This window comes from Novosphingobium endophyticum (assembly GCF_014640675.1).
GTDB classification, from domain to species: Bacteria; Pseudomonadota; Alphaproteobacteria; order Sphingomonadales; family Sphingomonadaceae; genus Novosphingobium; species Novosphingobium endophyticum.
In genome coordinates, this window is the sequence record NZ_BMHK01000004.1 from 1 (window position 1) to 56459 (window position 56459).

At 61.8% G+C, this 56459-nt stretch carries 51 protein-coding genes and 3 pseudogenes (1 of these 54 running past the window's edge); 32 read left to right on the forward strand and 22 right to left on the reverse strand.

All coding sequences use genetic code 11. The features are described 5' to 3' along the window. Positions 1–164 precede the first annotated feature (164 nt). The 11 genes and pseudogenes from IEX32_RS03825 (at position 165) to IEX32_RS03870 (ending at position 11007) form a co-directional block, all read left to right on the forward strand. Positions 165–311, forward strand: a complete 147-nt coding sequence (locus IEX32_RS03825) for a DUF3363 domain-containing protein (protein ID WP_188768577.1) — start codon at positions 165–167, stop codon at positions 309–311. A 75-nt stretch (positions 312–386) separates the two neighbouring features. After that, on the forward strand, positions 387–533 hold the full coding sequence (locus tag IEX32_RS20575; protein ID WP_229735902.1) for a hypothetical protein: 147 nt from the start codon (positions 387–389) through the stop codon (positions 531–533). Positions 534–588: 55 nt separating this feature from the next. Beyond that, on the forward strand, positions 589–816 hold the full coding sequence (locus tag IEX32_RS20580) for a hypothetical protein (RefSeq protein ID WP_229735905.1): 228 nt from the start codon (positions 589–591) through the stop codon (positions 814–816). 4 nt (positions 817–820) lie between these two features. Next, entirely contained in the window at positions 821–1039 is a 219-nt protein-coding gene (locus tag IEX32_RS03835) for a helix-turn-helix domain-containing protein (RefSeq protein ID WP_229735908.1), read from the forward strand. A gap of 429 nt (positions 1040–1468) precedes the next feature. Beyond that, positions 1469–3400: a polysaccharide biosynthesis protein gene (locus IEX32_RS03840; protein ID WP_188768578.1), complete on the forward strand. Its 1932-nt coding sequence runs from the start codon at positions 1469–1471 to the stop codon at positions 3398–3400. 52 nt (positions 3401–3452) lie between these two features. Further along, positions 3453–4616: a non-hydrolyzing UDP-N-acetylglucosamine 2-epimerase gene (wecB, locus tag IEX32_RS03845; protein WP_188768579.1), complete on the forward strand. Its 1164-nt coding sequence runs from the start codon at positions 3453–3455 to the stop codon at positions 4614–4616. After that, positions 4613–5881 carry a UDP-N-acetyl-D-mannosamine dehydrogenase gene (wecC, locus tag IEX32_RS03850; protein ID WP_188768580.1) on the forward strand — a complete coding sequence of 423 codons (1269 nt, stop codon included), beginning with the start codon at positions 4613–4615 and terminating at the stop codon, positions 5879–5881. The genes wecB and wecC overlap by 4 nt, the downstream gene beginning before the upstream one ends. After that, positions 5868–7145, forward strand: coding sequence for an O-antigen ligase family protein (locus IEX32_RS03855; protein ID WP_229735909.1), 1278 nt, complete (start codon positions 5868–5870; stop codon positions 7143–7145). Before wecC ends, IEX32_RS03855 begins: the two co-directional genes overlap by 14 nt. Further along, positions 7132–8355, forward strand: a complete 1224-nt coding sequence (locus IEX32_RS03860) for an MATE family efflux transporter (RefSeq protein ID WP_188768582.1) — start codon at positions 7132–7134, stop codon at positions 8353–8355. The genes IEX32_RS03855 and IEX32_RS03860 overlap by 14 nt, the downstream gene beginning before the upstream one ends. Positions 8356–8719: 364 nt before the next feature. After that, positions 8720–8875: pseudogene (locus tag IEX32_RS21045) on the forward strand (DapH/DapD/GlmU-related protein); the annotation flags it as partial. Between the two features lie 2 nt (positions 8876–8877). Next, positions 8878–11007 carry a bi-domain-containing oxidoreductase gene (locus IEX32_RS03870; protein ID WP_188768586.1) on the forward strand — a complete coding sequence of 710 codons (2130 nt, stop codon included), beginning with the start codon at positions 8878–8880 and terminating at the stop codon, positions 11005–11007. Positions 11008–11026: 19 nt separating this feature from the next. On the opposite strand, the gene IEX32_RS03875 is transcribed toward IEX32_RS03870, so the two are convergent. The 10 genes and pseudogenes from IEX32_RS03875 to IEX32_RS20585 form a co-directional block, all read right to left on the reverse strand. Beyond that, positions 11027–12223: a hybrid nucleoside-diphosphate sugar epimerase/sugar transferase gene (locus IEX32_RS03875; protein WP_188768588.1), complete on the reverse strand. Its 1197-nt coding sequence runs from the start codon at positions 12221–12223 to the stop codon at positions 11027–11029. Positions 12224–12238: 15 nt separating this feature from the next. After that, positions 12239–13414 carry a glycosyltransferase family 4 protein gene (locus tag IEX32_RS03880; RefSeq protein WP_229735914.1) on the reverse strand — a complete coding sequence of 392 codons (1176 nt, stop codon included), beginning with the start codon at positions 13412–13414 and terminating at the stop codon, positions 12239–12241. 314 nt (positions 13415–13728) lie between these two features. Beyond that, positions 13729–15417: a heparinase II/III family protein gene (locus tag IEX32_RS03885; protein ID WP_229735924.1), complete on the reverse strand. Its 1689-nt coding sequence runs from the start codon at positions 15415–15417 to the stop codon at positions 13729–13731. Between the two features lie 197 nt (positions 15418–15614). Then, on the reverse strand, positions 15615–16229 hold the full coding sequence (locus IEX32_RS03890; protein WP_188768591.1) for a hypothetical protein: 615 nt from the start codon (positions 16227–16229) through the stop codon (positions 15615–15617). After that, the gene (locus IEX32_RS03895; RefSeq protein ID WP_188768593.1) at positions 16229–16384 is read right to left on the reverse strand and encodes a hypothetical protein; all 156 of its coding nucleotides are present in this window, start codon (positions 16382–16384) and stop codon (positions 16229–16231) included. Before IEX32_RS03895 ends, IEX32_RS03890 begins: the two co-directional genes overlap by 1 nt. After that, a complete protein-coding gene (locus IEX32_RS03900; RefSeq protein WP_188768594.1) occupies positions 16369–16677 on the reverse strand; it encodes a D-Ala-D-Ala carboxypeptidase family metallohydrolase in 309 nt (102 codons plus the stop codon). The genes IEX32_RS03895 and IEX32_RS03900 overlap by 16 nt, the downstream gene beginning before the upstream one ends. A gap of 307 nt (positions 16678–16984) precedes the next feature. Then, complete coding sequence (locus IEX32_RS03905) at positions 16985–18778, reverse strand: hypothetical protein (RefSeq protein WP_188768595.1); 1794 nt, start codon at positions 18776–18778, stop codon at positions 16985–16987. Beyond that, positions 18778–19119 carry a hypothetical protein gene (locus tag IEX32_RS03910; protein ID WP_188768597.1) on the reverse strand — a complete coding sequence of 114 codons (342 nt, stop codon included), beginning with the start codon at positions 19117–19119 and terminating at the stop codon, positions 18778–18780. Before IEX32_RS03910 ends, IEX32_RS03905 begins: the two co-directional genes overlap by 1 nt. Before the next feature lie 109 nt (positions 19120–19228). Next, positions 19229–19567, reverse strand: a complete 339-nt coding sequence (locus tag IEX32_RS21165; RefSeq protein WP_444543971.1) for a gp53-like domain-containing protein — start codon at positions 19565–19567, stop codon at positions 19229–19231. Next, positions 19455–19892 (reverse strand): annotated as a pseudogene (locus IEX32_RS20585) (phage tail protein I); the annotation flags it as partial. The gene IEX32_RS21165 and the pseudogene IEX32_RS20585, both read right to left, overlap by 113 nt. 643 nt (positions 19893–20535) lie before the next feature. Between IEX32_RS20585 and IEX32_RS03930 the strand changes: the two are divergent. From IEX32_RS03930 to IEX32_RS03950, 5 genes are read left to right on the forward strand one after another with little or no spacing between them, the layout of a single operon-like run. After that, positions 20536–21924 (forward strand): O-antigen ligase family protein, encoded by a 1389-nt coding sequence (locus IEX32_RS03930; protein WP_188768605.1) that lies wholly within the window; start codon positions 20536–20538, stop codon positions 21922–21924. Positions 21925–21967: 43 nt separating this feature from the next. Then, positions 21968–22678 (forward strand): polysaccharide biosynthesis/export family protein, encoded by a 711-nt coding sequence (locus tag IEX32_RS03935; protein WP_188768606.1) that lies wholly within the window; start codon positions 21968–21970, stop codon positions 22676–22678. A gap of 11 nt (positions 22679–22689) precedes the next feature. Further along, positions 22690–24909, forward strand: a complete 2220-nt coding sequence (locus IEX32_RS03940; RefSeq protein WP_188768609.1) for a GumC family protein — start codon at positions 22690–22692, stop codon at positions 24907–24909. Further along, a complete protein-coding gene (locus tag IEX32_RS03945; protein ID WP_188768611.1) occupies positions 24909–26138 on the forward strand; it encodes a hypothetical protein in 1230 nt (409 codons plus the stop codon). The genes IEX32_RS03940 and IEX32_RS03945 overlap by 1 nt, the downstream gene beginning before the upstream one ends. 21 nt (positions 26139–26159) lie before the next feature. Next, entirely contained in the window at positions 26160–26516 is a 357-nt protein-coding gene (locus IEX32_RS03950; protein ID WP_188768612.1) for a hypothetical protein, read from the forward strand. A gap of 129 nt (positions 26517–26645) precedes the next feature. Here the strand turns inward: IEX32_RS03950 and IEX32_RS03955 are convergent, their stop codons facing one another. The 3 genes from IEX32_RS03955 to IEX32_RS03965 all read right to left on the reverse strand — a co-directional run bounded on the left by IEX32_RS03955 (position 26646) and on the right by IEX32_RS03965 (position 31460). Beyond that, positions 26646–28070 (reverse strand): aldehyde dehydrogenase family protein, encoded by a 1425-nt coding sequence (locus tag IEX32_RS03955; protein WP_188768614.1) that lies wholly within the window; start codon positions 28068–28070, stop codon positions 26646–26648. Positions 28071–28248: 178 nt separating this feature from the next. Then, complete coding sequence (locus IEX32_RS03960) at positions 28249–30027, reverse strand: thiamine pyrophosphate-binding protein (protein ID WP_188768616.1); 1779 nt, start codon at positions 30025–30027, stop codon at positions 28249–28251. 206 nt (positions 30028–30233) lie between these two features. After that, positions 30234–31460, reverse strand: coding sequence for a CaiB/BaiF CoA transferase family protein (locus IEX32_RS03965; RefSeq protein WP_188768618.1), 1227 nt, complete (start codon positions 31458–31460; stop codon positions 30234–30236). Positions 31461–31624: 164 nt separating this feature from the next. Here IEX32_RS03965 and IEX32_RS03970 point away from each other — a divergent pair, with 164 nt between their 5' ends. The 4 genes from IEX32_RS03970 to IEX32_RS03985 all read left to right on the forward strand — a co-directional run bounded on the left by IEX32_RS03970 (position 31625) and on the right by IEX32_RS03985 (position 35926). Next, entirely contained in the window at positions 31625–32791 is a 1167-nt protein-coding gene (locus tag IEX32_RS03970) for an acyl-CoA dehydrogenase family protein (RefSeq protein ID WP_188768620.1), read from the forward strand. A gap of 131 nt (positions 32792–32922) precedes the next feature. Next, complete coding sequence (locus IEX32_RS03975) at positions 32923–33813, forward strand: HpcH/HpaI aldolase/citrate lyase family protein (RefSeq protein WP_188768622.1); 891 nt, start codon at positions 32923–32925, stop codon at positions 33811–33813. A gap of 70 nt (positions 33814–33883) precedes the next feature. Beyond that, positions 33884–35155: an acetyl-CoA hydrolase/transferase family protein gene (locus IEX32_RS03980; protein WP_188768624.1), complete on the forward strand. Its 1272-nt coding sequence runs from the start codon at positions 33884–33886 to the stop codon at positions 35153–35155. Between the two features lie 3 nt (positions 35156–35158). Further along, positions 35159–35926 (forward strand): enoyl-CoA hydratase/isomerase family protein, encoded by a 768-nt coding sequence (locus IEX32_RS03985; RefSeq protein ID WP_188768626.1) that lies wholly within the window; start codon positions 35159–35161, stop codon positions 35924–35926. Between the two features lie 53 nt (positions 35927–35979). Here IEX32_RS03985 and IEX32_RS03990 read toward each other — a convergent pair whose 3' ends face one another. Together IEX32_RS03990 and IEX32_RS03995 are read right to left on the reverse strand one after the other, a co-directional pair. Then, on the reverse strand, positions 35980–37812 hold the full coding sequence (locus tag IEX32_RS03990; RefSeq protein WP_188768628.1) for a flavin-containing monooxygenase: 1833 nt from the start codon (positions 37810–37812) through the stop codon (positions 35980–35982). A gap of 98 nt (positions 37813–37910) precedes the next feature. Next, on the reverse strand, positions 37911–38834 hold the full coding sequence (locus tag IEX32_RS03995; protein ID WP_188768638.1) for an SDR family NAD(P)-dependent oxidoreductase: 924 nt from the start codon (positions 38832–38834) through the stop codon (positions 37911–37913). Positions 38835–39108: 274 nt separating this feature from the next. Here IEX32_RS03995 and IEX32_RS04000 point away from each other — a divergent pair, with 274 nt between their 5' ends. Genes IEX32_RS04000 through IEX32_RS04010 form a run of 3 tightly spaced genes read left to right on the forward strand, consistent with a single transcriptional unit; the run spans position 39109 to position 42387 of the window. Then, positions 39109–40713 carry an NHL repeat-containing protein gene (locus IEX32_RS04000; RefSeq protein WP_188768640.1) on the forward strand — a complete coding sequence of 535 codons (1605 nt, stop codon included), beginning with the start codon at positions 39109–39111 and terminating at the stop codon, positions 40711–40713. A gap of 14 nt (positions 40714–40727) precedes the next feature. Continuing rightward, positions 40728–41141: an EthD domain-containing protein gene (locus IEX32_RS04005; protein WP_188768642.1), complete on the forward strand. Its 414-nt coding sequence runs from the start codon at positions 40728–40730 to the stop codon at positions 41139–41141. A 1-nt stretch (position 41142) separates the two neighbouring features. Continuing rightward, positions 41143–42387 carry an MFS transporter gene (locus tag IEX32_RS04010; RefSeq protein ID WP_229735931.1) on the forward strand — a complete coding sequence of 415 codons (1245 nt, stop codon included), beginning with the start codon at positions 41143–41145 and terminating at the stop codon, positions 42385–42387. A 43-nt stretch (positions 42388–42430) separates the two neighbouring features. Here the strand turns inward: IEX32_RS04010 and IEX32_RS04015 are convergent, their stop codons facing one another. Next, on the reverse strand, positions 42431–42946 hold the full coding sequence (locus tag IEX32_RS04015; protein WP_188768644.1) for a GNAT family N-acetyltransferase: 516 nt from the start codon (positions 42944–42946) through the stop codon (positions 42431–42433). A 99-nt stretch (positions 42947–43045) separates the two neighbouring features. After that, positions 43046–43561, reverse strand: a complete 516-nt coding sequence (locus tag IEX32_RS04020) for a nitroreductase/quinone reductase family protein (protein ID WP_188768651.1) — start codon at positions 43559–43561, stop codon at positions 43046–43048. A 188-nt stretch (positions 43562–43749) separates the two neighbouring features. Between IEX32_RS04020 and IEX32_RS04025 the strand changes: the two genes are divergently transcribed. Together IEX32_RS04025 and IEX32_RS04030 are read left to right on the forward strand one after the other, a co-directional pair. Beyond that, positions 43750–45108, forward strand: a complete 1359-nt coding sequence (locus IEX32_RS04025; protein ID WP_188768653.1) for an aromatic ring-hydroxylating oxygenase subunit alpha — start codon at positions 43750–43752, stop codon at positions 45106–45108. A 57-nt stretch (positions 45109–45165) separates the two neighbouring features. After that, complete coding sequence (locus IEX32_RS04030; protein ID WP_188768655.1) at positions 45166–46098, forward strand: VOC family protein; 933 nt, start codon at positions 45166–45168, stop codon at positions 46096–46098. A 177-nt stretch (positions 46099–46275) separates the two neighbouring features. Here IEX32_RS04030 and IEX32_RS04035 read toward each other — a convergent pair whose 3' ends face one another. The 4 genes and pseudogenes from IEX32_RS04035 to IEX32_RS04045 all read right to left on the reverse strand — a co-directional run bounded on the left by IEX32_RS04035 (position 46276) and on the right by IEX32_RS04045 (position 49884). Then, entirely contained in the window at positions 46276–47490 is a 1215-nt protein-coding gene (locus IEX32_RS04035; protein WP_188768662.1) for a type II toxin-antitoxin system HipA family toxin, read from the reverse strand. Beyond that, on the reverse strand, positions 47487–48077 hold the full coding sequence (locus tag IEX32_RS04040; RefSeq protein ID WP_229735933.1) for a helix-turn-helix domain-containing protein: 591 nt from the start codon (positions 48075–48077) through the stop codon (positions 47487–47489). Before IEX32_RS04040 ends, IEX32_RS04035 begins: the two co-directional genes overlap by 4 nt. Before the next feature lie 276 nt (positions 48078–48353). Next, a pseudogene (locus tag IEX32_RS20590) lies at positions 48354–48610 on the reverse strand (hypothetical protein). Between the two features lie 170 nt (positions 48611–48780). Further along, on the reverse strand, positions 48781–49884 hold the full coding sequence (locus IEX32_RS04045; RefSeq protein WP_188768667.1) for a Fic family protein: 1104 nt from the start codon (positions 49882–49884) through the stop codon (positions 48781–48783). Between the two features lie 384 nt (positions 49885–50268). Between IEX32_RS04045 and IEX32_RS04050 the strand changes: the two genes are divergently transcribed. Continuing rightward, positions 50269–50694 (forward strand): DUF4168 domain-containing protein, encoded by a 426-nt coding sequence (locus IEX32_RS04050; protein ID WP_188768669.1) that lies wholly within the window; start codon positions 50269–50271, stop codon positions 50692–50694. Between the two features lie 579 nt (positions 50695–51273). On the opposite strand, the gene IEX32_RS04055 is transcribed toward IEX32_RS04050, so the two are convergent. After that, the gene (locus tag IEX32_RS04055; RefSeq protein ID WP_188768671.1) at positions 51274–51852 is read right to left on the reverse strand and encodes a TlpA family protein disulfide reductase; all 579 of its coding nucleotides are present in this window, start codon (positions 51850–51852) and stop codon (positions 51274–51276) included. 19 nt (positions 51853–51871) lie between these two features. Here IEX32_RS04055 and argH point away from each other — a divergent pair, with 19 nt between their 5' ends. The 6 genes from argH to IEX32_RS04085 all read left to right on the forward strand — a co-directional run. Next, entirely contained in the window at positions 51872–53245 is a 1374-nt protein-coding gene (argH, locus tag IEX32_RS04060) for an argininosuccinate lyase (RefSeq protein WP_188768963.1), read from the forward strand. 5 nt (positions 53246–53250) lie between these two features. Then, positions 53251–53490, forward strand: a complete 240-nt coding sequence (locus IEX32_RS04065) for a hypothetical protein (RefSeq protein ID WP_188768673.1) — start codon at positions 53251–53253, stop codon at positions 53488–53490. A 13-nt stretch (positions 53491–53503) separates the two neighbouring features. After that, positions 53504–54763: a diaminopimelate decarboxylase gene (gene lysA, locus IEX32_RS04070; protein WP_188768675.1), complete on the forward strand. Its 1260-nt coding sequence runs from the start codon at positions 53504–53506 to the stop codon at positions 54761–54763. A 117-nt stretch (positions 54764–54880) separates the two neighbouring features. Beyond that, complete coding sequence (locus IEX32_RS04075; RefSeq protein WP_188768677.1) at positions 54881–55675, forward strand: precorrin-2 dehydrogenase/sirohydrochlorin ferrochelatase family protein; 795 nt, start codon at positions 54881–54883, stop codon at positions 55673–55675. Between the two features lie 137 nt (positions 55676–55812). Next, positions 55813–55974 carry a hypothetical protein gene (locus IEX32_RS04080; RefSeq protein ID WP_188768679.1) on the forward strand — a complete coding sequence of 54 codons (162 nt, stop codon included), beginning with the start codon at positions 55813–55815 and terminating at the stop codon, positions 55972–55974. A gap of 11 nt (positions 55975–55985) precedes the next feature. Then, positions 55986–56459: the 5' portion of a hypothetical protein gene (locus tag IEX32_RS04085; RefSeq protein ID WP_188768680.1), read on the forward strand. Its footprint extends 504 nt past the window's final position; the window shows 474 of its 978 coding nt (coding positions 1–474); it begins with the start codon at positions 55986–55988; its stop codon lies beyond the right edge, outside the window.

A 56459-nucleotide genomic window follows, 5' to 3' on the forward strand; every position in this document is an offset into this window, starting at 1 on the left:
GGCGGTCGGTGGGAGAAACGGTAAAGGCTATTCCAGTGCGCATGCCCTCCCATCGCATAGGCGCCTCGGCCTGGGAATCCCTTTCAGGACTCTTCCGTTAGGCGGGAACCACTAGGTGTGGAGCATCAGGAGGTTGTTCATCGGCTGAGCCAGTCGGCTGATGGGTGGCATTGAAGTCGCGGGAGTTTGCCCTCGTGTCCTGGCGCCCGGTGCTGGAAAGGCAGATCGGGCGCGAGGTATCGGGCATCGAGCGCGCCGGGACCATCAGCTGGAGGTTCGGCCGCGGCCGCTCGGGTCCGGAAATCGGCTGAGATTCCCCGGGCAGGCATGAGGCTGCACCAGCGAGTGTCTGTTGCCCGAAACCGGGATGCCGCATCCTTGCCGGCATGAAGACGCGCAAGACCCGCCATCAGTTCTATCTTCCCGACGACCTGTCGGCCCGGCTCGACGCCATGGCGGCCGAGCCCGTCGTCGAAGACCGCGATCCTCACCGATGCGCTCACCGCCTGGTTCGAGCGCCGCGCGGCCCATGAGCTCGACGCCCGCTTTGCCGTCCGGCTCGACCGGCAGAGCCGCAGTGCCGAGCGCATGGAGGAGAAGCTCGATTTTCTCACCGAAGCGCTCGGCCTATTCGTGCGCCACCAGCTCACACTCACCGCGCACCAGCCCACCTTCGATCCCGAGACGCAGCGCCTCGGCCGGCTTCGCTACGACGAGTTCGCCAAGGCTGCGGGCCGTCTCGCGGCCCGCACCGCCAGCGCCGAACCCCGGCCCGATCGCAGCCTTGGCCGCGTCCATACCGGAAAAGGGGGATAGACAGATGAAGGAGAGCAACATGATCGCGAACGGAACGCCGCCGCACCGCGAAACCCAGCTTGAACCGATTGCGGTGCGTATTCCCGAAGCCTGCCGGCTCACCGGTATCGGCCGGTCCAAGCTCTACGAGCTGATTGCCGACGGGCAGCTCGAGATCGTCAAGGTCGGCGCCATGACGCTGGTGCCGATGAAGAGCTTGCGCGGGCTGATCGAGCATTCCTGACCGCCCCGCCGACCATCAGCCGAGGTCATCTGGCACCAGCGTTCATGGCCGAGCGCATCTGCGGTGGAAATAGAACCCTGCGCGGGGGCGCTTGGTTCAATAGCCCCCGCCAATTCGCTCCTATCGGGCACATCCGCCCGCGGAGGCCAAGCCAATTGCTATGCAGCCATCGACACCTCGATATGGCTGCTCGAGACAAACTGAACAGCCTCCGGAAAACGCAGGACGCATCAATCTGATCTGGCTCGAAAGGCCGCTGCTTCTTGGGGGGATCCCTGGTTCATAGCGAAAAGAGGCTTGTCCTGCCGCGCTCTCAACTCTAAGCCCGCTGCGCTCTCGGCCGTTGCGCGGGGAGAACTGACGCTGATTTGAAACAGTTGTCCGCGCGTGCTGTCTCAGATCTTTCAATTAGAACGCGATAGGGGCGGTATGGCAATCCAGGAAAGACTTGCGCCCTTGATAGTCGGCATGTTGGACAAGGTCGTGTCGATCCGCCGGCCGGTCCGGAGATGGTTGGTCTTCGCTACCGATGGGCTGTTGTGTTTCTGTGCAGCATGGATTGCGTTCGCCCTGCGGCTCGGTGAGTGGCCAACCGATGCGGCGACGACTCTGACGTTCGCCAGCGCTGCCTTCGCGTTCTGGATCCCGTTCGCGTGGTTTGTCGGTGTTTATCGAAACTTGATCCGCTACTCTGGTGCGCGTGCCCTGACAAGGTTGTGCTACGCATGCGCACTGCTCGCTGCGCCGCTCTTTGTGATTTTCACGTTGGTGCGGGTAGATGGCGTGCCTCGAACCCTTGCGGCTTTGCATCCGATAGTATTCTTTCTGCTGCTCATGTTCAGCCGGCTGAGCATGCGGTTCATTGTCAGCGATGTGCTGCATGCGGCTCGCGGCCAAACCGAAGAACGCCGAAGGCTGCTGATTTACGGAGCTGGGCGTGGCGGCCAGCAGCTTGGTAATTCTCTGCGACAGGAGCCTCACCTCGTCCTCGTCGGCTATATAGATGATGATGAGCGACTAGGCGGCCAGCAGGTCGATGGCATTCGTGTCTGGCACTCCTCGTCGCTCGACCGCGTGGTGGAAGAGCGCGATGTGGATGAGGTTCTGCTGGCGATTCCCAGCGCGCGGCGATCCCGGAGGCGGGAGATTGTCGCCGCGCTGCAGAAAAGCAGGGTCCGGGTCAGGATGCTTCCGGGCATCGGGCAATTGATTGACGGGCACGTCACGACGAGCGATCTGCGTGACGTGCAGGTTGAGGATCTGCTGGGGCGCGATCCTGTTGCCCCAAACGAATTGCTTATGGGTCGTTCTCTGGTCAGCAAAGTGGTGATGGTTACCGGAGCCGGTGGATCCATCGGCAGCGAGCTTTGCCGTCAGATCATACGCTCCCGGCCGCGGCAGCTCGTTCTCGTTGAGCAGTCGGAATATTCCCTATACGCGATTGACCGTGAGTTGCGAGAGCTGGCGGAGCAGGATGGCTGCCGCGTCGAGATCGTGCCAGAGCTTGCCGATGTCGCGGATCGCGACACTGTTTTTCGGATCTTCCGCCGCTGGCAGCCGGAAAGCGTGTACCACGCGGCGGCTTACAAACATGTACCGCTGGTGGAAAGCAATCCAATTGCCGGCTTGCGGAACAACATTTTCAGCACTCTTCATTGTGCCTTGGCCGCGGAGCAGGTTGGCGTACAGCGTTTCATCCTGGTGAGTACGGACAAGGCGGTCCGGCCAACCAACGTCATGGGGGCGTCCAAGCGAATTTGTGAACTGGTGCTTCAGGCGAGAGCACTGGATCAGGAAAAAACGCTGTTCACGATGGTTCGCTTCGGCAATGTGCTGGGTTCCAGTGGGTCGGTCGTGCCTCTGTTCAAGTCGCAAATCGCATCAGGTGGACCGGTGACAATAACCCATCGCGACGTCACCCGCTATTTCATGACGATCCCTGAGGCATCGCAGCTCGTGATACAGGCAGGCGGAATGGCGCGGGGGGGGGAAGTTTTCGTCCTCGATATGGGGCAACCGGTGCGTATTCGGGATCTGGCGGAAACAATGGTCCGGCTTTCGGGTCTGGCCGTGCGTGATAAGGCATCGCCCGATGGAGACATTGAGATTGTAGAAGTAGGCCTGCGTCCTGGAGAAAAGTTGTACGAGGAACTGCTGATCGGCGACAACCCAGCGCCGACCGCGCATTCGCGGATAATGCAGGCACGCGAGGCAACGCTTCCGTGGCCAAACCTGTCGGCGAACCTGGAGAACTTAGAGCAGGCTTTGGCTAAGGGAGATGCCCACGCGGCACTTTCGGTGCTTCGTGAACTCGTGCCCGAATATCAGGCCCCGATGGGCGCGCAGGAGTCCGTGCAGTGATGTTTACGTATGGCAATTGCCCCCGCTTGAAACGGAACGGATAAGTCAGTCTATGCCGATTAAGGTTATGCTCGTTTTCGGAACGAGGCCCGAGGCCATCAAGATGGCACCTCTGGCTTTGCTCCTCACCAATGATGATCGTTTCGATTGCCGGATTTGCGTCACTGGTCAGCATCGGCAGATGCTGGACCAGGTTCTTAGGATTTTCCGTCTCGAGGCCAGCTATGATCTCGAGATCATGCGTCCAGGGCAGGATCTCAGTGATATCACCAGCGCCGTTCTGCTCGGGATGCGGAAGATCTTTGGGGAATTCCGTCCCGACATGGTCCTGGTACATGGGGATACGGCAACGACCTTTGCCGCCAGCCTCGCCGCTTATTATCATCGGATACCTATTGGACATGTGGAAGCGGGCCTGAGAACCCACAATCTCTACTCGCCTTGGCCGGAAGAGGCCAACCGCAAGCTCACCGGCGCGATCACCACTTTTCACTTCGCACCTACATCCTCGGCTGCGGCCAACCTTAACCGCGAAGGCGTCGACCCAGACCGGGTTCTGGTGACCGGAAACACGGTCATCGACGCGCTGCTGCAAGTTGTCGAGCGCTTGAGTGGCGATGGCCATCTCGCTGCTCACCTGAAAAATCAACTGCCCGCGCTGAGCGAAGAGCGGCGCATGATCCTGGTAACAGGACATCGTCGCGAGAGCTTCGGAGACGGATTTGAGCGCATATGTAACGCTCTGACGACGATTGCGCATGATTTCCCGGATGTAGATGTCGTCTATCCCGTTCATCTCAATCCGCAGGTGCAGGAGCCGGTGAAGCGTCTGCTTTCTACGGTGCCAAACATTCATCTCATCGAACCGCAGGAATATCTGCCTTTCGTGTACCTGATGGACCGGGCGCACATTGTCCTTACGGACTCTGGAGGTGTTCAGGAGGAGGCACCCTCGTTGGGCAAACCCGTTCTCGTCATGCGCGACACGACCGAACGCCCCGAAGCCGTCGAGGCTGGCACGGTCAAGCTCGTCGGCACCGACACAGCCCTGATCGTACGTGAGGTTGCGCGTCTGCTGACCGACGCGGACGAGTATGGACGAATGAGCTTTGCGCACAATCCTTACGGGGACGGAACCGCCAGCCAGAGAATCGTCGAAGCTCTCGCCGCATGGTCGCAGGCGTCAGCTCGGAACAAGGAATTGCAGACAGCATGAACAACGCCACTATATCGGTGATCGGTCTAGGCTACATCGGACTGCCTACCGCTGCTATGTTTGCCTCGCGCAAAATCAAGGTGATTGGCGTGGACGTAGACGCGCGCACGGTTGAGACGATCAATCGTGGCGAGATTCACATCGTCGAGCCGGATCTCGACATTGCAGTCCACTCGTCCGTGACCGAAGGGTATCTTCGGGCCACGACTGAGCCGGAGCCGGCGGATGCATTCCTGATTGCCGTGCCGACGCCGTTTCGTGGCAATGACCATGAGCCTGATCTCAGCTACATTGAGGCGGCGGCGCGCGCGATTGCGCCTGTGCTTCGGCCGGGCAACCTTGTGGTTCTGGAATCGACGTCTCCGGTCGGCGCTACTGAGCAGCTGGCCGAGTGGCTTGCCGAGGTGCGGCCGGACCTGACGTTCCCGCAGACAGCCGGCGAAGCTTCCGATGTCCGCATCGCGCACTGTCCTGAGCGCGTCCTGCCAGGCAAGGTGATGCAGGAGCTGATCCACAACGACCGCGTGATCGGCGGCATGACCCGCAAGTGCTCCGATGCCGCGGTCGCGCTCTATAAAATATTCGTCGATGGCGAATGCGTGGTGACCAATGCACGCACGGCCGAGATGGCCAAGCTCACCGAAAACAGTTTCCGTGACGTCAACATCGCCTTTGCCAACGAGCTGTCGGTAATCTGTGACAAGCTGGATATCGACGTATGGGAGCTGATCCGCCTCGCCAACCGCCACCCGCGCGTGAACATTCTCCAGCCGGGCCCCGGCGTGGGAGGTCATTGCATCGCGGTGGACCCCTGGTTCATTGTGGCCAGTGCACCGGATGAGGCCACGTTGATCCGCACGGCGCGGGAAGTGAACGACGCAAAGCCGGAATGGGTTCTGGCCAAGGTCAAGGAAGCTGTCGCGCGGCACCTGGAAGCCAACCCCGGCCAGGCTGAAGCGGACGTGACGATTGCCTGCTATGGGCTGGCATTCAAGCCTGACATCGACGACCTGCGCGAAAGCCCGGCGGTGGAGATTGTGAAGGCATTGGCGGAAGCGCATTCCGGCCGGGTGCTGGCTGTGGAGCCGAACATCGAGACGTTGCCCGCAAAGCTCGGCAAGGCTGAGCTAGTTGGACAAAGGCAGGCTGGATCGGCAGACGTGCATGTCATGTTGGTCGATCATTGCGAATTCAAGAATGATCGACCTCCTTCCGAATTAAGCGTAGATGTGCGCGGCGTATGGGGCGCAAATGCATTCGCGTAATCCGAATCTCGCGGACCAAATTATCGGATTTTTGATGCCTCTCGGCCTGTTCCTTGAGGTTGGAAGTCCAATTTTGTTGGCCACCAGTCCGCTAGCGCAGGAAGGATTTGCTTTTCCCCTCTCCCTGCTAGCCTTACCATTGGCCGTGATCCTAGGTATATCCCGTAGATCTCCGATCAAGATATATCCGTCGGCGATCACATTTCTAGCAGTTGCATTTACAGTGTACTGCTTAGCTATGTCATCTATTTATTCTACGATATATGCGCCTACAGCTTTCTTGTATGGTGGTCAGTGGTGTGTCGTATTCCTTTGGATGTTTTACCTTTCATCTATTTATGAGAATGATAGGTTCATATCCTTTATTAAAGCATTCTCGATCGGCGCAGGATTTACGATATTTTACTATTTCGTATCTGGGGCACTGGAATTATTTATTTATGGGGGTCTACAAGACGGTGGGAGGGTGTCGCAGAATCTTATACTTCCCGGGCAATATCAAATTGCAGTGTCTGTACCAACAGTAATAGCTTATGGCGTAATTATTATAAATGCGTGCCATTTTTCGCGATTATATAGTTCCAATAAATTTGTATTGATAATTACAAACATGGCGGCGGCCGCATCTGTAGCATTTTGTGCTGCTAGAGAAGCTCTACTTGTTATAATAGTATATTGTGTGTTTGTGCTCCTTGCGCACGGCGGTGTCCGTCGCGTTCTCGCCTTTGGTTTGCTTCTCGTACTTGGATTTATAGCTATAAATCCATCTATGATCGCAGATATTTTTGCGAATTCTGAATTCAAACTATTCGCCAAGCTTGCCAGCCTAGATAATTCTGAAAAGTACCTCGGCAATCGAGATACCATGATTAAAGATGTTATTATAATTATTAAAGAAAATCCATTTTTCGGCACATTTTTTTTACCGCCAAATTCGGAAATTCTTTTCATAAACGCTAATGCCCCCAGTGCTCACAACATGTATGTTGACGCATTTCTGTGGTCGGGGCTTTTAGGCGGCAGCCTATTTTTGATCATTTGCGTTCTTTTGCTTTCGTTAGCTATGAAGAGAGTGCTCTCGCCCTATAGCGACTATTTAGGTCGCCATACTGGCATCGCATTAGTTGTTTTTCTATTGGTGAGTAACAATTTGAATGTTCCCATGCGTCAGCCAGCAATTGCGCCGATGCTTGCGGTTATCATCTATATTTGCGCGTATTGGTCCAGCGCTGAGCGAGGGGACTCGCGTCATGCAAAAGGTTAGCATGACGGCGGGTGCAATAATTGCGCTCGTTGCTTCTTTGCTCGCAATACCAATCATTTCTCGGGGCTTAAGCCCCGAGAAATTGAGCATTGCGACTGTGTCAATTCTTGCGCATGGACTTTTTGGGATCGCCGACTTTTTTCGACCTATTTTGGTTAGAAACATATCGGATAATGAAGAATTTGCAACTTATGGAAATTTGTTCTTACCTAATCTGGTAATTGGATTATCGCTTTCTGCTGGTTCTGCAGTTATATCATTATTTGTTCACGAATCTTACTTATATTTAGGGTTATCCATTTCGTTTTCTTTGCTGTTATTCTCTCTATATACCCCTCTTTGGGGGACTATGGATGGGAATTTTCAAATGGGCACAGCGTATCTCGTGAGATCTCTATCCGTAGCGATGCTATATGGATTGATCGCAATTGGCGCAGTATTTGATTTGGACTATATGAATTACGGCGCAATTTCAATTTCAAATTTGGCAACCTTGATAATTTTTTGGCTTTTTGCGCGAAAGTATATTCGTAAAGGAAAATTCAACGCAGGTATCGGGTATATTAGGCAAGCGTCTTATCTGTTTGTCCAGAACGTGTTCAAATTGATTAACGATTTTGGGGATAGAGTTTTTGCTTCAGCATACCTTCCAGGTGCATACGTGGGAGGATACAATTTGCTGTCAGATCTCTCTGCGCGGGTAAATTTCCCGGCGCAACTCGCTTCTAGTTATTATTATCCAGTTATTTGTCGTGAGCCACAAAAGGCTTCATTACTTTTGTGGTCTGGAGTGGTTTTTTCAACGTTTTTGTTTGCAATATGTGTAACCATATATGCTTTCGGTGTTGAAATTTTCGTTTGGTACCTTGGGGAAGGAAGGCGACATATATTTCCGATCTTCTGCGGTCTTCTTGCTTGCTTCTCGAACTATTCATTAAGTTTTTTTGGTCAGTCTGTAGCTAGAAGTTTATCGCTGGATCGTTCTCTTTCGCTTTCGTTTGGGGCATCGGCAGTTCTAGGGCTATCATATTCATTAATAAATATGCATGATATGAATATATATAGAGTAATGATCATTGCTCTGTTGATGAAATCTAGCTCAGTTTTTATGCTGCTCGGTCTGCTAAGGCGCTTTCCCGCGCAATCTATTTGCGGCCTAATTGTTAGCTTGTTTAGTTTCTCGTTCGTTATAAATATTTATATCCGATAGGCATTTCGTAATGAGGTATGCGGCTGTTGTTTTTGTTGAGTGGATGTCGAAGCTAATTTTTTCGCTTCCAAGATTCCGCTTGCTCAATTCGTTAAAGGCGAGTTACCTTCGGCTGTGTTTCGGCGCTGTGGTTGGGAGAAGAGTAGTTTTCTACCCAGGAATTTGGCTGTTCCCAGGGCACAATCTTGTTTTGGGCGATGATGTTGATTTAGCTCACGGCGTTTTGCTTACAACAAGTGGGGGGGTGCGAATAGGTGCTCGAACATTAGTCGGCTATGGAACGCATATACTCTCCAGCAACCACCGTATCCCGCCAGTTCCAGAACGCATCTTCAATTCCGGACACGTAAACGCCCCGGTGTCCATCGGCGCTGACGTGTGGATCGGAGCCAATGCAATCATTCTTCCAGGAGTCACCATCGGTGAAGGGGCAGTAATTGCGGCTGGCAGCGTCGTCACAAAAGATGTACCGGCCTGGTCCATCGTGGGCGGCTCTCCCGCAAAGCTAATCAGGCACAGAAATTGAAACAAATTCTCCAGGACCTGTCCGCAGGCAAGACCGAACTCGTAACGTGCCCGGCTCCGCCGGCACGGCGTGGCCAGTTGTTGATCGACACGGCCGTCTCGCTCATCTCGGCGGGGACCGAGCGAATGCTGGTCGACTTCGGGCGTGCCGGCCTTGTCGCCAAGGCGCGGCAGCAGCCGGAGAAGGTCGCACAGGTTCTCGACAAGGTGCGCACGGATGGGTTGCTCACTACGATAGAGGCGGTGCGATCCAAGCTGGGGCAGCCGATCCCGCTCGGCTATTGCAATGTCGGTGTCGTGCGCGAGGCCGACTCCGGCGTCGAGGGCTTCCGTCCCGGCGACCGGGTTGTGTCCAACGGGGCCCATGCCGATGTGGTTTCCGTCCGCCGGAACCTTTGCGCTCGCATCCCCGATGGGGTGAGCGATGAGGAGGCGACCTTCACGGTCGTCGCCGCCATCGGCCTGCAGGGCATCCGTCTGGCAAACCCTACACTTGGCGAGGCCTTCGTCGTTACCGGGGCCGGGTTGATCGGTCTGCTCACCATCCAGCTCCTGCGCGCGCAGGGCTGCCGCGTTCTCGCCATCGATTTCGACGAAGCGAAGCTCGCCATCGCGCGTGGCTTTGGCGCGGAAACGTGCAATCCCGCGGGCGGAGAGGATCCTGTCGCGGCGGGCTTGGCATTCAGCCGCGGCGTAGGCGTCGACGGCGTGATCATCACCGCCTCCACTAAGTCGTCCGACCCGGTGACGCAAGCGGCGCGCATGTGCCGGAAACGGGGACGCATCGTGCTGGTGGGGGTTACGGGCCTCGAGCTCAACCGCGCGGATTTCTATGAGAAGGAGCTGTCCTTCCAGGTCTCGTGTTCCTATGGACCAGGCCGATATGACCCGGACTATGAGGACCGGGGCCACGACTATCCCATCGGCTTTGTCCGCTGGACCGAGCAGCGCAATTTCGAGGCGGTGCTCGATCTCATGGCGGGCGGGCAGATCAATGTCGGCCCGCTGATCTCGCACCGGTTTGCCTTCGATGATGCCCCGGCGGCCTATGAAGCGCTGGCGAGCGACAAGGGCTCGTTGGGAATCCTGCTGGTCTATCAGCACGCCGTGGAGGAGCGGCACCTGCGCACCGTGCACCTGCAGGCGCCTGAGCGGGATGCGGTGGGCACAGCGCCGACCGTGGCTTTCATCGGCGCGGGTAACTATGCCGGGCGCATGCTTATCCCGGCTTTCCGCCGGGCAGGCGCGGCATTGCACACGATTGCATCCGCCGGCGGCGTCAGCAGCGTGGTGCAGGGCAAGCGCCTCGGGTTCGCGAATGCCACATCCGATACAGTGGGCGTACTAAGCAACAGCGAGATCAACACCGTCGCCATCGCCACCCGCCACGACAGCCACGCCCGACTAACCGTCGACGCGTTGAATGCGGGCAAGAACGTCTTTGTCGAAAAACCGCTTGCCCTGACGATGGGCGAACTGGAAATGGTCAAGAGCGCCCATTCCAGCGCCGGTCGATTGCTGATGGTCGGCTTCAACCGGCGTTTCGCGCCGCTGGTGCAGACGATGAAGCGCTTGCTCGAACCGGTGCGCGAACCGAAATCCGTCATTATGGTCATGAACGCCGGCATCATCCCGGCCGACCACTGGACGCAGGACGGAGAGATCGGCGGCGGCCGCATCATCGGCGAGGCGTGCCACCACATCGACCTGATGCGCTTCTTGGTCGGCGCGCCGATCGTTGCCATGTCCGCGCGCCGAATGGGCGACACCGACGCCATCGAAGTGACGGAAGACAAGGCGGTGATCACCCTAGGCTTTGCCGACGGGTCGTTCGGAACCATCCATTATCTCGCGAACGGCGGGACGTCGTTCCCCAAGGAACGGGTGGAAGTGTTCACGGCCGGGCGGACTCTGCAACTTGATAACTTCCTGCGCCTGCGCGGCTTCAACTGGCCGCGTTTCCGTAGCCAGAAGGCATGGCGGCAGGACAAGGGGCAGGACGTCTGCGCCGCCGCCTTCCTGTTGGCCGTGAAGGAAGGAGCGGGCGCGCCCATCCCCTTCAATGAGCTGGAGGAAGTGGCCCGCGTGACTATCGAAGCTACGGACATGCTACGCGCACAGCAATGAAACGCTGGATGGACGTGAACTATTGTGCCGTGCGATCACCTTGACCACGTCCGAGGAATGTCGCTATTAAGATTTCGAAATCGAAAGTGAGCGATCGCAGCGCATTATATCGCGCATCATAGGCCGTAAGCCGCGCGGGATCGCTCATGTCCACGTCGCATATTTGGGCGTAGCCCGTGATGCCAGGTTTCATCTGATAGACACTTGCTGCGGTGCGACGTTCGATCAATTCGGTTTGAACGGGTAGGCATGGCCGGGGGCCTACCAAACTCATTTCATTGCGGAGTATGTTCCAGACCTGCGGCAGCTCGTCTAACTTCGTTTTGCGGAGAAAGCGTCCCATCGAGGTTACTGCGCTTTCGGAGATTTCATGCGTACCGCTTTGCCTGGTTCCGCTTACCATCGTGCGGAACTTGTAGCAGGTGAACAATTCGCCAAACCGTCCGATACGGCTTTGTGCAAAAATGCCGGGACCGGGCGATTGTGTTCGCACACACACCCACAGAATTGTGAATAACCACCAAAAAAGCAGTAAGGTGGCGATGGCGAAGGTCAATTCCACGCTCCGCTTCACTGCCCTAAATACGGTGTTTTGATCTTTGTCATCGTGCAGATAGGCTTCCCCTCCGAACGTCGCGGGTGCGCCATCCATAAGAAAATCAGCGATCTTTCTAGCTTCGACGACCGGCTTCAGGGCTGCCACGGCCGTAAAAAGCATCGCGCTGCCCCTTCGCGGAAGCCTGTTTAGCACCGACAGCTTGCCACCCCATTGCCGACCGTAAACCGCTGGCAGGAATAACGTGACGGCTTTGATGTCCGTAGCGGCAATCGCGGCAGCCGCTTCGCGCTTGCTACGGGCGTAGTGACTCATATTCTTTTCGTCCAAGGCATGAATTGTCGAGAAGTGGACGAAGCGGCCAATTCCGGCAAGGCGGGCCCTCTCCAGTGTTGTTAAGGTCATGCCGACATTGACTTGGCGAAACCCTTCCAGCGACGCCGCCACATTGTTGTTCAGCGCGGCCAGATGGGCCAAGAGGTCGAAGCCGTGCGCGCGTTCAACCATTCCTTCGTAGGTGGCGACGGGAAGGCCAGGATACGTCTTGCTGATCTTGTCGGGATCCCGCCCTACCAGCAGCAATTCCGCGCCTGCCGCCGCCAGAAGCGGCACAATTTCACGTCCGACGAAGCCGGTGCATCCAGTGATTACGATCTTCATGTCAATGCAATACGCTTAGTGGTTGGAGTGAACGAATTGCGCGACGTCGTGCGCCATCGCCGTAGTGATCCTGCGACGAGCATATCGCTCTAGAAATGGGCTGCGATCGACTGGTGCGGACGAATCGCTTAAGATTTCGATGGCTTCGATCATACCGTCTACATCGCATGGCGGAAATACCTGAGCATTTTCGACATGCTCACGAATGAACTGAGCACTGTACCCCGCAACACCCGCCGCGATTGGCCGTCCGGTTGCTGCATATTCGAAGATCTTCGAAGGGAGTACTTTTCGGAACGCCGGATAATCGTTCAGGTGAAGGAACAAGATATCCGCATCGGCATAATGACTATGCAATTCAGCGCGCGGCACAGGTGGTAGCAATTCGACGTTCGCGGTCACGTCACCGACCTGTGCGCGAAGCTGCTGAATGCGGCCGCCATGACCGATGACACGAAATCTTACGCGATCGCCCAGTCTCCTTGCTACCTCCGGGATGATGCGATGCAAACCCTGTCCCTCGCCGACGTTGCCGGCATAAACGATCAGTGGAGGGGCGTCTGCGTTCCGCGGCCTCCTTCCGGGTGAGGCAGACAAGAACTCATCATCGATTCCATTGGTAAAATTGCGAAGTTCCGTGCTTGGGGCGACTTGGCGCACATAATCAGCAAAGCCTTCAGACACAACGTTGATGCGCCCAGCAGATTGAAACGTCCACCGCTCCAGCGCGCGGATGACCGGAGCGAACGCCGTCGCCATCCAGCGTGGCAGGACGTCGGTCATTGTGTCGGCGAACAAATCACGGATATCGAGGTAAAGTGGCAGATCCAGCCGTCGTGAAACAAGGGTAGCAAAGCTGGCGGTCATCAATCGCGACGAGGTGGCGAACACTGCGTCATAAGGCCCCTCGGAGCGGATGGCTCGAAGCCCTTGGCGGGCATAGGCGATGAAGGCGAGACCCTGATCGTGCATACCGCTGTCGTGTTCAGGCAACGTAAGCCGGAAGACGCGGACATTGCCAGTGATCTCTAATGCAGGAGCACTTGCACTGCTTTCTCGATAGCGGTTCGGCTGTGTTGTAAGTATATCGATCTCTAACTCCGGCAATGCTTCCTGCAATGCTTTGACCAGTGCGGAGCAGCGAAAGGATCCGGCGCAAAGGTCCGGAGGATAATAGAAGCTGAGTAGCAACAGTCTCACAAATCTCTCGCTCAATCTTGGGTGTTGGGCAATCGCGCCTAGCGGATCGCCATTGTCGTGACTAGGGCAAGCCCGTTGTCACCGATGCCAGACAATCCTCCTATGCCGGATACCAGCGAACGGCATTCGATATGCATGGCAGACTGCGCCGATACGCTTGTCAAACGAACTGGAGATTTGACCCCCGCATTGCCTCAAGCAGAATATTACCGATCGGATCAAGCCCGGCCATCGGGCGGAAGAGTTCCGCGATCTGGCAATATCCACGGTCGCGTGAGGCAAAGTGTCATTCGATGAGTGCTAACTCAAGTGCTTGGAGAGCAGTCATAATCCAAGTGGATTTCGAACGCCGATCGGCCTTCGCGCAGGGGAAGGATGATGGACCGCGCGGTGCGAGTCACGCCAAACTCGGGGTGCCAACTGCCGGTTTCAAGGCGGCAATCCTCATTTGAGGTGCGCCACGTCAATTGCCGCCCACTAGCGAGGATCAGCATCCCGTAGCCCTTACCCGTTGTTTCGACGGTAACGTCGGGGTGCAGGTGAAAATACGCCTCGGCATATAGGCTGGGATTGGTCACGGTATCTTCAATTATCAGCGACCGTCCGTCGAACGACCAGAGGCGCCAGTGCTCCGGTGAACCCGGCAATGATCGATAGCCATCATGTCCAGCCCGCAGGATCACACCTTCGCCCCGGGTGAGCACCTGCGGCGATAGGGGGCGCGCTCGCTGTCCGACTCGAAATCCGCTCCACACATCGGAGGAGTTGCAACCTTCCACCGCCACGCAGTTGTGTGCTGCGGTCCCACGCTGGCGAAGTCGCTCGTCCCCAAGCCCGTATAACGACGTTCCGCCATTCACCAGGACCCGCTCCAGACCGAGTGAAAACTCGAAGCTCAACGTATCGGCATGAGCATGCCCGGGGAGATATGAAGGGCCAACTTGCGCTAAGTCGGCAAGCAGAACCGCGTCACCGACTGCAACACGGGCATAACCACTACATTCAAGCCAAACGGTGGGATCAGTGGCGGTTGCAGTCGTGAAGCCCAAACGTTCGGCATAGTCAGACAATTCATTTGATGCAGGTGCCACGCCGATCGCCGCATCGTTGAAGAAGGAGATCTCCCCGTCGGGGTGGCTCATGGTTGAAAGCCATGCCTGCATTAGCGTTACGCGTTCCTCGCAGGCTTTCAATAAAGCATGTGAGCGATTACCGATGCGCAGAATGTTGATGAGGTCAAGTACATCCTCCAGCGCCAGTGCATGGTACATCGGACTCAACTCAAAGTGCCCGCCATCCGACAGGATCTGCCGCGGCAATTCACGCCGCAGAATGCGAGTTCCGGTGCTGTGCCATGCGTCACCCTCATCGCCACCCAAGAGCGTGCCCGCGAATATCAGAGCTTTGGCATTGGCGAAGAGATGATTGCCGAGCAGATGGCGTTCAAGGCGTCGCGACAGCCAGCGCGCTTGAATCGCCAAGCTCTGCCTAAACATCACTGGCGTTTCATTGCCCGCTAGCGCCCACTTTACCCAATTTACTATACGGAGCGAGGTCGGATAGGGTTCCCAGCCCGTTCCTGACGCCGGTGGATTTTCGGCGATCCAGCGTTCAATCAACGCGCAATGCCAAACACGGCGCGCATCTGCTCCGATTGCATTGAGGTCGTCGAAATAATGCTGATTGTAGCGCCACAGTTTTGGGAGTTCCTCCCCGTCCCAGCCGATATCGGCAAGGTCTCTTGCACTGTTCAGGAACAGAAAGCTTGTCGGACCAATCAGACTGGCCGTGCGGCGTGCAGGCTTTACCCATGAGGCTGCGAGGTTGCGTATATGGGGAGCTGCGCGAACATCCGGCGCAGGATGATACAGCCTGAACCACGCCCTATAGAGGATCTGCTCCGCCTTTAAATGACGCACCGTTTCCCAAAAACGCTGCAACTTGCCTGTTCGTGTCGCGACCGCGCTCCGATCGGTGTTAATGCCATTCGCCAAGCGGATCTCCACGTTTACAGTCGTCGGTGCCGTACGTTTGGTCCTCTCAGCCTTCAAGGGTAATCTGTCAGATCGAGCGGCCGTTGGCGCGGACGGAGTAAGTGCCCATGCCGAGGCACCGGTCTCAGTCTGGAATCAAACGCGAATTCGTTGAGGAGTAGCTGGGCCAGATTGTAGAAATCCGATTGCGTGGCCAATCAGATACCATTCGACAATGCCGGCGCAAGCCTCGCTTTCGCCGCCGCTGTCTCCCCGCACGCGAACGTTGCCCCGCGATCGTTCATCCAGCGGAAGGCGCGCACGGCGGCGTCGCGGATGCGGTCGCCCCAGGCTTCGATTTCGATGTTGTAGGCTTCGCGGGCGACGGGGTCGGTGGCGATCGCGATGGTGGGGCTTGGCCTGCTGAGCCTGCTCAACGTCCGCCGCAGGCGGGAACTGCAGACGTATCCGCGCCCGTCCCGGCGCGGGCGCTCGCAAGCAAGGCGCTGGCTAGGATCAGTGCTGTCGCCGGGCTGTGGCCTGTTGAGTGCGTCATGGTAAGCCCCCTCCTGCGCGCGCTGGGCGCGGTCATCCTTCAGCCTCTGGTCGGCCGCATCGGCGTCGGCCTCGGTCTGGCCTTCGAGGGCCTTGAGGTTCGATGCGTCGCGATCGTCCCGCACGGCATCCGCGCGGATCAGATGGACCGCCAGCGCCAATGCTGCGGCCGCGCAGAGGATGAGTGAGGCGCCGGCCGCCCATGGCGCCCCCTTGCCGACCGCGCCCTTGGACAGGCCAAGGGCAATCAGGGGCCGCGCGAACCAGGCGGACAGCATTACGCCACCGGCCCCGGCAGATACTGCACCCGGCTGCCCCGGCGGACTGCCGTCAGCTCCATGTTGCGCTTGCGGCGTTCGTCCGAGCCGGCGTGGATCCAGCCCGTCTCGCCAAACTCGTAGATGAGCTGGTCGTGGTTCAGATTCTTCCACATCCACTGGAATACGTCGATGTTTCGGTGCCCCAGGACACGGAAGTCACCTGCCTTGCCTTCGAGTATTGCCTTGTCCGCGATCCGCCGACCGCGACGTTGAGTTCGGGGCAGCGATAGCCGCTGCTGACGAGCACCGGCGCTGCGAAATGCAGACGAACCCGCGCCAGCAGGTTGAGGCACAGCGCCTCGAGGTTCGCAATGACTTCTGGCGAAGGCGTATTGTCGATCCCGCGCCCCGCGGCCGTCTGCGGGCGGATCATCTCCTCGAGCGTGAAATGCTCGGAAAGCTGCATGGGGTCAGTCCCTTCGGTGCGCGAAGAAGTCGAGGATGTCGGAAACCAGCCCCCGGAAATGCGGGTCTATGTCGCTGGTGCGCAGGTGCAGCGAGGCAAAACAGAGAGAGGAGCCAGGGGAGGAAGTCGTCGTTTTTCATAGTTACACTGCTAGGATTACGTCTGCGCGACCGGCCAGCCTCGTAGCGACGGTGGTCAGGATCGGGCCGACCACGATCAGACGGCACCCTTCACGACCGCGAGCACGGCGGATACGCCCCGCACTTGGGCGTGATCCGTGGCGAGGGCTTGAGCGTCGGTTCCGGTTTCAGGCATTCCACCGCAACTCGATTGAGGAAAGTGTTGTGGAGCCTGCGTTGACATCGCTCGCCCCAAGCCTTGCGACACGAACGGCTGTGGTCTTGCCACGCATAGAGCGGGAATCGAAATTAAAGATACTTGTCGCAATATTTCGGCCGACGACCGCTGCGACGTTGACGTTGAATGTAGCCAGCGCCACGCCGGTCGCTACGTCGAATGGCTCAACCCGGAAAATGACAGCGCCCGCCGCATCAGCGGTGAAATTGATAGTGATTGAACCCAGTTTGGCCGCCTGAGAGGAAAGCACGAGATATATCTCGCCCGAAGTTGTGGTCGCCGCATCCGGCATTGCGGGCGACCCTATCTGCGACACCAAAGATTTGGGATCGCCAAACGAATTACTATTGTTAACGACGGGGATATTAGCACCGCTGGAGCGCGCACGGAATGCCCCCGTGACGGTTGTGGCGGCAATCTCGTTGATTTCAAGGCGGTTGGTGTAGCCATTAAATACAGCGCCCTCCTCGACCAGCAGTTCTTGACACTTGTTCGCCCATATCGCGGTCGGCGCGCCCGTGTCTCCTCTGAGGAAGGTGCAGCCGCTATCAACCAGGACGCTATAGAGCGTGTCCAGAGCACCGGAAACTTCAAGGCGAATGTCGTTGCTGGAGGCTGGCGTGTCGATCCCGTTAGTCTCAAAATAGCAGCCGTAGAAGCTGACGGACCGGCTTCCGCTACGGATCAGTGCTCCGCTGCCTCGGTTTCCTTCAATGGCAGTACCGAAGAAGTTGACGTTCAGGGGGGAGGCCATGTCGACCCCGGTCACATTTCCCTGGATTTCGCCTCCAACGATGTTGAGGCCGTTGAACGCTACGGCCGGGGAAGCAAGGGCGGTAGGATAGATATGGATGCCCTTGCCAAGACCCTGCACAATTGGATTGATAATCGACCCTATCCACCCACCGCCAATCGCGATGCCGGTGTTGTTCGCTGACGGCAGGGATGACGACGAACAGCGGATATTGTCGATGACCCAGCGAACGGGCCAGTCATTGTCGTTCAACGCGATTAGGTTGAGAAGGATCTGATCTGACCCGAGGGCGCGCAAATGAATATCGCGAAGCGTGCCGTAGCGGAATGCCCGCCCCCGAAGATTCAGCCCTCCATCCGTAAAGGCTAGGATGCTGTCCTGCCCCTCGCCGACGAGGGTAACATTGCCGACCGCCTCCAGCGCCGTTGTAAGAACCTCGCTGTCGCAGAGCCATGTTCCTTTAGGGAGAAACAGTCGCCCAGTTTTCTCAATGCAATCGAGGATCGGGCCCGTATCATCAGTGGCACCATCCCCTTTGCCATTAAACGACAACGGCGACGGACGGATGACGCGCGTCAGGATATCAAATGTTGTCTGCTTTACTGCATTAGCTTCGGGGCGCTTAACCCCCACCGAGCCAGCACCTTGCGCGGACCCGAGGTGGCCAGTGGTCGCGAGCGGTTCGAGCGGAATAGACCCATCGGAGGTGCGCAGGTGCGGCGACAGGGTCCCGTCTCCGTTGTCGACGCGAAACACCAGACCTGATTGGATTGCAGCTTCCCCTGCAGCCACGCTCGCATGGACGGGACCAGAAAAGGCTTCGGCGAAACCGGCCGATAGCGCGGCGGCGTCTACAAACGGCTGGGCTGCCGGGCCAATTGCGTCGGCGATCGCGCACCCCCATGTTTGACCGTTTTTGAGCACCAGAACCATTTCCGTGCCATTCACATCTCCAGCATCAAGGGGGGGCAGTCCTGATATTTTTGCCATTAGTCGTATTCCTCAAAAATGGGCCAATGTGGGTTGTCGACAATGGCAAAGGAATAGACCTCATCGCTTTCAAAGTCGCCGAGCTGCGTCTCGATCGCGTTAGACGCTTGGCGAATCGCGTCGATCGCGGAGACGCGGGCGGCGCCCTCGCTCGGTTCGCGCAGGTCGTCGAGCTGGCGCCAGGCGGGGCTGACGGCATCGATGCGGCGCGCGGTCTCACGCTTGATGCGGGCGAGGAGCAGGGCGCGGGACGTGGTTATCGTGTCGGCCGGCCACTCGATCATCGGCTTGCCGGCTTTCGGCGAGGCGACGATGCGGCCCCCGGCCGACTCCGCGGTCATCAGTTCGGCATGGCGTGCACGCGTGATTGCGACCGCGTCATTCGGGATATGCCGCTTGACCCCGTGTCGCAAAAGCCGCCGGTGGACGGGGAGAAGCGGTTTGCCATGTTCAGTGCCCTACCGTGATGAAGCAGGTTGATGTGCTGGAATCATCCGCACTGAAGACCGAAAACCCGCTGGCAGTGATCGTCGACGCATCGACGCGCGGTGGATTGTCCTTCGAATCCACGCCGCTTCCGACAACGCCGTTCGCGACCACAGAAAAGCAGGCGTTGTCGAAGGCGAGCGCGAACGTCACCGGCGTGGTCGCGTTCGCCGCGGCCGCGAAGTCACCATCACCGGCGGCGGCCTGGCGACCGGCAGCGGAGACCTGTGTATATCGCGGCCTGCGTTTCCAGCGACTGGACGAAATCGAAATGAGCGCGCAGCGGCTTGGCGGCGGCAACATCGCGGATGGTCGCCTCGGCCGTGTCCTGCGTGAGGAAGTCGGCGCAGATCTCCAGCACGTTGGCGCGGACCTCAAGGGTGTGCGGATCGCGCTTGGGGCTGGTCTCCCACCATTCGACGACGGTCAGCAGCGGATGGAAGCGGGCGAGAACCTGCTCCACCGCCGCCCGGGTGCCCTTGATCTTGTGGAAGGGGATGGCCACGGCGACAGCGGTCCGCTTTTCGGCGACCGTCCAGCTGGTGTCCCAGTGGCTGATCGCCAGCCCCCAGGCGAGGAAGGGCAGGGCGTCCGCCTGGCAGGTCGCCGGTCCCCAAGCGTGCCGACCGCCGACAGGTTGATCCGGAAAGCATCACCTCTTCCAGCGCGCGCTCGGCGGCCGGGGCGATCAGGTTCACCCGCTGGACGTCGCCGACATGGGGCGCGGCGATGATTGCCGAGCGGGCAATGTCCCGGTCGAGCCTGTGCATGTCCACTAGATAGGCATCGAGCGTGGCCTGTGCGGTTCCGAGGATCAGGGTCTGGTCAGGCCCGGCAAAGACGTAAAGCTCGGCCTCGATCGCGATGTCGACGGGGGTTGCGGCCCGCACCGTGACCTGATCGGCCTGAGCGCGGTGTTTACCGCGCTCAGGCCCTCGGCCGATGGCACCCCCGGCGCCCGTGGCGGAGAGCACCGTAACCACCACCTCACCCGGCGAAGGCGAAACTGTGGTGGCGTCAGCCATGCCGGAAGGGCCGCAGTGGCGCGCCATATCGGTGTACTGCGGTAGGCCACGGAATTGTAGAGACAGGCTTTGATCACCGCGACTTTGGCGTTGTCCGGGACAAGCAGTTGCGCCGACCCTGAATGAACACGTGGGCGGCGTTATACTCCCAGAACCAGTCAGTCATTCGCTTGGTCCAGGTTGCGCAGTCAAACGACAGGCTCGAGGTTCCCTTTCGAGAGAGGATGGCATATGCGGAGCCTCGATATGGCCACATCGACCCGTTCCGCCCTTCCACGCAGATACAGTTGGAGTATTGCCTTTCCTCTTTTGGCACTGCTACTGGCCATACTATGGTTAGCAGGCGGAGCATCGCGGCCCGACGTCTTGGGGCAGGTGATAACGCGCAGTCTTGCATGGCTCCTGCTGATCGCCGCAATCTTGTCCGGAACACGCTTTTCAACAGCAAACATGAGACCTGTCCTGCTGTTCATGTTGGCCACAATGCTGCTTCCGCTGCTGCAGCTGATACCGTTGCCTGCCGAAGTTTGGACTATGCTGCCGGGTCGAGGGCTTTTTGCCGAAACGGTCATCGTAAATGATACTTGGCGGCCTTGGTCACTCGTTCCGGGAGCAACAATCAACGCGGCATCTTCGCTGGTAGTTCCCTTTGCGACATTGCTCTTGGTGAGCGCCCTTGAGGAGCGGGAGAAGCGTTGGTTGCCGGGGCTGTTGCTGGGACTTGTTTCAGCATCGGCATTCATCGGCTTGCTTCAATTCTCGGGGACCCGTTTCGACCACCCGCTGGTCAACGACACAGTCGGCGTAGTCGGTGGCACCTTTGCCAATCGCAACCACTTTGCACTTTTTACAGCGTTTGGATGCTTGCTCGCGCCCGTCTGGGCATTCACAGAGGGACGAGGGGCACGATGGCGCGGTCCCGTCGCGGGAGGGCTTGTTGTGATCTTCGCGCTCACTATCCTCGCGAGCGGTTCAAGGGCGGGCATTCTGTTGGGGGCACTAGCGCTGGGTGTCGGGCTGGCGCTTTCCTGGGCAGGCATTCGGCGCACACTCCGCCGCGCGCCGAAGTGGGTGTTTCCATCGCTGATCGCAACGATTCTCGGCACGGTTGCGATCTTTGTTCTGATCAGTATCGCGGCTGACCGGGCGCAATCGATCAATCGCGCCTTCGCGGCCGACGTCGGTCAGGATATGCGCAGCCGCGGCCTTCCTACGGTGCTCGCGATGATCGAGACGTATTTCCCTGCGGGCACAGGTTTTGGCAGTTTCGACCCCATATTCCGGATACATGAGTCGTTCGAGCTGCTGAAGCCGACCTACTTCAACCATGCACACAATGACTTTCTCGAGATCGTACTGGACGGCGGACTGCCGGCGCTGACTTTGCTGTTGGCGGCGCTTGGATGGTGGGCGCTTGCAAGCATCCGCGTATGGCGGATGGGGGGCGAACCGCTATACGTGGTGCCCAAACTGGGTTCGGCGATGCTGCTGCTCGTATTTATCGCCAGCGCGTTTGATTATCCTGCCCGCACGCCGATGATGATGGCCATAATTGTGATCGCCGCGGTGTGGCTCAGCCAGGGAGCAGCCGCGGCGGCACGTGCAGCTTTACCGGAACGGGACCAGCCTCTATAGGCTGCAATCCTTCTTTACCCATTGGCTGGAATTACTCAGGCGCATGCGCAAAATCTTGATTGCCTTTATTATTGCTGCAAGCGTGGCAGGATGTGCGGGAACACCTCCGCCGCAGTCCAGCGCGCAGTTGACCGTCATCCCTGACAGCCAAGGCCTGCCGCCACCCAATCGTGAAGACCTGACGGCGGCTGACCGGCCGGCTCTGATTGGACCGCTCGACACGATCGAGGTGGATGTTTTCAATGTTCCCGAGCTTAGCCGCGAGATGCAGGTCGATGCCAGCGGCCGGATCTCCATGCCGCTGGTCGGCACCATAGATGCGCGCGGCAAGACCGCGGGCGAACTGGCGCACGCGATCGAGGATTCGCTGCGCGGCCGTTATGTCCGCAACCCTGAAGTGACCATCAACATCAAGAGTTCGGTCAGTCAGGTCGTCACCGTCGATGGTCAGGTGACCGAGCCGGGCCTTTATCCCGTGACCAACCAGATGACACTGATGCGCGTGATTGCTTCAGCCAAGGGCGTGTCGGAGTTTGCCCGTCTGGAGCAAGTGGTCATTCTGCGTGACGTGAACAATCAGCGCATGGCGGGCTTGTACGATTTAGGTGCAATCCGTCGCGGCGCTTATGCCGATCCCCCGATCTACGCCAATGACGTCGTCATCGTCGGCGATTCTCCTGCGCGTCGTCTCTTCCGGGATGTCGTCTCTCTGGCACCCCTTATCGCGGCTCCGCTTGTCGCGATCTTACGGTGAGGCCTGCTGCCATGAATCTTCTTAATTCCAATCTGCAAGGCGCGGCGCCCGTTGTGTTTGCTCAGCCGCAGGCCGCCGCTGGAACTGACAACAACGCGATACCGATCCTGCGCCAGTATCTGCGCATCGCTTTGCGGTGGCGCTATGTCATGCTGGGCGCGATTGCTGCATGCTTCCTGCTAGGCCTGATCGTGACTTTGCTGATGACGCCGCAATATGCGGCGTCAACGACAATTGAAATCTCGCGCGAATCCGACAGAATCACCAACTTCCAGGGCGTGGAGCGCGATGCGGGCATCGCTGATCAGGAATTCTATCAGACTCAGTACGGCTTGCTGGAGTCCAGCTCACTTTCCGAGCGCGTGGCGATGCAGCTCAGGCTGGTGGATGACCCGAAGTTCTTCGAGATGTTTGGCGCGGCTGAAGACGACCCTGCCTTCGAGCTGACCGATGGCCGCTATCCGGCGTCTGGTCGCACCAAGCGCCAAAGAATCGCAGGCGAGATTTTGCGCGATAATCTGAGTGTTGACCCCACGCGTCTGTCTCGGCTGGTGGATGTCCGTTTCACCAGTCCGAACGCCGCCTTCTCCGCAAAAGTAGCCAATGCCTGGGCTGAAAACTTCATCCAGACCAATCTGGAGCGCAAGATTCAGGCGACGTCCTATGGACGCAATCTGTTGCAGCGCCAGTTGGCGGAAGCGAAAGACAAGCTCGATCAGTCGCAACGTCAGTTGGTTGGATATGCTTCGGCGGCGAAAATTATTAACCTGCCGGCGCAGTCCGGCGGCGATGGCACTACGACATCAGAACGATCCATTGTCGTCGACGATCTGGCGGCGCTGAACTCCGCACTTGCGCAGGCGACCGCTTCCCGCATTCACGCTGAAGCGCGCTACGAGCAGGGGGGGCGCAACGGCGCGTCGATAGAGGCGCTGGGCAATCAGGCAATAAATAGTCTGCGCCAACGCCGCGCGGAACTGGCCGCCGAGTATGAGCGGATGATGACGCAGTTCGAGCCCGGATATCCGGCCGCGAAAGCCATCAAGTCCGAAATTGACCAACTTGATCGGGGAATCGAGCGCGAAGAGAACCGGGTGTCGAGTTCCCTGCTCGCAGGGTATCGTGAAGCACAAGAACGCGAGCGCGGGCTGCAGGCCGCAGTCGACCAGCTCAAGGACGATTATCTCAATCTGCGCCGGCGCAGTATTCAGTATAACATCTATCAGCAGGAAGTGGACACGAACCGCGCCCTCTATGACGCCCTTCTGCAGCGCTTCAAGGAGATCGGTGTAGCGGGCGGTGTGGGCATAAACAATGTTGCCGTTGTCGATCCGGCAAAGGTTCCCGACCAGCCTTCCAGTCCGCGACTGCTGATCAACCTGGCTATCGCTCTTCTGGCGGGTCTGGGTCTGGGCGCGGCGCTGGCCTTCGCGCTAGAGCAGATGGACGAGGCGATTGCCGACCCGGCGGAAGTTGAACGACGCCTCGGGCTTCCGCTGCTCGGTTCCATTCCAAAGGTGGAGGGAGAAACCCCGAAAGAGGCGCTGCTCGATCGCAAGTCGGATCTTGTGGATGCCTATCTGGCGGTGCAGACCAATCTTGCATTCTCCACCGAACACGGGGTGCCCCGCTCGTTTTCGGTCACCTCGACCCGCCCGGCCGAAGGCAAATCGACTACGTCGCTTGCATTGGCTACAACGCTTGCCCGTGCGGGGAAAAACGTCATCCTCATCGACGGTGACATGCGCTCGCCATCAATCCACCATCTGGGCGGCGTCGGGCATGAGCGCGGCCTGAGCAACTTCCTTGCCGGAGAGGACGATATCGAATCCCTCCTCTTCTCCATGAGTGAACTTGGTTTCGTGGCGATGTCCGCCGGGCCGCTTCCGCCCAACGCTGCGGAATTGCTGACGGGCGATCGTTTGGCGCTGCTGATTTCGCGTCTGCTCAAGACCTATGATCACGTGGTTATCGATTCGCCGCCGGTGATGGGCCTGGCCGATGCGCCGCTGATCGCTACAAGGGTCGAGGGCGTCATCGTCGCGGTTGAATCGCATGGCATCCGGACGAGCCTCGTAAAGACCGCTCTGGGACGCCTCGCCAGCGCCAACGCCCGGGTCATTGGCAGCGTTCTGACCAAGTTCGAAGCGAGGAAAGCCCATTACGGCTATGGCTACGAATATGGCTATGGTTATGGTCGAACGACGGAAGCTGACGCAAAGGCGGCTTGATGGGCAGGCGCGGATCTCTTCGACAGCGCTCGGCGAAGGAATGGGTGATCCGTCTGGGTCTGGCGGGAGCCGCGGCGTGGATAGGTTACCTGTCCGTCTTGCAGTCCCTGGCGGTGGCGCTTCCGGCCAGCCAGATCGAACGCGCCTATGCGTTGGCACCCGGCAATGGCCGTATTGCCGCTCGTCTTTCGGAGGTACTTTCCGGACCGGAGGCTACGCCTGAGGATCGTGCTCGTGCCGCTCGAGTAGCGCGGGCCGCCTTGCAGCATGAGCCGACGGCTGTCGGAGCAGTCGCCACTCTCGGGCTCGACGCGTTGATCCGTGGCGACGAGGCGGAAGCCAAGCGCCTGTTCAGCTACTCACAACACTTGTCGCGCCGGGATCTGCGCACGCAGCTTTGGGCAATCGAGGATGCTGTGGCGAGCGGCGAAATTTCCAGTGCTCTCAAGCACTACGACATCGCTCTGCGAACGAAGAGGACGGCGCCGGAACTGCTCTATCCGGTGTTGTCCGCCGCAATTGCCAACCAGGAAGTGCGCGCCGGTCTGGTCACAACGCTGGCGGCCAAGCCGATCTGGGGCGACAGCTTTGTCTACTATGCCGCTGCGAACAGCTCCGAGCCCGGAAACACCGCTGGGTTGTTCAAGGGATTGCGACGTGCAGGCTACCCCATTCCCGATCGCGCAAACAACGCTCTGGTCAACGCCCTGCGCGCGGATAATGCGTTCGAAGAAGCCTGGTCCTATTATTCGGCTATCCGCGAAGGAGCGGATCGACGCAGATCGCGTGACCCTGATTTCAAGGCGATGCTTGAGACGCCCTTGGCGTTCGATTGGGTGGCGGAAAATAGTGCGGGCATTTCGACGGCACTTCAGCCCAGGCCCGACGGCGGCCTGTTCGATTTCGCCGTGTCGCCGAGCGTAAGCGGGCGGCTGCTTTGGCAGCAGCAAATGCTGCCGGAAGGGGAGTACGTTCTGGAGGGCCATAGCGTCGGAATTGATCAGCCTTCAGGTTCGCGGCCTTATTGGACGTTAAGCTGTCTTGGCGGACGTGAGCTCGGACGGCTGCAATTGCGGAACTCGTCGGAGGCGGAAGGGCGGTTTTCCGGCCGCTTCACCGTTCCTGCTAATTGCCCGGTACAAGTGCTGGCGTTGATCGCGCGATCCTCCAGCGAAATCGACGGCGTGGCGGGGCAAATCGACCGCGCCCAGATTCGTCCCTTGCGCTGAACCACGGGAGCTTGAACCGTCATGAGAGATCATAATCTCCGCCGCATGGGCATCCTTGTTTCATTGGTGCTCGCGCCGCTTCCTTCCATGGCTCAGACACAGAGCCAACGTCAGACACAGGGCCGACCTCAGACTCAGAACGAGCAGCTGCCTGGGCGAGTGGCGGAATCGGCGGTGGGCGAGGTGGGCCAGCGCCAGACGCGTGAGCAGGCAAACATTGAACCTATGGCGCGCATCAACAGCCGGATCGCCAATCGCGTTCAGAACCGCATCCGCAACCGCATTGACCGCTATTACAACCCGCAAGCCAACACCACGTCGCCGTTCGAAGTTGCCGCTGAGCAAGCGCAAGACTCCGGCTCTCGGGTCCGGCGCTGATGGTGCGCAACATCCTTCGGCGTGTGGCCTGAACTTCAGTTTTCCTTCAGCCTCGGCAAGAGGCCGGCCCGGAAATGCACTACTGCGCGGCAAAGCCCCCGACATAGGTCAGGGACTCGCTCGCACGCTTCAGGCCGGGTTCCAGCCGATGACTGCCTTGGTCTCCAGATATTCCTCGAAGCCGTAGTCGCCCCATTCGCGGCCGTTGCCGGAGCGTTTGTAGCCGCCGAAGGGGGCGTGGAAGTCGAAGCCGCCGTTTACCCAGATCGCGCCCGTGCGCATCTTGCGGGAGACCTCGCGGCACGTTTCGAGATCCTGGCCGCTGACATAGCCGCCAAGGCCGAATATCGAATCGTTGGCGATCTCGACCGCGTGGTCGAGGTCGTCGTAGCCGATGATGACGAGGACGGGCCCGAAGATTTCCTCGCGGGCGATCACCATGTCGTTGGTGCCGACGAACACGGTGGGCTTCACATACCAGCCCTTGTCCAGCCCCTCGGGGCGGCCGGGGCCGCCGGCGATCAGCTCGGCGCCTTCCTCGATGCCCTTCTCGATGTACTGCTGGATGATGTTGTACTGGCTTTTGGAAACAACCGGACCCATCGCGAAATTGCCGGTCGGATCGCCCACGGTGACGCCATTGGCGGCTTCGGCGGCGGCCGCCTTGACCTCGTCCATACGCGAGGATGGCACCAGCAGGCGCGAGCCGGCCGAGCAGGTCTGCCCCGAATTGCCCATCATCCCGGCGGTAGCCGCCGCGACGTTGGCGCCGAGATCGCTGTCGTCGAGCACGATCCACGCGCTCTTGCCGCCCAGTTCGAGGCCGACGCGCTTGACGGTGTCGGCCGCGTCCTTCTGGATCTGCACGCCCACCGGCTCGGAGCCGGTGAAGGAGATCATGTCGACGTCCTCGTGCGTGGTGAGCGCAGTGCCGATCTCGCTGCCCTTGCCCTGGATCATGTTGAACACGCCGGCGGGCACGCCGCTGTCATGCAGGATTTCGGCAAGCAGTTGGGCCGAATAGGGCGCGAGTTGCGGCGGCTTCAGGATCATCGTGCAGCCGGTGGCGAGCGCCGGGAAGATCTTCACGCAGGTCTGGTTCATAGGCCAGTTCCATGGGGTGATGAGCCCGCACACGCCGATCGGTTCCTTGCGGATCAGCGTGACCCCGCGTTCTTCCTCGAACTTGAAGGCCTTGAGCACTTCGATGGCCGTGCCCAAGTGGCCCTTGCCAAGCAGGGTGTGGAAGCCGCAGCCGAGCGACAGGGGCGCGCCCATTTCCTCGGTGATTGCTTCGCCCAGCTCGCGTTCACGGCGCTCGTACTCGGCCTGGATCGTCTCGAGCAGGTCGAGCCGTTCCTTGACCGAGGTCTGCGAATAGCCGGCAAAGGCCCGGCGCGCGGCGGCGACGGCCTTGTCGACATCGGCGGACGAGCCGAGCGAGATCTGGCCCGAGACTTCCTCGGTCGCCGGGTTGATGACTTCGGCCGTGCGCGCGGGCGCGACCGGGTCGGTCCACTGGCCGTCGATATAGAACTGGGTGTAGTTGCGCATGTCCTGCTCCCGGTGTGTTCGGTTGGGTTCGAGACCCATCCCCGTCATTGCGAGGCGTGAAACGACGAAGCGATCCAGGGCTGTGACATATTGCTCTGGATCGTCTCGCTGCGCTCGCGGCGGCGAGCGCGCGGATAAAGGGGCCGGCGCGGAAGATGATCCATGCCGGCCTTCCGGATTACTGTGTGCCTTCGGCGTACCAGGTCTTGAACTCGGCGTATTGCGGCTTGTCCGTGGCATTGGCCTTGGGTTCGATCGGCACGTGGATCACGGTCGGGCCGCCGCGCTGATAGGCGCGCGCGATCGCCGGGCCGAGATCCTCGGCCCGCTGCACGAACTCGCCGGCGGCGCCGAAGCCTTCCGCGATCTTGTCGAAGCGGACCTTGTCCGACCAGTGGACGCCCGGCTCGGCGGTTCCTTCGCCGAAGTAGCCGCGGTAGACGCCGACCTCGAGACCCCACTGGAAATCGACGCCGACGACGATGACCAGCGGCAGGTTCTTGCGCACCGCCACTTCCAGTTCGCCGATGTGGAACAGGAAGGAGGAGTCGCTGGTCATCAGCATGCCGGGACGTGCCTGGCCGGTTTCGGCCTGATCGGCGAGCATCGCGCCGGTGGCGTAAGGCAGGCCGGTGCCGATGTGGCCGTAGTTCTGGTTCCAGACGACGTCGCGCGGCTTGGCCTGGTTGTAGGTCCAGGTGAAGACCACCGTGGCGCCGCCATCGCGGATCATGATGCCGTCCTTGGGGAATGCCTTCGTCGCCTCGGTAATGAAGCGCGCTGTGTTCATCGGCACGTTGCCGGTGCCGTCGTCGCGGGTCGTCGATTCCTCATAGAGGTCGGCGATCTGTCCGGCTTCGCGCTCGATGTACTCGGTCAGGCTCGGATGGCCCGGCAGGTTCGCGCCCTGCAGCGCGCGCACGAGCTGCGGCACGACCGCGCGCACATCGCCGACGAGCGGAACGTCAAAGGAGCGGTTGACGCCGATCGCGGTCGGATCCTGCTGGACGTAGATCCACTTGCGGTTCGCCTCGTTGTCGACCCAGTGGCGCCAGCGGCCGTAATGGCTCGGCTCGCCCAGCTCCGTGGCAAGCGCAATCACCAGATCGCTCTCGATCACCGCGTCCACCGAGACTTCGGAAAAGCCATAAGGGAACGTGCGGTCTTCCAGGCCCGGAATGAACGAGGTGCCGCCCGAGGTCTGGATAACCGGGCACTGCATCAGGTCCGCCAGTTCCTTGACCTTCGCGCCCGAGCGCGTGGTGTGGACGGCGTGGCCGACCAGCAGGATCGGCTTCTTGGCGGCCTTGATGAGTTCGGCGGCCTCGGCGATGCGATCGCCGTCGGCACCCTGGCCCACCAGGCGGTACATGGACGGCGGCAGCGCGGCGGGAACGTCCAGTTCCTCGAGGATCACGTGGGCCGGATACTCGATGTAGCACGGACCGGGCGTACCCGACATGGCGACGCGGAGCGCCTCGCGGATGATCTCGTCGGTCTGGTCGGCATATTCGATCGATCCCGAATACTTGACCGAGTCCTCGATCATTGGCTCCTGCCGGACGAACTGGATGCGGCCCCGGCGCACGCGGCGCTCGGTCACGCGCGCGCGCTGGCCGCCGAGGAAAATGACCGGATCATTCTCGACCTTGGCGCACTGGATCGCCGGCATGGCATTGGCAAGGCCCGGACCGAGCGTCGCAATGCACAGCGCCGGCTTGCCGGTAATGCGCGAAGCCGCGGCCGCCATGTGGCCGGCCGAGGCCTCGTGATGCGGCGAAACGACCGTCCAGCCCCGCTTTTCGGCTTCCAGGAACAGGTGGACGAAGTTGGGATCGGGAATGCCGAACAGGGTCCGGATTCCCTCGGCCTCGAACAGGTCGAGAATGCGCTTGTAGACAGGGACGCCCTTTGACGCCGTCTGCGTGGCTTCCGTCTGGGGCTGGTCGTCGTACATGTGGTGGCCTTTCTTCGATCTCGATCCTGGTGGTTTCGCGCCTGTCGGTTCCGCGGGGCGTGCCGTCATGTGCTCGGGGCGGCGTGACAGCCCCTCAGCCGAGCATGAACGTGCGGGTGGTTTTCAGTCACTCTCCCATGGTGCGGCCGCGTGACGCGCTTTGCGTCATTGACTAAGCTCTTCCCGGCTCAAATCAACAGCACTGTTTACTTGGGGGCGTCAACTTTCTCAGCAATCGCCTCGGCGTTTCCGTCGAGTTCGGCAAGCACCGCCTGGTTGTCCTCGCCCAGCATCGGCGCCGCGCCGTGGACGCGGCCGGGCGTGGCCGAAAACCACGTCGGCACGCCCGGAAAGCGCACGGGGCCTTGCGCGGTTTCCACCTCCTCGAAAAAGCCGATGGCATTGAGGTGCTTGTTGTCGAACAGTTCGTCGGTCGAGCGCAGCGGCGCGCAGGGGATATGCAGCGCCCGCAGGGTGTCCAGCCATTCCTGCGTGGTGCGGGTCAGAAACGTCTCGCCCAGCAGGCCGTAGACGCGCCCGATCTGCCGGGCGCGCTTTTCCAGCGTGGAGAATTCCTCGCCCCGGTCGCCAATGGCCCATTCCGGTCGGATCGCCTCGATGAAGGCGTCCCAGTGCTTGTCGTTGTAGACCAGCGCGGCGATGTAGCCGTCGCTGGTCCTGTACGGGCGGCGGTTTCTTTCGACCGCGCGGTGATAATGCGCGGGCGTGGTCGGGGGCGAGAATATCGCGCCGTTGGCATGCTCGACCAGCATGAACGAGCTCATCGCCTCGAACATCGTCACTTCGACTTCCTGGCCCTCTCCCTTGCTCCGGCCGCCGGTTCGCTCGCGGTGGAATAGAGCCATCATCGTCGCATGGAGCGCGTGCAGGCCCGCCACCTTGTCGGCCATGATCGTGGCGACATAGCCCGGCTCGCCGTTCATCAGACCCTGGACGTAGGGAATGCCGCATTCGGCCTGGATGGTGTCGTCATAGGCCGGCTTGTCCGCCTCGGGGCCGCGCCGCGAGTAGCCGTAGCAGTTGGTGTAGACGATATCCGGCCGGATCGCGCGCACCGCCTCGTAGTCGAACCCGAGTTTGCGGATCGCGCTGCCGCGCATCGAATGGATGAAGACGTCGGCGGTGGCGATCAGGCGGCGCAGCGTCTCCTTGTCCTGGTCCTGGCGCAAGTCGAGCATGACCCCGCGCTTGCCGCGATTCACGTTGACGTAGATGCCGCCCATGCCCGGCACCGGCCCCTGGCTGATCCAGCGCGTATTGTCTCCTGCGGGCGGCTCGATCTTGATGACCTCCGCGCCCATGTCGGCCATGATCTGGGTGGCATAGGGACCGAAGACGACGCTCGTCAGGTCGATCACGCGCAGTCCGGCAAGCGGCCCGCTGCGGTCCTGTGGCTTTGCCGGGGCGGTCATTGTTTTCTCCATCATCCGTAAGGGTCCGATAGCGCAGCCCTGCCGTCAAATCCATGCGTATTTTCGTTCATCAGGCGCATAGTCGCACAATGTCGGTTGTGCCGGCCGCCGCGCGCTGCTAAATCCCCGCGCCGGAACCGAACCGGCAAGGAAGGCCAAATCCCTTGGATTTCTCATTCACCGAAGACCAGCAGAACATCCGCGAGGCGGTCCTCAAGCACTGCTCGCAGTTTTCCGACGAGTACTGGCTCGAAAAGGACCGCTCGGGCGAGTGGCCCCACGAGTTTCACAAGTCGATGGCCGAAGCCGGATGGCTGGGCGTCGCCATGCCCGAAGCGGTGGGCGGCGCGGGGCTGGGGATCACCGAGGCGGCGGTGATGATGCAGGCCGTGGCGGAAAGCGGCGGAGGGATTGCGGCGGCATCGACGATCCACGGGCCGGTCTTCGGGCTCGAGCCGGTGATCCTGTTCGGTACGCCCGAACAGCAGCAGCGCATGATCCCCCCGATCCTCTCGGGCGAGGAGAAGATGTGCTTTGCCGTGACCGAGCCCAACACCGGGCTCGACACCACCAGCCTCAAGACGCGGGCCGAGAAAGTGCCGGGCGGCTACAAGGTCAATGGCGAGAAGATCTGGATCACCAACGCCCACGTGGCCGATCGCATGCTCCTGATCGCGCGCACCACGCCGCTCGAGGAGGTCAAGCGCAAGACAGACGGGCTGACCCTGTTCTACTGCAAGCTCGACCACGAGAAGGTGGAGCACCGGCTGATCCCGAAGATGGGACGCCACGCGGTCGGCTCGAACATGCTGTTCATCTCCGACCTGTTCATTCCCGAGGAAGACCGCATCGGCGAGGAAGGGCAGGGCTTCAGGATCCTGCTCCAGGGCCTCAACCCCGAGCGCGTGCTGCTCGGCGCCGAGGCGACGGGGCTGGGCCGCGTGGCGATCCAGAAGGCTTCGCGCTATGCCCGCGAACGCATCGTCTTCGGCCGGCCGATCGGCCAGAACCAGGGCATCCAGCACCCGCTCGCCAAGGCCTGGATGCAGGTCGAGGCGGCGAGCCTGATGGTGTTCAAGGCCGCGAGCCTGTTCGACAAGGGCGAGGACTGCGGCGTCGAGGCCAACACCGCCAAGTTCCTGGCGGCAGAGGCGGGATACGAGGCTTGCCAGACGGCGGTCATGTCGATGGGCGGCATGGGCTATGCGCAGGAGTATCACGTCGAGCGCTACCTTCGCGAAGTGCTGATCCCCCGCATCGCTCCGGTCAGCCCGCACCAGATCATGAACTACATCGCAGAGAGGGTTTTGGGGCTGCCGAAGTCGTATTGAGGCGATCTTTGCGTCATCCCGGACTTGCTCCGGGACCGGCGCCGGTGTTTACGAGCGAGGTTGCGCGAGACGTAGCGCCGAACGACTGCCACCGGTCCCGGAGCACGTCCGGGATGACGAAGGGAAAAGAAATGCCCGTTACCAACGAACCCGTCACCGCCCGCTCCTGGCTCTTCGCGCCGGGCGATAGCGAGAAGAAGATGACCAAGGCGATGGAGGGCGAGGCCGACATCGTCCTCATCGACCTCGAGGACGCGGTCGCGCCCGACAACAAGGCGAGCGCCCGCCCGATGGTCCACGACTTTATCAAGGCCCATCCCGAGCAGCGCCACCGCCTGTGGGTGCGTATCAATCCGTTCGACGGCCCCTATGCCCTGGCCGATCTCGCCGCGATCGTGCCGGCCCGTCCCGGCGGGATCATGCTGCCCAAGGTCTATGGCCGCGCCGAGGTCGAAAAGCTGGACCACTGCCTCTCCGTGCTGGAAGTGGCGAACGGCGTGGAGGAAGGCTCCACCCCGGTGATCGTCCTCATCACCGAGACCGCCGAAGCAATGTTCCATACCGGCGACTACAAGGGCGCGCCGCGCGTCGTGGCGCTGACCTGGGGGGCGGAAGACCTTGCGGATTCGGTCGGTGCCAGCTCGAACAAGAACGACGACGGCTCCTACAGCTTCACCTACGAACTGGCGCGCAGCCTGACCGTGCTCGGCGCCGCGGCCGCCGGCGTGACCGCGATCGAGACGATCAGCGCCGACTTCAGGGATCTCGATGCTCTGAAAGCGCGAGCCGAAAGGGTACGCCGCGACGGCTTTCGGGGAATGATGGCGATCCATCCGGCGCAGGTGCCGGTGATCAACGCCGCCTTCACGCCCACCGAGGAGGAAATCGCCGAGGCCCAGGAAATCGTCGACCTCTTCGCCGCCAACCCCGGCGTCGGCGCGATCGGCTGGAAGGGCGGCATGCTCGATCGCCCGTACCTCGCGCGCGCCGAGCGGCTGCTGCGGCAGGCGGGAACGCTGTGAGCCCAAACCCGGTCCCGCCCGTCCTGCGCTTGTCGAAGGATGGGCGGGGTTGGGGCAGCGGGCGGACCGAATGACTGAAACCGTCCTTCCCGATACGCTCGACCTTTCGAAGTACCTGCGCCGCGGCGACCGGATCGTCTTCGGCCAGGCCTGCGGCGAACCGACCACGCTGGTCGAAGCGCTGATCGGGCAGGGCGCGGCAATCGGCGATCTCGGCGCCTTCATCGCGACCAGCTTTTCCGGTCTGTTCACGCCGGAAACAGCAAGTGCCTTCCGCCTTTCCAGCATGGGCGCGATCGGTGCGCTGCGCGCCATGGCCAGGGCTCACGCGCTGGAGGTGATTCCCCTCCATGTCAGCCAGATCGCGCCGCTGATCGAAAGCGGGGTGATGCCCTGCGACGCGGCGATGATACAGGTCAGCCCGGCGGACGCGCAGGGTAACCATTCGTGCGGCCTGATCTCCGACTACGTGCGCGCCGCCGCGAGCAAGGCGCGCGTGGTGATCGCCGAAGTCAACGAACAGGTGCCCCGAGTGCCCGGCGAGACGATCCCGGCCTCGGCCATCGACGTGGCCGTGAAAGTCAGCCGCGCGCCGGTGGAAGTGCCGCCCGCGAAGATCGGCCCGGTTGATGAGGCTATCGCGCGGAATTGTGCCGAATATATCGGCGACGGTTCGGTGATCCAGACTGGGGTGGGCGCGGTGCCCGATGCCATCCTGCGCCTGCTACGCGATCGCAGGGATCTGGGCGTCCACTCCGGCATGCTGGGCGACGGGCTGGTCGATCTGGCCGAAGCGGGCGTGCTGACCAACGCGCGCAAGGAGATCGACCGGGGCGTCTCGATCAACGGCGCGCTGATCGGCACGCGGCGGCTCTATGACTGGGCGCATGACAACCCCGCGATCCGCATGACGCCGACGAGCTACACCCACGACGCCAGCGTGCTGGCCCGGCTTTCGCGCCTCGTCACGATCAACTCGGCGCTGGACGTGGACCTCACCGGTCAGGTCAACGCGGAGCAGTCGGGCATGGCCTATCTTGGCGGAACCGGCGGACAGGTGGATTTCGTGCGCGCCGGTGCCCGCTCGCCGGGCGGCGCCTCGCTGACGGTGCTTGCTTCCACCGCCAGGGGCGGCTCGGTGAGCAGGATCGTGCCCGCGCTCTCGGGGCCGGTTACCACCGCGCGCAGCGAAGTCGACGTGGTCGTCACCGAGTACGGCGCGGCGGAACTGAAAGGGCAGTCACTGGCGCAGCGAGCGCGGCGGCTGGTGAGAATCGCGCATCCCGATTTCCGCGAAGAACTGGAGCGCACCGCGTTCGAGATCGCAAAACGAGGATTTTGACCGATGACCGATGCCGTCCTTTTCGACATCCGCGACGAGGAAATCGCGGTGATAACCATCAACCGCCCGGACCAGCGCAACTGTCTGGGCCGCGAGGTGCGCGAAGGTCTTCGCGGCGCGTGGGACCGTTTCGAGCGCGACCCGTCGCTGCGTATCGCCATTCTCACGGGCAGCGGCGACAAGGTCTTCTGCGCGGGCGGCGATCTCAAGGAGATGGTCGAAACCGGCATGACGGTCCCGCCGCGCGAAATGTACGCGCTGCCTTACGACACGGTCGAACTTTCCAAGCCGACCATCGCGGCGGTGGGTGGCCATGCCTTTGCCGGCGGCTGGATGATCGCGCAGGCCTGCGACCTGTGCGTTGCCTCGACCAACGCGACCTTCGCGATTACCGAGGTGCGGGTGGGGCGGGGCAGCCCATGGGCCGCGCCGCTGATCCATATGATCCCGCAGCGGATCATGATGGAGCTCATGCTCACCGGAAAGCCGATCACGGCTGAGCGCGCATACGAGATCGGTCTCGTCAATCGCCTCGCCCAGCCGGGCGGGGCGCTCGATGCCGCCCTCGAACTGGCGACAGAAGTGCTCGAAGGGGCGCCGCTTTCGGTCAAGGCCGCGCGCGAGACGGTGATGCTGGCGACCGAGATGGGCCGTTCCGCCGCGCTCCGGGCCGCCCGCGCCGCGCACGATCAGGCCTATAATTCGCAGGACGCGCAGGAAGGGCCGCGCGCCTTCGCGGAGAAGCGCAGGCCGGTCTGGAAAGGCTGCTGAGCGTCCGGCCGGCGCCGCCCCGGTCTTGGGGCCGGGGACGGCCGCCTTTTTGCTCAGTTATCCAGCCGCATGCCCTGCAGGCTGCCTTCCTCGCGCCATTCCCTGACGAGGCGCTGGAAGTCGTCCCAGCCGGGCCCCCAGCCGCGGAACAGGAACCACTTGGCTTCCTTCTCGCCCTCGTTGGTGAAGTAGCTTGGCGTGCATTCGTTGAGGATGACCGAGAGATCGAGTTCCTTCTCGCGGAATTCCTTCACGTAAGCGTCCTGGGCCTCCTGCGTCGGCTCCACAGCCTTGATGCCGCGCTTGAGCGCTTCGGAGATGACGTAGCTGGCGTGATAACCCTGCATGCCGAACTGCAGCGTGGTGTTGCCGTTCAGGCCGCCTTGCACGTAGCCGGTGAAGAACATGTTGGGAAAGTGATGCGTCATCGTCCCGTGCAGCGTGAGCGGGCCGTCTGACCAGTGGTCGTAGATCGACACGCCTTCGCGGCCCTCAACGGTTTCGATGCCCCAGCGGCGCTTGAGCTCGCTGGTCACTTCGAAGCCCGAAGCGAAGATCATGCAGTCGATCTCGTGCTCCTTGCCCTCGTGGATGAAGCCATGCTCGGTCATGGCTTCGAGGCCGGCGGTCTTCGATACGTCGACCAGATGCACGTTCGGCCGGTTGAAGGTCGCGTAGTAATCGTTGTTCGAGAGCGGGCGCTTGCACATGAAGCGGTACCAGGGCTTGAGCGCCTCGGCCGTCTCGGGATCCTGGACGATCGAATCGACGCGCTCGCGCAGGCGCTGCATGACGCGGAAGTCCATGACTTCGCGGCGGCGCATGAATTCCTCCATGCTGACCTGCGGCCAGCCTTCTTCCTCGAGCTCAGCATTCAGGTTGCGGTTGATCTCGGTCCAGATGTCGCAGATCAGGTCCGGGTCGCCCGGGGGGATGATCTCGTTGGCGGCGCGCAGGAAGTTGGCCTGGCGCTCGGCCTGCCAGCCGGGCTTGAGCGAGGCGGCCCATTCGGGATCGGTCGGCGGGTTGGGGCGCTCGTCCACGCTCGAGGGCGTGCGCTGGATGACGTAGAGCTGCTTGGCGTACTTGCCGAGGTAGGGCACCGCCTGGATCGAGGTCGCGCCGGTGCCGAGGATCGCCACGCGCTTGTCGGCCAGCTTGTCGAGAACCGGTTCGTCCCAGCCGCCGCCGGTATATTCATAGTCCCAGCGCGAGGTGTGGAACATCTTGCCCTTGAAGCGGTGGATGCCGGGAATGGCCGGGAACTTGGGCGTCGACAGCGTGCCGCCGCACATCATCACGAAGCGCGCGCGGATCTCGTCCTCGCGGTCGGTCGAGATGCGCCAGCGCTTGATCGATTCGTCCCACCTGAGGCTGGTGATTTCGGTGTGGAGCAGCGCCTTGTCGCGAAATTCGAAGCGGTCGACGATGGCCTGGATGTAGTCGTAGATTTCCTTGCCGTCGGCGAACTTCTTGGAGGGCAGGTGGCCCATTTCCTCCAGCAGCGGGAGGTAGCAGTAGGCGTCGTTGTCGCACTGGATGCCGGGGTAGCGGTTCCAGTACCAGGTGCCCCCGAATCCGCCCGCATGCTCGATGTGGCGGAAGTTGGTTACGCCCGCCTTGGTGAGGTGATAGCCGGCCATGATGCCGGTCCATCCGGCGCCCAGAACCGCGACGTCTATGTCCTCGTCGACCGAATCGCGCGGAACAACCGGCGTGAAGGGATCGTGCTCGCGCGTGTCGTGGACAAAGTGGTCCTCGGGCGCGGCGTACTGGTTCTGGCCCTCACGGCGCATGCGCTTTTCGCGCTCGGCGTGATACTTTTCCTTGAGCGCCTGGATGTCGACTTCTTCAGGCGCGGGAACGATGGTCTTCTGGCAATTCATATCCGGTCCCACTTCTCTCGGGGCAACGCCAGCAGCGCCGCCGCCATTTGCCGCAAGCTGAATAGGTTTGCGCGCTTATTTGTCAACAGTGTTGTTCATTAAGCCCCCCTGGCCATGGCAAAACTGTAGCCGATGTGATCAATGTGTCCATGCAGGCCGAAGTCCAGCAGGCAGGGGTTTTCCGGCCCCTTGTCATGAATGGCCTCGTTTGCGGCGGCGACCTCCTCGATGGTCCAGCGCGGGCGATAGACGCCGCGCGTTTCGGCGACGAACATGCGCGCGACGCGGCCTGCCATCGAGGCGATCGTCTCCCCAGTGACGGGGCAGCTCTCGTGCGCGAGCCAGCCGACCACTGGCGCGACCAGTTCCGGCTCCATCGGCGGGTACTGCGAGGTGTCGAGCCCCTCGGCCATGCGTGTGAGCGCGCCGGGCACGATCGTGTTGCATTTGACGCCGAACGCCTCGCCTTCCAGCGCGGCGATGTTGCCCAGTCCGAGCATGGCGGACTTCGACATGCCGTAGTTCACGCAGCGTTCGTTGCCATAGAGCCCGCCGACCGAACTGGTCAGGACGATGCGGCCGTAACCTGCGTCGCACATAAGGCCGAAGGCCGGTTGAACCACGTGAAATGCGCCCAGCAGGTGTACGTCGAGCACGGCGCGCAAGTCCTGGGCAGAAAGCTCGCGGATCGATCCGTAGCGCACGTTGCCGGCATTGTGGATCAACACGTCGACGCGGCCCCATGTATCGAGCGCGGCCTGGATGATCGCCCTGCCGCCTTCCGGCGTCGCGACCGAATCGGCGTTGGCGATGGCTTGGCCGCCCGCCGCGACGATCTCATCGACGACGCCTTGCGCGACGCTCGTGTCCGGACGGTCGCCCCGGATTGCGCCGCCCAGGTCGTTGACGACGACCCTGGCCCCGCGCGCGGCGAGCAACAGGGCATAGGCCCGGCCAAGCCCACGGCCCGCTCCGGTAATGACGGCGACGCGTCCGTCGAAACGCATTTCGGGCGTGGGCATGTTCGGGCATCCTTCTGGCGGTATCCGGGCAATTGTACGGGTTTCCGGCCGGCTTTAGAATTTGGCGCCGACCGCCATGCACCGGGGCCGCCTTTGTTATCGGCTCACTACGCCAATATCTGTACGCATATGCCCGTCCGAGCAAGCGATGCCGGCGATCTCGTCGCCCCGGCGATGGGCGCGCGGCCGCGGCCTGCCGCGTTGCCTATGCGCTGCGCGCCCGATAGGAATCCGGGCATGGACTCGGCGCGCGGCCGAGCGAGAGGACAGGATCATGCTCGAACCCGCAGGCCGTAATCAGGACGGAATCGCCGCGCAGCCCGGCGAAGGCTGGGCGCTGCACCGCATGACCCCGCCCAGCCGGCTCAACGGCGCCAACGGCATCCGTGCCGGCGCGGACGGCAGGCTCTATGTGGCGCAGGTCGCGGGGAGCAGGGTCAGCGCGGTCAATGTCGACACCGGCGCGGTCGAGACGATCAGTGCCGCCTCGGGTTCGGGCGGCGGTATTGTCGGCCCGGACGATCTCGTCTTCGATGAGGCAGGCAATCTCTACTGTACCGAGATCACCGAAGGCCGCGTCTCGATGATGACGCCGGACGGCCGCTACAAGGTGATCCATGGCGACATGCCGGTGGCCAACCCCATCACTTATCATCAGGGCATGCTGATCGCGGGCGAACTGCGCATGGGCGGGCGGATCATGGAACTGGACCGCGACGGCGGAGCGCCCCGCGTGATCTGCGAAGGCGTGCCGATGGCCAATGCCTTTGAAGTGGGCCCGGACGGCAAGCTCTACTTCCCCGCGCAGGGCGCGAACGAGATCTGGCGTGTCGGCCTCGACGGCGGCGAGCCGGAAGTGGTCGCCAAGGACCTCGGCGTGCCGGACTCGGTCAAGTTCCACCCGGACGGCTACATCGTCTCCACGCAGGTCTACAGCGGCCAGGTGCTCAAGGTGGACCCGCGCACCGGCGAAAAATCGGTGCTGGCGGACATCGGCCCCGGCCTCGACAATGTCGCCTTCGTCAACGGACGGACTTTCGTCAGCCACATCAACGGCTCGATCACGGAAGTCGTCGCGCCGGGGCAGACGAAACCGCTGATCGAGAAGGGCCTGCAATGGCCGCTCGGGCTTGCGGTGGGCCCGAACGGCCATGTCTTCGTGGCCGATGGCGGCTTTACGTACCTGCTCAATCCGGGCGAATCGCTGCAACTGGTGGGGATGCTGTTCACGCCGGGCTTTCCCGGATGGGTGCGCGCGGCGGCGGCCTGCGGAACCGACGAATGGGTCGTTACTACCGCGAACGGCGACGTGGCGCGGTGGAATCCGGCCACCGAGCAAACCGAATTCCTGACACGCGGGCATGACCTACTGATGGGCATCGCCGTGGCGCCGGGCGGCGCGGTGGTCGTCGCCGAACGTCCGACGGGCAGGGTGCTCGCGGTCGAGGACGGCAAAGTCACCGAGCTGGCGAGAGGGCTCGATCAGCCGATGGGCGTCGCGGTTTCGGGGGACGGCACCGTCTTCGTCGCCGAAAGCGGCGCCGGGCGCGTGGTCAAGCTGACAGGCGGACGCAAGGAGACCGTGCTCGACGGTCTCGTCCGGCCGGAAGGCATCGCCATTGCCGGCGGCGCCCTCTACGTCGCCGATCCCGGCGCGGGAGAAGTGGTCGTCAGCGATCTTTCGGGCGGCGCGCGCGAAGTGGCCGCGAGCGGCCTGCCGATCGGCGGCCCCGGGGGCTCGCGGCCGGTCCAGCTTGGCGGCGTGGGCGACATGTGCGGGCCCATGAACACGTTCGTCGGCATAGCGGTCGCACCGGACGGCACGGTCTATCTGTCCGCCGATGCCGAAGGCAGCGTGCTTGCATTGCGCCGGCTGTGAGGGAGAGCGGCACCGTGCTCAAGCAGATCTGCTTCTTCCGCAAGCGCCCCGACATGACCATGGACGAGTTCATGGACTACTACGAGAACCAGCACTCGCAGCTGGCGAAGAAGATGGGGGCAAAGCCCGCGATCCCGAACGCGGTGCGCTATGTGCGCCGCTACCTCGTCCCCGAAAGGAACCCGGTCACCGGCGAGATTCACGATCCCGGCTATGACTGCATCATGGAGATCTGGTGGAACAGCCGCGAGGACTTCGAGCGTTCGCAGGCGATCATCAGCGATCCCGAGCGCCTGCCGATAACGAAGGCCGACGAGGAAAAGCTCTTCGCCAGCCACGAGAATCCCGTATGCACCTGCATCGAATACGATTCGCCGATGGGGCCGAACGGAGAGGTGCCCCGCGTCGACCTGCGATACGAGGATTGAGGTGCACGCGACCGTGACGACAGCGCGCGACGAATGGCGCAGCCATGCCATGCTGCCGGTGGCCGCCGGCCTCGGCTATGCGACCAGCGTGATCCACATCTATGGCATCGGGCCTTACCTCGCCCCGGTCGCCGACACATTCGGCTGGACGCGCACCGAAGTGACCTTCGGCCTCACCATCGCGACGCTGGTACAGGCGATTGGCGGCATCTTCATCGGCCTCGCTGTCGACAGGTACGGGCCGCGCCGTTTCGGCGTTATCGGCCTCGTCCTGATTTCGGCGGCCTTTGCCCTACTGGGCACGGCGGACGGGTCGCTGCTGGGCTGGTATCTGCTCTGGGGGCTGATCTCGCTCGCGGCGCTACCGGTCCAGGCCTCGATCTGGACCAGCGCGGTCGCCTCGCGCTTTCATGTCTCGCGCGGCCTGGCTTTCGCGGTGACGCTGTGCGGCGCCTCGATCGCAGCGGCGCTGTTCCCGCTGATGGGCACTTACGCGATCGCCGAACTTGGCTGGCAAAGGGCTTTTCCGACCCATGCGGCGGTCTGGTTCGTCGTTGCCTTCCCGCTGATATTCCTGTTCTTTCGCGGTGCCTATGATCGCGGGCGCGGCAAGCAGGCGGCCGAAAGAGCGGTAAGGCCGCACGACCTGCCCGGCGCCACGCTGGGCGAGGGGCTGCGCTCTTCGGTCTATCACCGTCTCTTCATCGCCAGCCTGCTGTTCACATTCACCATTATCGCGCTGGTCGTTCACTTCGTCTCGATTCTCACGGACCGCGGCGCCGATGCGCTGACCGCGGCGGCGATCGCTTCCTTCGTCGGCTGGTTCTCGTTCGTCGGTCGCCTCGGCACCGGCTTCCTGCTCGACCGTTTCCCGGCATCGCTGGTTGGCGCGGCGGTCTTCCTGCTGCCTGTCGCGGGCAGTCTGCTGATGCTGCTCGGCGGAACCTCGTTCGCCGCGCTCGCGCTTGCCTCGGGACTGATCGGTCTGACGCTGGGCGCGGAGATCGATGTCGTCGTCTTTCTCATCAGCCGGCATTTCGGATTGAAGAATTTCGGCGGGCTCTACGGCGGCGTTCTTGCGGCGCTCTCTATCGGAACGGCCATCGGCCCGCTGGTGGCCGCGCAGATCTATGACCGCACGGGCAGCTACGAGATGTTCCTGTGGATGTCGCTCGGCTTCATGGCGGCGAGCAGCCTCGCGATAGGAAGCCTGCCGCGGCGATACGGAGCCTACGCGGCGGCCTGAGATGCAGGCGGCCTCAACAAGACCCTGTTTCGGCGGCTACCCCCTACCGGAAGCTCTTCGAGAGGATGACCAGTCTCGGATCGCCCTCCACCGCCTCCGGCACAAATTCCTTCTCGCGCTCCAGTGCGATAGCGGCGCGGTTTTCGCGGTCCTCGATCGTGATCACGCGCCGCACGCCGCGCGCCTCGGCCTCTCGGGTTAGCAGGTCGAGGAGCGCCCAGCCGATGCCTTTGCCGCGATAGTCGCGGCGGATCGAAACGGCGACTTCGGCGGTATCGAGCGGACCGTCGCAGACGAGCAGCCCGGAGGCGACGAGCGAGCCGTCGGCGCGATTGAACGCCAGGTAGCTCTCCGAGCGAAAGTGGTCCGCATGGACCAGCGGATCGAGCTGGGCGTGCGAGATCCGTTCGGCGGCGGTAAGGAACCGGAACCGGCGATCCTTGTCGCTCACCCGCTCGAAGAAGGCGATGAGCGCCGGTTCGTCGTCTTCGGTGGCTGGACGGACATCGAGCTGGACGCCCGAGCGGGTATCGATCGGGATGACCTGGGTGACGTGCATGGCAGGAACTCCTGAACTGTTGCGTCCCTCTTGGGTCATGTTCTGCGCCCGGCCCTTGATCGAGCGCAAGTTCGCGTTCGCAAGTACCGGAAATCCCGCTCAGTATTGTCGCATGCCGGTTGCGTCCTCGGCCTTGAACACGGGGATCGACTCGAGGGGCCTGAGCATGAGCAGCGGGATCGTCCGGTCGGTTGCCTTCTGGTAGTCGCCATAGAAAGCAAAGTTGTCGACCATGTGCGCCCAGGCCTTCTCGCGCTCGGCCCCTTCGGGTTCGCGCCAGGTGGCGCGGAAGGCTTCGGTCGCAACCTGGAAATCCACCGTCTCTTGTTCGCGGATGTTGAGATACCAGGCCGGGTGGTGGTCCGCGCCGCCCTTTGAGGCGACGATGACCAACTCGCCGCCGACGACGCCGTAGCACAGGCCGGTGATGAAGACCTTGCTAGTCTTGCGTCCTGTATACTTGATGAGACAGTGCGTGCCGAAAGCGGGGCCGCCGACCGCCGTGATGTCCATGATGTGGCCTTTGGCGCCTCCGGACGAGAGGTAGAGGTCGCGGTGCTCCGCCACCCAGTCCTTGCGCACTTCGCTGATGGCTGCTGATGTTTTGTCGCTCATGGCGGATCCTCTTTCCCGGTCTGACCGCCCGGTCCTGGCGGTGCTTGTCAACCGCGAAGTCTCACCTATTTCGCTGACGGGGCCAAGACCCGGATCCATGCATTCGGCACCGCCGGGGCGATTTGCGCCCATGTGCGAATAATGAGATAACGGGCGCAAATACGCACAACGCAAAGCAAGAGGATCCGATGGGTGAAACAGGCAAGATCGTGACGGCAGCCGAGGACCTGGTCGCTCCGGTCAATGTCCCGGCGCAAGCCTATATCTCGCCGGACTATGCCAGGGCCGAGCGCGACCGGCTCTGGCGCAAGGTCTGGCTGCAGGCGGGGCGACTCGAGGACATTCCCGAGGTCGGCAACTACATCACCTATGACATTCTCGACGATTCGGTGATCGTGGTGCGTTCCTCGCCCAGCGAGATCCGCGCCTTCCACAATGTCTGCCCGCATCGTGGCCGCCGGCTGATCGACATACCGCCGGGCAAGCGGAGCGCGCGCGGCACCCGGCCGAACTTCGTCTGCGGCTATCACGGCTGGACCTTCGACCTTGAAGGCACCAACACCTACATCGAGCATCAGGAGGACTGGCAGGGCCGGCTGTGCGACGGGCTTGCCGACCTCGGCAAGGTCAAGGTCGATACCTGGGGCGGCTGGATCTGGATCAATCTCGATCCCGAGGCGATGCCGCTTGCCGAATATCTCCACCCCGCCGCCGAAATGCTCGAACCCTACCAGCTTCACAACATGCGCCCGCGCTGGCGCAAGTGGGTGGTGTTCGAGTGCAACTGGAAAGTGGCGATGGAGGCTTTCTTTGAGACCTATCACGTCTCCACGACGCATTCCGAGTTCATGGAGTTCGGCCAGTTTCGCGGCTGGGCGCGAAATCAAGGGCTGCATTCCAACATCGGCTACGATGCACCCGCGGGGCAGGAGGAGGACTCGGGCAAGCTGCGCATTGGCGCCGGCGAGGATCCGCGCCTGACTACGGCCGAAATGCAGAACTTCACCTGGGAAAACGCCAATACCAACACGACGATGACGCTCGTCTCGGTCGCCAATCGGCTGAAGGACGAATTGCCCGAAGGAACGCCGGCGGCGGAGGTCTCGGCCTACTGGCTCAAGACCGCGCGCGAGGAGGACGCCGCGCGCGGCGTCGTCTGGCCGACGGTCGACCCGCGCCACACCGCCAAAGCGGGAACGGCCTGGCAGATCTTCCCCAATTTCCAGATCGGCCACGCGGTCAACAACATGCTGTGCTATCAGGCGCGGCCCTTTGGGGCCGATCCCGACAAGTGCATCTTCGAGGCGGCGGTCTATGAACTCTATCCCGAAAGCGAGGCGCCCGAGACGGATTGGGAATATACCGAGCCTCAGGACTGGCCGCCCGTGCTGCAGCAGGACTTCGCCAATATGGCCGCCGTGCAGCAGGGCATGAAGAACGTCGGCTTCCGGGGCGCCCAGCCCAATCCCTATGCGGAGCGTTCGGTCGCCAGCTTTCACCTGAATCTGGCCAGGTTCATGGGAATCGGGAACCCCACCACCTATTGACCGGTTGGACAAACGCGGGGATCGGCGGGAACGATTCCGCGCAGCAGGGGATGTCACATGGTCAGGATGCCGCTCGTCCATCTGAGCTGGGCCATCGCCGACAACGCCGATCGGCCGGCATGCGATGCTTTCTTTCGCGAGGTGTTCGGGGCCGAAACGGCTTACGAGATGCTGGTCACGCCCGAAACCGAGAAGTTGGGGCTCGACCGCGAGGAAAGCCTGCTGATGATCGGCGATTCGATGCTGATCCCGATCGCGCCGGCCGGACGCGGGACTCGGGAGGGCCATCCGCTTGGCGACATGCTGCGCCGCTCCGCCGCGCCGATGCGCTGGATTGGCGTCGCGCTCAAGGTCGCGGACCTGAAGGAGGCCGACGCCTGGTTCGCGGCGCGCGGGTTCAAGCGGCACTACGATCCCGGCATGGAGGCGCACTACTTCCTGGTGCCGCGCGGGCAGGCCATGGGCATGCGGCTGGAAATCGTCGTGCAGGACATGCCCGGCGATCCGCGCCGCGATGCGTCATGGACGCCGGAGAAATGGCGCAGCGAGCACCCGCTCGGGATCGAGGGCCTGCAGGCGATCGGCATCTCCGCGCCTTCGCTGGACGAGGCGCGCGAACTGTTCGCCGGCAAACTCGAATGGCCCGAGATCGCCGTGCGCGAACTTACCGAGGCAACGTGCGCGGCCTTCGCGATAGGGGATACCGTGCTCGAGGCGCTCGAAGACAAGCGCGAGGACGGCCCGGTCGCGACCCATGCGCGCGAGGTGAAGGGCATCTATCACCTCGTCTACAAGGTCCGCAGCGCCGAGAAAGCCGCGAACTATCTGCGCGGCAAGAGCCTGACCCTGATCGGCAACGTCTCGGATCGTTTCGCCATTATGCCGGTGGAGGCCCATGGGCGGCTGATCTGGTTCACCGAAGAGACGCCGGAAGGCTATCCGGAAGTGGGTTCGAAGCTGGGCGAAATGGCGCGGTTTCCGAACGGCTGACCCGCATCACCCAACTTCCAGCATAGCTCTCCTTCAAACTGACGATCGTTGTCGTCCTGGTGTAAATGAACGTATGGCGGGTCCCGAGGCGCGCATCAGCCGCCGTGAAGGGCGGCTTTGCCGGCGTCAGCTGTCCGAGAGACGGCCAAGCTTTGCTAGGCGCGGGGGAGTGAATACCTAGACCGCAAGGCGCTTTCGATGCTTGTCGATTGCGGCCACGACTTCTCCCGAAAAGGGTAGATGCGCCTTTTCTTGATCCCAAAGCGCGTCAAATTGCTCGACGGTCTCTTTTGCCGTCGAGACGACGAGGTGTGAGGCCAACCGCGACTTGTCCGCGATCGTTTCCAGTTCGCTGTAGGTAAACGACTCCCATTCGCGCGAGCGATGGAATTTGAGAGCGGAATCCTCCTCGGGAAAATAGGCGACCGTCGATAGGAGGTCGTAAGCGGGGGCGAGGATTGGTCGGCGTTGGTCGGGATAGATCAGCGACCAGTTTTTCAGATGCATGTCACCATTGCCGATCAGAACGGAATAGGTGAGGCGGCGGACAAACTCGACGGCGCTTGCCTCGTCTGTCTCGATCGCGAGCACTGACAAGATTTGGCGGTAGCTGGCGTTCTCATACTTGTCGTCGGCGTACACGCCATAGACCTGGGCAAAGTCCTCGACGTGGATTGCACCTTCGTCGTTACGATCGAAGCGGCGTATGGCGTAGGCCGACGCCCCGTATCGGGTGATCCCGTCGGGCAATCCTTCAATCGCATCCAGCGGCACAAGATCGATTTCAGGGACATCGATCCCGAGCTTGGAGGCCAAGCTCATGGCGGCGTACTCGTTTTCCGGAACGTCGGGGTGACGGGCTGATGGGAGTTTTACGATCCAGTCGCCGCCTGTGCCGCTTACCGGAATGGTGAGGCCACCATTTTTGCCTCGGTTCTTCAAGGCCGAGAATTTGAGCCGAACGCCTGCAAGGGAGAAACGCAGGGCATGCTTGGCCTGCCCTGCGACGCCTTCATTTTCGGAATCCTCGGGCGGTGCATCGCGTGCATCAACGGGAACGGCTTTGACGGCTCCTGGCAAGTCCCTGCCGAGTTGGGCGAGCAGCGGGTACTCGCGAATAGCTTTGACCCCAGCGCGCCGCGCCAGATAATCGCGCAACGTACCTTCGGGCAAGAGGTTGGAGAAGAACGGCTCGATTGTGGTCTGGTAGGCACGCGGCGCGTTGACGATGCCGCCATAAGGGTCGCGGTAGGCAAGCGAGAGCGTCGAACGATCCTCATCTGCGAGGTAGACCTCGTCAAACGTGAAGATGCTGCGATCCCCATCGAGACGGGCGAGCGTCCCGATGCGGCGGTCATACAGGAGTATGTCGAGAGCGGCTGCGTCAATCATTCGTCATCCTCCTCCAGCCGATAGGCAGGAAGCTGACGCCTTGTCTCTATGAGCGGTGTGTGCAGCTGAATGTTGCGGAAGTGCCTAAGCGACGAAGTTGCCTCCTCAAGCTGCTTGGCCAGTTTGGCTGCACCGCCCTGAGCGTCGATCAGGGATTTCAGACGCTTTGCAGGTTGCAAAGCTTCATCCAGAGCCTTCAGTTGAGCGGCATCGAATTGCAGCTTGGGAATGGTCCGGATCGCGTTCTGAAAGCCGTCGATCTGCGAAAGATCGGGAAAGCTAGCTTTGATGCGCTGGGCAAGCCGCGCTTGCTCGTTGAGCAAGTTCAGGGCGCGACTGGTTTCGACAGTCGTGCCGTGGGCGCGAAGAGCGCCTTCCACAGCGGGCAGAGCCTTGCGGGGGACAAGCTTGATCTCAAGGTCGAGGGCGCGCGCGATTTCGACAAGGCTTGAGAGCTGGAGATCGACCGCGCCTTTCTCTATCTTGGAGATATGGCTTTGAGGCAGGCCGACGCGCTGCCCCAGTTCCTTCTGGGTCAGTGCCTTCGCCTGCCGTGCCGCACGAATGATGGCGGCTATCTCGTCCATTCTTGCACTCATTTATCTGCTTTTGCATATACTGGGTTAAAAATATATGCCTTTACATATCACATCTTTGGGGCCTTCCGCTAGGTGATATGTTTTTGCATATATGTGATGCACAGAATATGTAGTTGCATATACTGGATATGTGTCCGAGCTTGTTTATCCGAGACGATGTGGTCGACGACAGTTCCCTGCGCCGGCGACGACAATGACGCCGGCCCGGGGTGATTCGGACTACCGATCTGTGCGCGGGTCGGAATTGCGCTGCGTGCAGTTGGTTCAGTTCGATCTGGGAGAGGGTCGACCGACGATTAGATAGCGCCAGACACCGACGCAATTGATAAGGAGCAAAGGCGATATTCTGCCAGGCGATCCCTTCGCTATCGGGATTGGCAAAGCCCCACGCGACAAGGCTTATCCGAGCTGGTTACGAAGATCACCATGGCCCATCCCGTCCATAGCCGCCCGAGATTCAACGATACGATGAAGGCGGCCACCGTGGCGGCGAATGCACCGTACGCACCAGTTCTGCCAATAAAGTGGCTTAGTTTCAATATCTTATGAGGATTTTCCAAAAGCTGATGGGACACATTTTGCGTCGTGGGGAACATTTCGGCAAGCGAAATTTGCGTTTCGCATTCTGGCCTTGCCGGGCAAAATTGCAGGGCCATTCGGGCGCGTCGTGGCGAAATTACGGCTGTCAGCACTACGCGATCGCCAACTGGTAGCGTGTCGATTTGAGCATGCCCGTTTGTGTCAGCGCCCCCATCGCGACGAGCTCATGTAAGTCGCGAGTGGCGGTCGCGCGCGAGGTGCCGGTGATGGTGATGTAGTTGGCCGCGCTGAGTCCGCCCGTGAAGCCATCGATCCCTTCCCTAAACATGCGTGTGATGACCCGGGCCTGACGCTCGTTCATCTGGTCGCGGAAGCGGTCGTAGAATTTGACCTTCGCGAGGAGGAAGTCGATCAGCGCGAGGCTGTGTTCCTGTGCGTCCAGTACCGTCTGTGCAAAGTAGGTTAGCCAGCCGGTGATCTCGTTTCGCTTGTTGGCTGCCTCCAGTGCGTCATAGTACGTGGCGCGGCTGCGCTGTATGACCTGCGACAGGGCAATCAGGCTGGGCTGGCCGATGGCTTGAGAGAGAGCCTTTTCCGCAAGTGCGCGGGCGATGCGCCCATTGCCATCCTCGAAGGGATGGATCGAAACGAAGTAAAGATGGGCGATCCCTGCGCGGGTCAGGGCGGGCAAGGGGTTCGAGCCCCCTGGGTTTGAACTGGTGAACCAATCCAGGAAGCCTTGCATCTCTTCCGGCACATCTTTTGATGGGGGCGCCTCGAAGTGAACCGCGGGCTTGTGAACAAGCCCGGAGACGACCTGCATTGCATCCTCATGATCACGATAACGGCCAACAGCGTCGATATCGCGACGTCCGCTGACGACCATATCGTGCCACGCGAAGAGTGTTTCGTTCGTTAGCGGATCGGCAAAGTCGCGGTAGAGTGCGATCATCATTTCCGCGATGCCGCGTTCGGCAGGAGGAATTTTGCGATCTGCGGTCTCGAGGCCGAATTGGCGGCGTAACGAACTCTGCACGCTGTCACGATTGAGCAACTCGCCTTCGATCTCCGAGGTCTTGAGCGCCTCGCCGGTCATGATGTCAATGGTGACAGTCGCGCGGTCATCCTCGGTCAGGTGCTTGGTCGAACCGATCAGGATGCCGGATTGCTGCAGGAATTGGGCTTCAAGCGACGCCAAAGGGGCGCTGTCCCAGCGAAACTCCGGCCAGTCTGGCTGCTGCCAATTCCACTTCATGAGCTATAAAATCCTCATTTATAACTCAACATATTATATATAGTGATTTATAAGTCCAGCATTTATGCAACGTAACTCGATCGTGCAGCTGGAGAAAACTTTTTGTCATAGTGCTTTATGCCAGAATCTGCCCCATATGAGTGCCCGCTCCAGATCTGGGAGGAGGCAAGCTATCCCATCCAGGGCGCCCCAGAGTTGGTGGCCAACCATTACGGCCGCTAGCCACCGCCAGATGCCGGTTCAAATTTGTCCACGCCGCATAGAAACACTTTGCCGAAGGCTCAATACAACGCGGGCGCCGCACGGATCAGCCATTCTTTCATTGAACCTCGGCGACGTGCTTCCGAAGGCTCTCCCGCAACTCAAATGTTTGGGAGATCATCAATGAGATTGAGCAAGATAACTGTGATTGGGGCCGCTGTCGGCGGAATGTGCACGGCAGCTGCTCACGCTGCGGTTCCAGAGGCTGGAGGCACGAGCCCTCAAGCACAGGCTCAACAACCGTCAGCACCGCCGCCTGCTACATCCGCTCCGTCCGCGGGAACGCCCGGCGCGGTAACCTCTGAAACAACCTTCAGCGATGAAGAGCTCGAGCAGTTTGCGCGGGCGGCAATGGCCATCCAGCAAATTGAGAAGGATCCCACCGCTTCGGCGGAAGACAAGCAACCGAAAATGGCCGCTGCCGTACAAGCGTCCGGATTGACCCCGCAGAAGTTCAACGAGATCGCCGCCGCTTCGCAATCTGATGCCGCACTGATGCAACGCATCCAGATGGCAGCTGGAAAGATCCAAGGGGCCAATTCGCCGTAATGAACATGGAGCGGGCGCTGAGCAGCGCCCGCCGTTCGTTCATCGGTACCGCGCCGACCTAAATGACAGATTTCTCGTGAGAGAGCAGGTGTTTCTCAAAGGGGGGGCGACAGTGGAGACAGGTCTTTCGAGCATCGAAAGGTTTCGAGGCGCAATTGAAACCAGTGCACTGGGTTATGAATTGGCCGCTCTTGCAAGCGATGCGGCACGCAAAATAGCCTTGGAGCGTGAATCCGCCAAGCGGAAGGACATCGCTCGGAGCTTGGTAGTAGCAGTTTCAAGATACGGCGACGTGCCCGACGAACCGCATCGAAGTACCAGGGTTCGGCAGCGCATTGCTACCCGCATGCTGCGATCGTGTCCCGCCCAACAACGCGCAATCAGCAAGCGAATCGCAGCGGATGCTGAGCGCATCGAGATAGCCTTCTCAGAAGTTGTCGATGATCCTGGGATCTCACCGCCATGCCGACATGCTGCTTTTCAAGCTTACGCAAGATTGAGAATAGCTGAGCCTTTCCCGGGGCAAACAGTGAGCTGGACGGTGATTCAATAGTTCAAGACCGTCACCAGCGGCCGCCCCTACTTCGCCTCCGCAAGCAGCTTGGCCGCCTCTGCCGAGGCCCAGTCATTCCCGCCCGTCCAGCGCCAGACTTCCTTGCCCTCGCTGTCGAACAGTACCGTCACCGGCAGGTTGCCGCCGTATTGGAAGCCGAGGTCGCCCTGTTCGTCCACCCAGGGCTGGATGAGGTCGAGCTTGCGGCGGCGCAGGATGTCGACGACCTTGTCGATCTGGCCCATGTCCTGCGAGATCGGCAGCACCGTCACCCGGTCCTGTGTGGCCGACAGCGCCGCGAGCGTCGGCATCTCGGCGATGCAGGGCGCGCACCAGGTGGCCCAGAGGTTGACGAGCAGCGGCTTGCCCTTGAACGAGGCGAGGTCCAGCGTCTCGCCCTTGTCGTCGACGAGCGTGACGGCCGGGATCGGCTCGCCCTTGTGCGAACGGTCGAGCTTGTCCGCCGGGGCTTCGGTGGCCTGCGCGGTTTCGGCGGGGGCCTGCGAAGCCTGCGGTTGCGACTCCTCTCCGCTTTGCCTATCGCAGCCGGCGGCCAGAAGGGCGCCAGCAAGGACGAGATACTTGAGCGAGCGGGAAGACAGCAAGACGGGAGGCTCCAACCAGATGTGGGGCGGACGGTTCGAAGGTGGACCGTCGGCGATCATGCGCGAGATAAATGCCTCGATCCCCTTCGACAAGGCACTGTGGCGGCAGGACGTCGCCGCCAGCAAGGCGCATGTCGCAATGCTGGGCGCTTGCGGCATCGTTTCCGGCGAGGACGCCGTGGCGATTTCCGAGGGGCTTGACAAGGTCGCGGCCGAATATGAGGCCCATGGCGTCCCCGAGGACTGGGATCTCGAGGACATCCACATGACCACCGAGTCCCGCCTGACCGAACTGATCGGTCCGGTGGCCGGGCGCCTGCACACCGCGCGCAGCCGCAACGACCAGGTGGCGACCGATTTCCGCCTCTGGGTGCGCGATGCCATCGACCAGGCCGACGCCGGGCTGGAAGCGCTGCAGGTCGCGCTCGTCACTCGCGCGGGCGAACATGCCGGCAGCATCATGCCCGGCTTCACGCATCTGCAGACCGCGCAGCCGGTTACGCTCGGCCATCACCTCATGGCCTATTACGAGATGATCCAGCGCGACCGTTCGCGCTTTCACGATGCGCGGGGGCGCATGAACAAGTGCCCGCTCGGTTCGGCGGCGCTCGCCGGTACCGGCTTTCCCATCGACCGTGAGATGACCACGCAGGCATTGGGCTTCGACGCGCCGACCGCGAACAGCCTCGATTCGGTTTCCGACCGCGATTTCGCGCTCGATTACCTCATGGCCGCCGCGCAGTGCGCGCTGCACCTCTCGCGCCTCGCCGAGGAGTTCATCATCTGGGCGAGCCAGCCTTTCGGCTTCGTCGCGCTGCCCGATACGCTCTCCACCGGCAGCTCGATCATGCCGCAGAAGAAGAACCCCGACGCGGCCGAACTGGTGCGCGGCCACGCGGGCCGCATATCCGGCTGCCTGATGTCGCTGATGATGACGATGAAGGGCCTGCCGCTCGCCTATTCGAAGGACATGCAGGATGACAAACCGCCGGTCTTCGAGGCCGCGAGCCTGCTCGCGCTCTCGATCGCGGCGATGACCGGCATGGTCGCGGACACCAGGTTCCGCACCGACCGCATGCGCGGCGCGGCCGAGCTGGGCTTTGCCACCGCCACCGACCTTGCCGACTGGCTGGTGCGCGAGGGCAATATTCCCTTCCGCGAGGCGCACCACATCACCGGCGCGGCCGTGAAGCTTGCCGAGACGGCGGGCCTCGCGCTCGACAAGCTGCCCCTGGCCGATCTCAAAAAGATCGACAGCCGCATCGACGAGCGCGTATTCACCGCGCTTTCCGTCGAGGCATCGGTCGCCGCGCGAAAGTCGCATGGCGGCACGGCGCCCGATCAGGTTCGCCTGCGCGTGGCCGAAGCCCGGTCCGCGCTCGGTCTGGAGTAGCCCGCTTGCGCAAGGTCGTACCGCTCGCGTTGATCCTCGCCCTGGCCGCGTGCGGCTCGAGGAGCGGGCTGGAGCTCAAACCGGGGCAGGAGCCGCCTCCGGCGCCTTATGGCCGCGCGGAGAAACCCGAGCCTGACGAACTGCTCGAACCGCCGACGCTGGCGATTCCCGAACGCAGCGTCGAGCTGCGCACCCGATCCGAGGAGCGCGAGGACGATCCCTTCGATCTCCCGCCTCCGGAATAAGACCAGGACATCCATGGACCATTTCGAACTGAAGAACGGCGTGCTCCACGCCGAGGACGTGCCGCTGGAGGTGATCGCGCGCGAAGTCGGCACGCCGGTCTACGTCTATTCGCGCGCGACGCTGACCCGCCACGCCCGCGTTTTCCGCGAGGCGCTTGCCGCCCTGCCGAGCGTCCACATCGCCTTTGCGGTCAAGTCCAATCCCAATCTTGCGGTGCTCCACCTGCTGGCCAGCGAAGGCTACGGCGCCGATGTCGTCTCCGAAGGCGAGATGCGCCGCGCGCTGGCCGCCGGCGTGCCGGCCGGGGACATCGTCTTCTCGGGCGTCGGCAAGTCGAAGCGCGAGCTGACCGCAGCCCTCGAGGCGGGGATCGGCCAGTTCAACCTCGAGAGCGAGGAAGAAGGCGTAGAGCTGGCGGAAATTGCCGCCGCGATGGGCAAGGCGGCATCCTGCGCGCTGCGCGTCAATCCGAACGTCGATGCGAAGACCCACGCCAAGATCTCGACCGGAAAGGCCGAAAACAAGTTCGGCGTTACCTATGATGTCGCGGCCGGGATCTATGCGCGCCTTGCGGAACTGCCGGGTCTCGATATGCGCGGCCTCGCGGTCCACATCGGCAGTCAGATCAGTGATCTTGAACCCTCGCGGCAGGCCTTCATCAAGATGGGCACGCTGATGGAGACGATCCGGGCGCAAGGGCACGAGGTCACGCACATGGACCTCGGCGGCGGCCTTGGCGTGCCCTACAAGGCGGGCGAGAGCCTGCCCACGCCCGAAGATTACGGCAAGCTCGTCGCCGAAGTGGCGAAGGACTGGGGCGTTACCCTGATGTTCGAGCCGGGCCGCGTCATCACGGGCAACTCAGGCGTGCTTGTGACCGAAGTGATTCGCGTGAAGCAGGGCGCGGTGAACCCCTTCGTGGTGGTCGACGCGGCGATGAACGATCTTGCGCGGCCCGCGATGTACGATGCCTGGCATGACTTCGCGGCGGTGCGGCCAAGCGACGAAAAGATGGTCGCTAACATTGTCGGCCCGATCTGCGAGAGTTCGGACACCTTCGCCGAGGGCCGCGAGATCGACGCGGTGAAGGCGGGCGATCTTGCGGTGTTCCGCACGGCCGGCGCCTATGGCGCGACGATGGCGAACACCTACAACAGCCGCGCGCTGGTGCCCGAGGTGATGGTCGATGGCGACAAGTGGGCGCTGGTCGCTAGCCGCATCGAGCCGGAAACGATCCTGGCCGCAGAGCGCGTGCCGGAGTGGCTGAAGTAAGTCCTTCGACACGCTCGGGTCCTTCGACAAGCTCAGGATGAGCGGGTATGGATGGGCCAGTGACCGGAACCCGCTCGTGCTGAGCCTGTCGAAGCACATGCGCACGCCCGAGGCGAAATGATCGAAACCCTCCCCCTGTTCCACCGCATCGCCGGCCAGCCGGTCGTCGTGCTCGGCGCGGGGGAGGCGGCCGAGGCCAAGCGGCGGCTGGTCGAGCGGTCGGGGGGCCTCGTTGTCGATGACCTGGAGGAGGGCATCGCCAGGGGGGCGCGGCTGGCTTTCATCGCGCACGACGAGGAAACCTCGGCCGAAGCAGATGCGCTGCGGGCGCGCTCGGCCGGGCTGCTGGTCAATGCCGCCGACCGTCCGCGTCTTTGCGACTTTACCGTGCCCTCGATCCTCGAACGATCGCCGGTCCTGGTCGCGATCGGTACGGGCGGCGCCTCGGCAGGGCTCGCCAAGCAATTGCGGCTGCGGCTGGAGATGCTGCTGCCCCGGTCGCTGGGCGACCTCGCGAAAGCGCTCGGCGCGGCGCGGACGGCCTTGCGCTCGCGCTTTCCCGATGCCGGCGAACGGCGGCGCGCGCTCGACGGGGCGCTGGCCGCCGGCGGGGCGCTCGATCCGCTGGACGAGGGCAGCGCCGCCAAGGTCGCGAGCTGGCTCGCGGGCGCGGAGCGGGAACGCGGCGGGACGGTCGAGATCACCCTGCGCAGCGGCGATCCGGAAGATCTGACCTTGCGCGAGGCCCGCCTGCTGGGCTCGGCCGACATCATCGCCCATGAGCAGGGCACGTCAGACGCGGTGCTTGACCGCGCGCGGGCGGACGCGGTGCGGGTCGTGCTCGCCGAGGGCGGGACACCGCCGAAGGGCGAGGGGCTGGTGATCGTCTTGCGGTCGCCGCCGAGAGCCTGACGGACAACTTTCGCGCGGCGCTGGTCAAACCGTCAATGCGCATCGCTCTTACAACGATTTAACTGTGGAATCGCGCCATTCCGAGCCATCGTCCCGGCCGCCGCGTCGCAGCTTCAAGCCGAGGAGAATGCCAGTTCATGCCGGGACTCGCCCGTCCATCCTTTCCGAATGTCGATCCGGAAACCCTGCCGGAGCTGGCTTGCCCCGGTAATTGCGGGGACAGGTCGCGCAGCGGCGCGGGCACCGGGGGCGGCGTTTCGCGCGAAGACGGCCTTTACCAACTCCATCCGCGCGTCTGATTTCAAGCGATATGCTTTACTGCGACGCGCTGGCTGCACTTCGCGAGGATGACGCGGGCTGGTCGGCAGGCCAGCAGGGCCTGGCCACCTTGCTGGGTCTGTGGCGCGCGCGCCCCGACGTCGCTCCGGTGCTCGCTGAACTCGAGCGCTTTGGCGCGGGCGAACCGATCGATTCCTGTCCGGCCCTCGCCGCGCTTTTCGATGGCGTGAGCCCCGTTGCGCGCGAGTTTGCATTTGGTCTGGTCGAGGCGGGACTTTCCGGTCTCACGGCTCATCCGCTCGGCCAGTTGCCTTTGCGCCACGGCGTGGCGCAGACGGCGCACACGCTGCTGCTGGCGCACTGGGGCGCCGCCACGCTCTCGCTTGTCGTCTACGATGGCGAGGCACTTGCCGCCATGCCGGAGCCGGTGAGTGCGCAGTTCGCTCCGCTCGAGACGTGGTGTCACGTGCTTGCGGGGAACGGAACGGCCAGCCACATTGTCTGC

Excerpts from the sequence above, each read along its gene's own strand:
- IEX32_RS03950 (WP_188768612.1), top strand. The coding sequence starts at position 26,160 with ATGAGAGATCATAATCTCCGCCGCATGGGCATCCTTGTTTCATTGGTG.
- IEX32_RS03875 (WP_188768588.1), bottom strand. The coding sequence starts at position 12,223 with ATGAAGATCGTAATCACTGGATGCACCGGCTTCGTCGGACGTGAAATT.
- IEX32_RS03890 (WP_188768591.1), bottom strand. The coding sequence starts at position 16,229 with ATGCTGTCCGCCTGGTTCGCGCGGCCCCTGATTGCCCTTGGCCTGTCC.
- IEX32_RS03905 (WP_188768595.1), bottom strand. The coding sequence starts at position 18,778 with ATGGCAAAAATATCAGGACTGCCCCCCCTTGATGCTGGAGATGTGAAT.
- IEX32_RS03855 (WP_229735909.1), top strand. The coding sequence starts at position 5,868 with ATGCATTCGCGTAATCCGAATCTCGCGGACCAAATTATCGGATTTTTG.
- IEX32_RS04025 (WP_188768653.1), top strand. The coding sequence starts at position 43,750 with ATGGGTGAAACAGGCAAGATCGTGACGGCAGCCGAGGACCTGGTCGCT.
- IEX32_RS04030 (WP_188768655.1), top strand. The coding sequence starts at position 45,166 with ATGGTCAGGATGCCGCTCGTCCATCTGAGCTGGGCCATCGCCGACAAC.
- IEX32_RS03935 (WP_188768606.1), top strand. The coding sequence starts at position 21,968 with ATGCGCAAAATCTTGATTGCCTTTATTATTGCTGCAAGCGTGGCAGGA.
- IEX32_RS03975 (WP_188768622.1), top strand. The coding sequence starts at position 32,923 with ATGCCCGTTACCAACGAACCCGTCACCGCCCGCTCCTGGCTCTTCGCG.
- IEX32_RS04035 (WP_188768662.1), bottom strand. The coding sequence starts at position 47,490 with ATGATTGACGCAGCCGCTCTCGACATACTCCTGTATGACCGCCGCATC.
- IEX32_RS03910 (WP_188768597.1), bottom strand. The coding sequence starts at position 19,119 with ATGACCGCGGAGTCGGCCGGGGGCCGCATCGTCGCCTCGCCGAAAGCC.
- IEX32_RS03930 (WP_188768605.1), top strand. The coding sequence starts at position 20,536 with ATGGCCACATCGACCCGTTCCGCCCTTCCACGCAGATACAGTTGGAGT.
- IEX32_RS03900 (WP_188768594.1), bottom strand. The coding sequence starts at position 16,677 with ATGCAGCTTTCCGAGCATTTCACGCTCGAGGAGATGATCCGCCCGCAG.
- IEX32_RS03980 (WP_188768624.1), top strand. The coding sequence starts at position 33,884 with ATGACTGAAACCGTCCTTCCCGATACGCTCGACCTTTCGAAGTACCTG.
- wecB (WP_188768579.1), top strand. The coding sequence starts at position 3,453 with ATGCCGATTAAGGTTATGCTCGTTTTCGGAACGAGGCCCGAGGCCATC.
- IEX32_RS04050 (WP_188768669.1), top strand. The coding sequence starts at position 50,269 with ATGAGATTGAGCAAGATAACTGTGATTGGGGCCGCTGTCGGCGGAATG.
- IEX32_RS03965 (WP_188768618.1), bottom strand. The coding sequence starts at position 31,460 with ATGACCGCCCCGGCAAAGCCACAGGACCGCAGCGGGCCGCTTGCCGGA.
- IEX32_RS03895 (WP_188768593.1), bottom strand. The coding sequence starts at position 16,384 with ATGTGGAAGAATCTGAACCACGACCAGCTCATCTACGAGTTTGGCGAG.
- argH (WP_188768963.1), top strand. The coding sequence starts at position 51,872 with ATGTGGGGCGGACGGTTCGAAGGTGGACCGTCGGCGATCATGCGCGAG.
- IEX32_RS03990 (WP_188768628.1), bottom strand. The coding sequence starts at position 37,812 with ATGAATTGCCAGAAGACCATCGTTCCCGCGCCTGAAGAAGTCGACATC.
- IEX32_RS03985 (WP_188768626.1), top strand. The coding sequence starts at position 35,159 with ATGACCGATGCCGTCCTTTTCGACATCCGCGACGAGGAAATCGCGGTG.
- IEX32_RS04075 (WP_188768677.1), top strand. The coding sequence starts at position 54,881 with ATGATCGAAACCCTCCCCCTGTTCCACCGCATCGCCGGCCAGCCGGTC.
- IEX32_RS03860 (WP_188768582.1), top strand. The coding sequence starts at position 7,132 with ATGCAAAAGGTTAGCATGACGGCGGGTGCAATAATTGCGCTCGTTGCT.
- IEX32_RS04020 (WP_188768651.1), bottom strand. The coding sequence starts at position 43,561 with ATGAGCGACAAAACATCAGCAGCCATCAGCGAAGTGCGCAAGGACTGG.
- wecC (WP_188768580.1), top strand. The coding sequence starts at position 4,613 with ATGAACAACGCCACTATATCGGTGATCGGTCTAGGCTACATCGGACTG.
- IEX32_RS04000 (WP_188768640.1), top strand. The coding sequence starts at position 39,109 with ATGCTCGAACCCGCAGGCCGTAATCAGGACGGAATCGCCGCGCAGCCC.
- IEX32_RS20575 (WP_229735902.1), top strand. The coding sequence starts at position 387 with ATGAAGACGCGCAAGACCCGCCATCAGTTCTATCTTCCCGACGACCTG.
- IEX32_RS03840 (WP_188768578.1), top strand. The coding sequence starts at position 1,469 with ATGGCAATCCAGGAAAGACTTGCGCCCTTGATAGTCGGCATGTTGGAC.
- IEX32_RS03940 (WP_188768609.1), top strand. The coding sequence starts at position 22,690 with ATGAATCTTCTTAATTCCAATCTGCAAGGCGCGGCGCCCGTTGTGTTT.
- IEX32_RS03955 (WP_188768614.1), bottom strand. The coding sequence starts at position 28,070 with ATGCGCAACTACACCCAGTTCTATATCGACGGCCAGTGGACCGACCCG.
- IEX32_RS20580 (WP_229735905.1), top strand. The coding sequence starts at position 589 with ATGGAGGAGAAGCTCGATTTTCTCACCGAAGCGCTCGGCCTATTCGTG.
- IEX32_RS21165 (WP_444543971.1), bottom strand. The coding sequence starts at position 19,567 with ATGTTGCCGCCGCCAAGCCGCTGCGCGCTCATTTCGATTTCGTCCAGT.
- IEX32_RS03960 (WP_188768616.1), bottom strand. The coding sequence starts at position 30,027 with ATGTACGACGACCAGCCCCAGACGGAAGCCACGCAGACGGCGTCAAAG.
- IEX32_RS04040 (WP_229735933.1), bottom strand. The coding sequence starts at position 48,077 with ATGGACGAGATAGCCGCCATCATTCGTGCGGCACGGCAGGCGAAGGCA.
- IEX32_RS03995 (WP_188768638.1), bottom strand. The coding sequence starts at position 38,834 with ATGCCCACGCCCGAAATGCGTTTCGACGGACGCGTCGCCGTCATTACC.
- IEX32_RS03835 (WP_229735908.1), top strand. The coding sequence starts at position 821 with ATGAAGGAGAGCAACATGATCGCGAACGGAACGCCGCCGCACCGCGAA.
- IEX32_RS04045 (WP_188768667.1), bottom strand. The coding sequence starts at position 49,884 with ATGAAGTGGAATTGGCAGCAGCCAGACTGGCCGGAGTTTCGCTGGGAC.
- lysA (WP_188768675.1), top strand. The coding sequence starts at position 53,504 with ATGGACCATTTCGAACTGAAGAACGGCGTGCTCCACGCCGAGGACGTG.
- IEX32_RS03945 (WP_188768611.1), top strand. The coding sequence starts at position 24,909 with ATGGGCAGGCGCGGATCTCTTCGACAGCGCTCGGCGAAGGAATGGGTG.
- IEX32_RS04080 (WP_188768679.1), top strand. The coding sequence starts at position 55,813 with ATGCCGGGACTCGCCCGTCCATCCTTTCCGAATGTCGATCCGGAAACC.
- IEX32_RS04015 (WP_188768644.1), bottom strand. The coding sequence starts at position 42,946 with ATGCACGTCACCCAGGTCATCCCGATCGATACCCGCTCGGGCGTCCAG.